At 64.5% G+C, this 56,077-nt stretch carries 55 protein-coding genes (1 of these 55 cut by a window edge); 42 read left to right on the plus strand and 13 right to left on the minus strand.

Going from position 1 to position 56,077, the window contains the following annotated elements:
• The 3 genes from ACPEH8_RS00065 to cyoD all read left to right on the plus strand — a co-directional run.
• On the plus strand, positions 1-766 hold a 766-nt coding region (locus tag ACPEH8_RS00065; RefSeq protein ID WP_423665683.1), incomplete at its 5' end, for a cbb3-type cytochrome c oxidase subunit I.
• Positions 763-1,404: a cytochrome o ubiquinol oxidase subunit III gene (gene cyoC / locus ACPEH8_RS00070; protein WP_037590942.1), complete on the plus strand. Its 642-nt coding sequence runs from the start codon at positions 763-765 to the stop codon at positions 1,402-1,404. The genes ACPEH8_RS00065 and cyoC, both read left to right, overlap by 4 nt.
• Positions 1,404-1,754, plus strand: coding sequence for a cytochrome o ubiquinol oxidase subunit IV (gene cyoD / locus ACPEH8_RS00075; protein ID WP_017355328.1), 351 nt, complete (start codon positions 1,404-1,406; stop codon positions 1,752-1,754). The genes cyoC and cyoD overlap by 1 nt, the downstream gene beginning before the upstream one ends.
• A 185-nt stretch (positions 1,755-1,939) precedes the next feature.
• Here the strand turns inward: cyoD and ACPEH8_RS00080 are convergent, their stop codons facing one another.
• Positions 1,940-4,003 (minus strand): putative bifunctional diguanylate cyclase/phosphodiesterase, encoded by a 2,064-nt coding sequence (locus tag ACPEH8_RS00080; protein WP_017355329.1) that lies wholly within the window; start codon positions 4,001-4,003, stop codon positions 1,940-1,942.
• Positions 4,004-4,152: 149 nt separating this feature from the next.
• On the opposite strand from ACPEH8_RS00080, the gene radA reads away from it, so the two are divergent.
• The 4 genes from radA (at position 4,153) to ACPEH8_RS00100 (ending at position 10,398) form a co-directional block, all read left to right on the plus strand.
• Positions 4,153-5,529 carry a DNA repair protein RadA gene (gene radA, locus ACPEH8_RS00085; protein WP_423665685.1) on the plus strand — a complete coding sequence of 459 codons (1,377 nt, stop codon included), beginning with the start codon at positions 4,153-4,155 and terminating at the stop codon, positions 5,527-5,529.
• Positions 5,530-5,656: 127 nt separating this feature from the next.
• A complete protein-coding gene (locus ACPEH8_RS00090) occupies positions 5,657-7,513 on the plus strand; it encodes an ATP-binding protein (protein WP_017355331.1) in 1,857 nt (618 codons plus the stop codon).
• 45 nt (positions 7,514-7,558) lie between these two features.
• Positions 7,559-9,865 carry a hypothetical protein gene (locus ACPEH8_RS00095; protein WP_423665687.1) on the plus strand — a complete coding sequence of 769 codons (2,307 nt, stop codon included), beginning with the start codon at positions 7,559-7,561 and terminating at the stop codon, positions 9,863-9,865.
• Positions 9,866-9,924: 59 nt separating this feature from the next.
• Positions 9,925-10,398 carry a hypothetical protein gene (locus tag ACPEH8_RS00100; protein ID WP_229296449.1) on the plus strand — a complete coding sequence of 158 codons (474 nt, stop codon included), beginning with the start codon at positions 9,925-9,927 and terminating at the stop codon, positions 10,396-10,398.
• Positions 10,399-10,402: 4 nt separating this feature from the next.
• Here ACPEH8_RS00100 and ACPEH8_RS00105 read toward each other — a convergent pair whose 3' ends face one another.
• Positions 10,403-11,197: a cytochrome C assembly family protein gene (locus tag ACPEH8_RS00105; RefSeq protein WP_017355334.1), complete on the minus strand. Its 795-nt coding sequence runs from the start codon at positions 11,195-11,197 to the stop codon at positions 10,403-10,405.
• Positions 11,198-11,328: 131 nt separating this feature from the next.
• Here ACPEH8_RS00105 and ffh point away from each other — a divergent pair, with 131 nt between their 5' ends.
• The 8 genes from ffh to rplS all read left to right on the plus strand — a co-directional run bounded on the left by ffh (position 11,329) and on the right by rplS (position 17,499).
• Positions 11,329-12,708 carry a signal recognition particle protein gene (ffh, locus tag ACPEH8_RS00110; protein ID WP_017355335.1) on the plus strand — a complete coding sequence of 460 codons (1,380 nt, stop codon included), beginning with the start codon at positions 11,329-11,331 and terminating at the stop codon, positions 12,706-12,708.
• Between the two features lie 151 nt (positions 12,709-12,859).
• A complete protein-coding gene (locus tag ACPEH8_RS00115) occupies positions 12,860-13,294 on the plus strand; it encodes a hypothetical protein (protein WP_423665689.1) in 435 nt (144 codons plus the stop codon).
• 75 nt (positions 13,295-13,369) lie between these two features.
• The gene (locus tag ACPEH8_RS00120) at positions 13,370-14,446 is read left to right on the plus strand and encodes an NAD(P)H-dependent flavin oxidoreductase (RefSeq protein ID WP_166472756.1); all 1,077 of its coding nucleotides are present in this window, start codon (positions 13,370-13,372) and stop codon (positions 14,444-14,446) included.
• Positions 14,443-15,231, plus strand: a complete 789-nt coding sequence (locus tag ACPEH8_RS00125; protein ID WP_017356069.1) for an aminotransferase class IV family protein — start codon at positions 14,443-14,445, stop codon at positions 15,229-15,231. Before ACPEH8_RS00120 ends, ACPEH8_RS00125 begins: the two co-directional genes overlap by 4 nt.
• A 124-nt stretch (positions 15,232-15,355) precedes the next feature.
• The gene (gene rpsP, locus ACPEH8_RS00130; protein WP_017356068.1) at positions 15,356-15,616 is read left to right on the plus strand and encodes a 30S ribosomal protein S16; all 261 of its coding nucleotides are present in this window, start codon (positions 15,356-15,358) and stop codon (positions 15,614-15,616) included.
• Between the two features lie 42 nt (positions 15,617-15,658).
• A complete protein-coding gene (gene rimM, locus ACPEH8_RS00135; RefSeq protein ID WP_017356067.1) occupies positions 15,659-16,171 on the plus strand; it encodes a ribosome maturation factor RimM in 513 nt (170 codons plus the stop codon).
• 5 nt (positions 16,172-16,176) lie between these two features.
• A complete protein-coding gene (trmD, locus tag ACPEH8_RS00140) occupies positions 16,177-16,935 on the plus strand; it encodes a tRNA (guanosine(37)-N1)-methyltransferase TrmD (RefSeq protein WP_017356066.1) in 759 nt (252 codons plus the stop codon).
• A gap of 156 nt (positions 16,936-17,091) precedes the next feature.
• Positions 17,092-17,499, plus strand: coding sequence for a 50S ribosomal protein L19 (gene rplS, locus ACPEH8_RS00145; RefSeq protein ID WP_017356065.1), 408 nt, complete (start codon positions 17,092-17,094; stop codon positions 17,497-17,499).
• Positions 17,500-17,584: 85 nt separating this feature from the next.
• On the opposite strand, the gene ACPEH8_RS00150 is transcribed toward rplS, so the two are convergent.
• Positions 17,585-19,045, minus strand: coding sequence for an MATE family efflux transporter (locus ACPEH8_RS00150; RefSeq protein ID WP_262071871.1), 1,461 nt, complete (start codon positions 19,043-19,045; stop codon positions 17,585-17,587).
• A gap of 139 nt (positions 19,046-19,184) precedes the next feature.
• Between ACPEH8_RS00150 and ACPEH8_RS00155 the strand changes: the two genes are divergently transcribed.
• Both ACPEH8_RS00155 and ACPEH8_RS00160 read left to right on the plus strand, forming a co-directional pair.
• Positions 19,185-19,412 (plus strand): hypothetical protein, encoded by a 228-nt coding sequence (locus tag ACPEH8_RS00155; protein ID WP_229296448.1) that lies wholly within the window; start codon positions 19,185-19,187, stop codon positions 19,410-19,412.
• Positions 19,405-19,809 (plus strand): RNA-binding S4 domain-containing protein, encoded by a 405-nt coding sequence (locus ACPEH8_RS00160; protein WP_262071872.1) that lies wholly within the window; start codon positions 19,405-19,407, stop codon positions 19,807-19,809. Before ACPEH8_RS00155 ends, ACPEH8_RS00160 begins: the two co-directional genes overlap by 8 nt.
• A 34-nt stretch (positions 19,810-19,843) precedes the next feature.
• Here the strand turns inward: ACPEH8_RS00160 and katG are convergent, their stop codons facing one another.
• The 3 genes from katG to mutS form a co-directional block, all read right to left on the minus strand.
• Entirely contained in the window at positions 19,844-22,072 is a 2,229-nt protein-coding gene (gene katG, locus ACPEH8_RS00165; protein ID WP_017356061.1) for a catalase/peroxidase HPI, read from the minus strand.
• 221 nt (positions 22,073-22,293) lie between these two features.
• The gene (locus ACPEH8_RS00170) at positions 22,294-22,902 is read right to left on the minus strand and encodes a DUF937 domain-containing protein (protein ID WP_017356060.1); all 609 of its coding nucleotides are present in this window, start codon (positions 22,900-22,902) and stop codon (positions 22,294-22,296) included.
• 138 nt (positions 22,903-23,040) lie between these two features.
• Positions 23,041-25,662 carry a DNA mismatch repair protein MutS gene (mutS, locus tag ACPEH8_RS00175; RefSeq protein WP_423665691.1) on the minus strand — a complete coding sequence of 874 codons (2,622 nt, stop codon included), beginning with the start codon at positions 25,660-25,662 and terminating at the stop codon, positions 23,041-23,043.
• A 92-nt stretch (positions 25,663-25,754) separates the two neighbouring features.
• Between mutS and ACPEH8_RS00180 the strand changes: the two genes are divergently transcribed.
• The 16 genes from ACPEH8_RS00180 to ACPEH8_RS00255 all read left to right on the plus strand — a co-directional run bounded on the left by ACPEH8_RS00180 (position 25,755) and on the right by ACPEH8_RS00255 (position 40,263).
• On the plus strand, positions 25,755-27,743 hold the full coding sequence (locus tag ACPEH8_RS00180) for an integrase (protein ID WP_423665693.1): 1,989 nt from the start codon (positions 25,755-25,757) through the stop codon (positions 27,741-27,743).
• Positions 27,730-28,500 (plus strand): nucleotide-binding protein, encoded by a 771-nt coding sequence (locus ACPEH8_RS00185; RefSeq protein WP_099470384.1) that lies wholly within the window; start codon positions 27,730-27,732, stop codon positions 28,498-28,500. The genes ACPEH8_RS00180 and ACPEH8_RS00185 overlap by 14 nt, the downstream gene beginning before the upstream one ends.
• 111 nt (positions 28,501-28,611) lie before the next feature.
• Positions 28,612-29,214 (plus strand): hypothetical protein, encoded by a 603-nt coding sequence (locus ACPEH8_RS00190; protein ID WP_143565995.1) that lies wholly within the window; start codon positions 28,612-28,614, stop codon positions 29,212-29,214.
• A 413-nt stretch (positions 29,215-29,627) separates the two neighbouring features.
• Positions 29,628-30,236, plus strand: a complete 609-nt coding sequence (locus tag ACPEH8_RS00195) for a hypothetical protein (protein WP_423665695.1) — start codon at positions 29,628-29,630, stop codon at positions 30,234-30,236.
• Positions 30,237-30,283: 47 nt separating this feature from the next.
• Entirely contained in the window at positions 30,284-30,973 is a 690-nt protein-coding gene (locus tag ACPEH8_RS00200) for a DNA N-6-adenine-methyltransferase (RefSeq protein ID WP_423665697.1), read from the plus strand.
• Positions 30,966-31,691 carry an N-6 DNA methylase gene (locus ACPEH8_RS00205; protein WP_114618569.1) on the plus strand — a complete coding sequence of 242 codons (726 nt, stop codon included), beginning with the start codon at positions 30,966-30,968 and terminating at the stop codon, positions 31,689-31,691. The genes ACPEH8_RS00200 and ACPEH8_RS00205 overlap by 8 nt, the downstream gene beginning before the upstream one ends.
• A gap of 610 nt (positions 31,692-32,301) precedes the next feature.
• Positions 32,302-32,463: a DUF3450 domain-containing protein gene (locus ACPEH8_RS00210; RefSeq protein ID WP_136191690.1), complete on the plus strand. Its 162-nt coding sequence runs from the start codon at positions 32,302-32,304 to the stop codon at positions 32,461-32,463.
• A 56-nt stretch (positions 32,464-32,519) separates the two neighbouring features.
• On the plus strand, positions 32,520-34,394 hold the full coding sequence (locus tag ACPEH8_RS00215) for a DNA primase family protein (protein WP_423665699.1): 1,875 nt from the start codon (positions 32,520-32,522) through the stop codon (positions 34,392-34,394).
• Between the two features lie 91 nt (positions 34,395-34,485).
• The gene (locus ACPEH8_RS00220; RefSeq protein WP_100442697.1) at positions 34,486-34,731 is read left to right on the plus strand and encodes a hypothetical protein; all 246 of its coding nucleotides are present in this window, start codon (positions 34,486-34,488) and stop codon (positions 34,729-34,731) included.
• 66 nt (positions 34,732-34,797) lie between these two features.
• On the plus strand, positions 34,798-35,811 hold the full coding sequence (locus ACPEH8_RS00225; protein WP_423665701.1) for an ArdC family protein: 1,014 nt from the start codon (positions 34,798-34,800) through the stop codon (positions 35,809-35,811).
• A gap of 360 nt (positions 35,812-36,171) precedes the next feature.
• A complete protein-coding gene (locus ACPEH8_RS00230) occupies positions 36,172-37,932 on the plus strand; it encodes an ankyrin repeat domain-containing protein (RefSeq protein WP_423665703.1) in 1,761 nt (586 codons plus the stop codon).
• A 107-nt stretch (positions 37,933-38,039) separates the two neighbouring features.
• Positions 38,040-38,456, plus strand: a complete 417-nt coding sequence (locus ACPEH8_RS00235; RefSeq protein WP_423665705.1) for a hypothetical protein — start codon at positions 38,040-38,042, stop codon at positions 38,454-38,456.
• A gap of 101 nt (positions 38,457-38,557) precedes the next feature.
• Entirely contained in the window at positions 38,558-39,031 is a 474-nt protein-coding gene (locus ACPEH8_RS00240) for a hypothetical protein (RefSeq protein WP_423665707.1), read from the plus strand.
• 220 nt (positions 39,032-39,251) lie between these two features.
• Positions 39,252-39,572 (plus strand): hypothetical protein, encoded by a 321-nt coding sequence (locus ACPEH8_RS00245; protein WP_423665709.1) that lies wholly within the window; start codon positions 39,252-39,254, stop codon positions 39,570-39,572.
• Positions 39,569-39,883 (plus strand): hypothetical protein, encoded by a 315-nt coding sequence (locus ACPEH8_RS00250; RefSeq protein WP_423665711.1) that lies wholly within the window; start codon positions 39,569-39,571, stop codon positions 39,881-39,883. Before ACPEH8_RS00245 ends, ACPEH8_RS00250 begins: the two co-directional genes overlap by 4 nt.
• Positions 39,880-40,263 (plus strand): hypothetical protein, encoded by a 384-nt coding sequence (locus ACPEH8_RS00255; RefSeq protein ID WP_049433826.1) that lies wholly within the window; start codon positions 39,880-39,882, stop codon positions 40,261-40,263. The genes ACPEH8_RS00250 and ACPEH8_RS00255 overlap by 4 nt, the downstream gene beginning before the upstream one ends.
• Here ACPEH8_RS00255 and ACPEH8_RS00260 read toward each other — a convergent pair.
• Complete coding sequence (locus ACPEH8_RS00260; RefSeq protein ID WP_423665713.1) at positions 40,233-40,490, minus strand: hypothetical protein; 258 nt, start codon at positions 40,488-40,490, stop codon at positions 40,233-40,235. The genes ACPEH8_RS00255 and ACPEH8_RS00260 overlap by 31 nt on opposite strands.
• Before the next feature lie 427 nt (positions 40,491-40,917).
• Here ACPEH8_RS00260 and ACPEH8_RS00265 point away from each other — a divergent pair, with 427 nt between their 5' ends.
• From ACPEH8_RS00265 to ACPEH8_RS00275, 3 genes are read left to right on the plus strand one after another with little or no spacing between them, the layout of a single operon-like run.
• Positions 40,918-42,435 carry a site-specific DNA-methyltransferase gene (locus ACPEH8_RS00265; protein WP_164089602.1) on the plus strand — a complete coding sequence of 506 codons (1,518 nt, stop codon included), beginning with the start codon at positions 40,918-40,920 and terminating at the stop codon, positions 42,433-42,435.
• A gap of 2 nt (positions 42,436-42,437) precedes the next feature.
• Positions 42,438-45,083 carry a DEAD/DEAH box helicase gene (locus ACPEH8_RS00270; protein WP_423665715.1) on the plus strand — a complete coding sequence of 882 codons (2,646 nt, stop codon included), beginning with the start codon at positions 42,438-42,440 and terminating at the stop codon, positions 45,081-45,083.
• 11 nt (positions 45,084-45,094) lie between these two features.
• Positions 45,095-46,159 carry a Shedu anti-phage system protein SduA domain-containing protein gene (locus ACPEH8_RS00275; RefSeq protein WP_423665717.1) on the plus strand — a complete coding sequence of 355 codons (1,065 nt, stop codon included), beginning with the start codon at positions 45,095-45,097 and terminating at the stop codon, positions 46,157-46,159.
• 3 nt (positions 46,160-46,162) lie between these two features.
• Here ACPEH8_RS00275 and ACPEH8_RS00280 read toward each other — a convergent pair whose 3' ends face one another.
• The 3 genes from ACPEH8_RS00280 to ACPEH8_RS00290 form a co-directional block, all read right to left on the minus strand.
• Positions 46,163-46,360 carry a DUF4113 domain-containing protein gene (locus ACPEH8_RS00280; RefSeq protein WP_423665719.1) on the minus strand — a complete coding sequence of 66 codons (198 nt, stop codon included), beginning with the start codon at positions 46,358-46,360 and terminating at the stop codon, positions 46,163-46,165.
• A gap of 80 nt (positions 46,361-46,440) precedes the next feature.
• The gene (locus tag ACPEH8_RS00285; RefSeq protein WP_423665721.1) at positions 46,441-47,169 is read right to left on the minus strand and encodes a hypothetical protein; all 729 of its coding nucleotides are present in this window, start codon (positions 47,167-47,169) and stop codon (positions 46,441-46,443) included.
• Positions 47,170-47,369: 200 nt separating this feature from the next.
• On the minus strand, positions 47,370-48,098 hold the full coding sequence (locus ACPEH8_RS00290) for a VRR-NUC domain-containing protein (RefSeq protein ID WP_024957526.1): 729 nt from the start codon (positions 48,096-48,098) through the stop codon (positions 47,370-47,372).
• A gap of 510 nt (positions 48,099-48,608) precedes the next feature.
• Between ACPEH8_RS00290 and ACPEH8_RS00295 the strand changes: the two genes are divergently transcribed.
• Positions 48,609-49,112: an H-NS family nucleoid-associated regulatory protein gene (locus tag ACPEH8_RS00295; RefSeq protein ID WP_024957527.1), complete on the plus strand. Its 504-nt coding sequence runs from the start codon at positions 48,609-48,611 to the stop codon at positions 49,110-49,112.
• 381 nt (positions 49,113-49,493) lie between these two features.
• On the opposite strand, the gene ACPEH8_RS00300 is transcribed toward ACPEH8_RS00295, so the two are convergent.
• A complete protein-coding gene (locus tag ACPEH8_RS00300; RefSeq protein ID WP_076738368.1) occupies positions 49,494-49,847 on the minus strand; it encodes an HNH endonuclease in 354 nt (117 codons plus the stop codon).
• A 269-nt stretch (positions 49,848-50,116) separates the two neighbouring features.
• Between ACPEH8_RS00300 and ACPEH8_RS00305 the strand changes: the two genes are divergently transcribed.
• The 4 genes from ACPEH8_RS00305 to ACPEH8_RS00320 all read left to right on the plus strand — a co-directional run bounded on the left by ACPEH8_RS00305 (position 50,117) and on the right by ACPEH8_RS00320 (position 54,216).
• The gene (locus tag ACPEH8_RS00305) at positions 50,117-50,614 is read left to right on the plus strand and encodes a Csu type fimbrial protein (RefSeq protein WP_077684466.1); all 498 of its coding nucleotides are present in this window, start codon (positions 50,117-50,119) and stop codon (positions 50,612-50,614) included.
• A 116-nt stretch (positions 50,615-50,730) separates the two neighbouring features.
• Complete coding sequence (locus tag ACPEH8_RS00310; protein ID WP_423665723.1) at positions 50,731-51,387, plus strand: fimbrial biogenesis chaperone; 657 nt, start codon at positions 50,731-50,733, stop codon at positions 51,385-51,387.
• Between the two features lie 9 nt (positions 51,388-51,396).
• Positions 51,397-53,598: a fimbria/pilus outer membrane usher protein gene (locus ACPEH8_RS00315; protein ID WP_423665725.1), complete on the plus strand. Its 2,202-nt coding sequence runs from the start codon at positions 51,397-51,399 to the stop codon at positions 53,596-53,598.
• 165 nt (positions 53,599-53,763) lie between these two features.
• The gene (locus ACPEH8_RS00320; RefSeq protein WP_100437276.1) at positions 53,764-54,216 is read left to right on the plus strand and encodes a BLUF domain-containing protein; all 453 of its coding nucleotides are present in this window, start codon (positions 53,764-53,766) and stop codon (positions 54,214-54,216) included.
• Between the two features lie 39 nt (positions 54,217-54,255).
• Here the strand turns inward: ACPEH8_RS00320 and ACPEH8_RS00325 are convergent, their stop codons facing one another.
• The gene (locus ACPEH8_RS00325; protein WP_049433813.1) at positions 54,256-54,618 is read right to left on the minus strand and encodes a response regulator; all 363 of its coding nucleotides are present in this window, start codon (positions 54,616-54,618) and stop codon (positions 54,256-54,258) included.
• Between the two features lies 1 nt (position 54,619).
• Positions 54,620-55,762, minus strand: a complete 1,143-nt coding sequence (locus tag ACPEH8_RS00330) for a two-component system sensor histidine kinase NtrB (protein ID WP_423665727.1) — start codon at positions 55,760-55,762, stop codon at positions 54,620-54,622.
• A 161-nt stretch (positions 55,763-55,923) separates the two neighbouring features.
• Here ACPEH8_RS00330 and ACPEH8_RS00335 point away from each other — a divergent pair, with 161 nt between their 5' ends.
• Positions 55,924-56,077: the 5' end (the start) of a response regulator gene (locus tag ACPEH8_RS00335; RefSeq protein WP_064968318.1), read on the plus strand. Its footprint extends 224 nt past the window's final position; the window shows 154 of its 378 coding nt (coding positions 1-154); its start codon is at positions 55,924-55,926; its stop codon lies off the right edge, out of view.

Consider the following 56,077-nt stretch of genomic DNA (forward strand, 5'->3'; position numbering starts at 1 on the left):
CAGCCTGTTCCTGATCGCCCACTTCCACAACGTCATCATCGGCGGCGTGGTGTTCGGCATGTTCGCTGGCATCACCTACTGGTGGCCGAAGATGTTCGGCTTCCGTCTCAATGAAACCTGGGGCAAGCGCGCGTTCTGGTGCTGGTTCATCGGCTTCTATGTGGCGTTCATGCCGCTGTACATCCTGGGCTTCATGGGCATGACCCGCCGCATGCAGAGCTACCCGAACATGGAGTACCAGCCGCTGCTGATCATCGCCATGTTTGGTGCCTTCATCATCGGTGCCGGCATCCTGTGCCAGGTCATCCAGATCGCCGTGTCGATCCGCGACCGCAAGAAGACCGCCGACCTGACCGGCGACCCGTGGGATGCCCGTACGCTGGAGTGGGAAACCTCTTCGCCGCCGTCGTTCTACAACTTCGGCTCGCTGCCGCGCGTCAACGAATTGGACGAGTTCTGGGAGCGCAAGCAGCGTGGTGAGGCGTGGGAACGCCCGGCCAAGTACACCGACATCCACATGCCGCGCAACACCGGCACCGGTGTGGTGATCGGCGCCTTCAGCCTGGTGTTCGGCTTTGCGATGATCTGGCACATCTGGTGGCTGGCCATCGTGGGCATGATCGGCATGATCGGCACCTTCATCTGGCGCACCTTCGACAAGGACGTGGATTACTACGTGCCGGCCGCCGAAGTGGAGCGGATCGAGAATGAGCACCGTCGCCACCTGGTGGCGCAGGGCCTGGTGAAATCGGAGCTGAAGGCATGAGCAGCACTATCCCCAACACCATGAACCACGGGCACGCCGCGCATGCGGCGGCCCACGGCCATGATGACCACGAGCACCACGACACCGGCGGCAATACCGTCTTCGGTTTCTGGGTGTACCTGATGAGCGACTGCCTCATCTTCGCCACGCTGTTTGCCACCTACATCGTGCTGTCCGGCGGTACCAACGGCGGCCCGGGTCCGAAGGACCTGTTCGAACTGTCGTTCGTGGCGTGGGAAACCACGCTGCTGCTGGTGTCCTCGCTGACGTTCGGTCTGGGCATGATTGCCATGCACAAGCACAAGGTCGGCCAGATGTACCTGTGGCTGGCCATCACCTGGCTGCTGGGCTTCGGCTTCATGGTCATGGAAGTGTGGGAGTTCAACCACCTGATCCATCAGGGCTACGGTCCGGACCACAGTGCGTTCCTGTCGGCGTTCTTCGCGCTGGTCGGTACCCACGGTCTGCACGTGAGCGCGGGCCTGCTGTGGCTGCTGATCATGTTCATCCAGATCAAGCAGAACGGCCTGACCCCGACCAACAAGACCCGCATGGCGTGCCTGAGCCTGTTCTGGCACTTCCTGGATCTGATCTGGATCGGCGTGTTCTCCGTCGTCTATCTGAATGGAGCGCTGTAATGTCCGCACATGACAATCACGCACACGACCACGGCCACAGCGCCGGCGGTGAGAGCCACGGCAGCGTCAAGTCGTACCTGATCGGTTTCCTGCTGGCTGCAGTGCTGACCATCATCCCGTTCTGGGCCGTCATGCACGGCGACCTGCCGCGTCTGACCACCGGCATCATCATCGTGATCACCGCGGTGCTGCAGATTCTGGTGCACCTGGTGTTCTTCCTGCACCTGGACCGCTCCTCCGAACAGCGCTGGAACGTCAGCGCGGCGGCCTTCACCGTCGTGGTGATCGGCATCATCGTCGCCGGTTCGCTGTGGGTCATGCACAACATGAACGTGCATATGATGCATTGAGGTCTTCGGACCCCGGCATGCAGAAAGGCCGCCTCCGGGCGGCCTTTCTGTTTGTTGGGTGAGGGGGCGGTGCCGGTGCCGGAGCGAAGGGCAGCCGACCAACGGTCGGCTCTACCCCGGGTGTCGCATACGCCGAGGGAGGCCGGTGGCGGCTGTAGGTGCCGACCGCCGGTCGCCACAGCCCCTCACGCGGCGCGCGCCAACCGCAGGAACTCCTCGGCACCCACGGGTTTGCCGAGGTGGTAGCCCTGCAGCAGATCGCAGCCGAGATCGCTCAGGTACTGGCGCTGGCCGTCGGTTTCCACGCCTTCGGCGACGATCCGCAGCTGCAGCGAGCGGCCGAGGGCGATGATCGAGGAGACGATCGCCGCGTCTTCGGCGTTTTCTTCCAGGTCATGCACGAACGCCCGGTCGATCTTCAGCTCGGTGGCTGGCATGCGCTTGAGGTACAGCAGGCTGGAATAGCCGGTGCCGAAGTCGTCGATGGAAATGTTCACGCCCATTGCGGTCAGCCCGTGGAGGATCTGCAGGCTGGCCTCGACGTCCTTCATCGCTGTGGTTTCGGTCACTTCCAGGGTCAGCCAGCGCGGCGCCAGCGCATGGCGCTCCAGCGTGCCGCGCACGGTCTCGAGCAGGGTGCTGGAGCCAAACTGCAGGGGCGAGAGATTGACCGCCATCGACCAGTCCGCGTGGCCCGCGTCGTGCCATTGGCGCAGCTGCGCGCAGGCGCGGTCCAGCACCCAGTCGCCGATCTGCAGGATCAGCCCGCTGCGCTCGGCCAACGGAATGAAGGCATCCGGTGACAGCAGCCCCAGCTCCGGATGCTGCCAGCGCACCAGTGCCTCCGCACCGGTCAGGGCCTGGCCGTTGGCCGGGAACTTGGGCTGGTAGTGCAGCACCAGTTCGTTGCGGATCACGGCCTTGCGCAGCTCCTGCAGCAGCTTGAGCTGGCGGTTGGCGCTGACGTTGAGCGACTGCGTAAAGAACGTATAGCCGTTACGGCCGGATTCCTTGGTGTGGTACATGGCGGCATCGGCATGCGCCATCAGGTCGCGTTCGCTGGTGGCATCGGCCGGGTACAGCGCGATGCCCAGGCTGGCGCTGACCTGCAGCTCCAGCGCGTCGATCACGAAGGGTTCGGCGATGGTGGCGATGATGCGCTCGGCCACCACGGCGGCATCTTCCGGCGCGTCGACCTGGAACACGATGACAAACTCGTCGCCGCCCAGACGCGCGAAGGTGTCCTGGGCGCGCAGCAGCGCGGCCACGCGCTGGCTCATCTGGATCAGCAGCTTGTCGCCGAGTTGGTGGCCGTAGGCGTCATTGATGGTCTTGAAACCGTCCAGATCGCAGAACATCACCGCGAAGGTGAACTGGCGCCGACGCGCCTTCTCGATCGCCTGCTCGATACGGTCCTGCAGCAGCATCCGGTTCGGCAACTGGGTCAGCGGGTCATGCAGGGCAGCCTGGATCAGCTTTTCGTTGGCCTGCGCCAGCGAGTCCGCGAGCAGGCCGGTGCGGGTGCGCATCTGGCGATCAAACACGGACGCGATCAGGGCAATACCCAGTGTGGCCAGTGTGGTGACGATCACCAGCACCGCCAGCCATTTGCTGTCGATGCCCTCGCCATAGGCCGCGCCGCAGATGCTGCCGGGCGGGAAGCTGGCGGCCGCCATGCCGGTGTAGTGCATGCCCACGATCGCCAGGCCCATCACCAGCGAGGCGGCGCCGCGCAGCAGGAACGGGCGGCGCTGTTCGCCGCGCAGGCGGAAGGCGATCCACAATGCCGCGCCGGAGGCCGCGATGGCGATCACGATGGAGGCGGTGAACCAGAGGGGATCGTAGGTGATGCCTGGCTGCATCTGCAGTGCCGCCATGCCCAGGTAGTGCATCGCCGCGATGCCCAGGCCCATCAGAACCGCGCCGGCGCCCAGGCGCGCCCAGGGCAGGTGCGGGCGGGAGACCAGCCACAGCGCATAGGCCGAGGCGCCGACCGAGACGGCCAGCGAGTACAGGGTGATCGCCAGGTCGTAGCCGACCGGAATCGGCAGGTCGAAGGCGAGCATGCCGATGAAGTGCATCGACCAGATGCCCAGGCCCATCGCGACGGCGCCGCCGGCCAGCCACCAGCGTGCCACGCGCCCCTGCGTGCTGGCCAGACGGCCGGCCATGTCCAGCGCCGTGTAGGAGGCGAGGATGGCGACCAGCAGCGAGAACACGACAAGACTCTGGCTGTAGGTGCCGGACATGAAAGAAAACCTGGGGAGCGGAGGGGGTGCAGGAGTGCGCCGGGGTATCGGCACCGGCGCCGGATTCTTTAGGTCCGTGCGCGCCGCGTCTCGGATGCTGCGACGCGGCTCGGCTATCCTGACCGCCTGACGATGAAGTGGAAGTGGACATGGCCAAGAGGCTCACCGCCTACGTCTGCAGCGAATGCGGCGCGGAATACAGCAAGTGGCAGGGCCAGTGCACCGAATGCGGGGTCTGGAACGTGCTTGGCGAGGTGGTGCTGGAAAGCGCCGCCGCCGCCAAGTCGCCGGCGGCGCGACGCTCGGGCTGGGCCGGCAAGGTCGATGCCCCGCAGATCATGGCGCTCAAGGATGTGCAGCAGACCGAACACCTGCGGGTGAGCACCGGTATCGGCGAGTTCGACCGCGTGCTCGGCGGTGGTCTGGTGGAGGGCGCGGTGGTACTGGTCGGCGGCGATCCGGGCATCGGCAAATCCACCCTGCTGCTGCAGGCCGTGGCGAAGATGGCCGCGTCCTTGCCGGTGCTGTACATCACCGGTGAGGAGTCGCTGTCGCAGGTAGCCGGACGGGCGGTGCGTCTGGATCTGCCGCTGGACGGGGTCAATGCGCTGGCCGAGACCGGGATCGAGGCGATCCTCAGACATGCCAGCGTAGCCAAGCCGAAGCTGATGGTTGCCGACTCGGTGCAGACGCTGTGGACCGAATCGCTGACCGCCGCACCTGGCTCGGTCAGCCAGGTGCGCGAAAGCGCGGCCCGGCTGGTCAGATTTGCCAAGGAAACCGGCACCGCGGTGTTCCTGGTCGGGCACGTGACCAAGGAGGGCGGCATTGCCGGCCCGCGCGTGCTCGAGCACATGGTCGATGCGGTGCTGTATTTCGAAGGCGAGAGCGGCAGCCGCTTCCGCCTGCTGCGCGCGTTCAAGAACCGCTTTGGTGCGGTCAACGAACTGGGCGTGTTCGCGATGGGCGAGAAAGGGCTGAAGGAAGTCTCCAATCCCTCGGCGATCTTCCTGTCCGGTGGCAGTACGCGCCAGCCCGGCAGCTGCGTCATGGTCACCCGCGAGGGCACCCGGCCGTTGCTGGTGGAAGTGCAGGCGCTGGTCGACGCCTCGCCACTGTCCAACCCGCGCCGGGTGGCGGTGGGCCTGGAGCAGAACCGGCTGGCCATGTTGCTGGCCGTGCTGCACCGTCACGGCGGCGTCCTGGTCGGCGAACAGGACGTGTTCGTCAATGTGGTCGGCGGCATCCGCGTACAGGAGACCGCGGTCGACCTGCCGGTGCTGCTGGCGGTGTTGTCCTCGCTGCAGGACCGCCCGCTGGCCGAAAAGACCATCGCGTTCGGCGAGGTGGGTCTGTCCGGCGAGATCCGCCCGGTGCCCAATGGCGAAGACCGGCTGCGCGAGGCCGCCACGCATGGCTTCAAGCGCGCCATCGTGCCCAAAGCCAATGCGCCCAAGGCCGGAAGCGTGAAGGGCATGGAGGTGATCGCGGTGGAGCGGCTGTCCGAGGCCATCGACGCGATCTGAACGGGCTGTTTCCGACGCCCGCGCCGCGCAGGCAATGCGTGGCCGGGCTGTGCTAGGTTTCCTTTCCCGAAATCCTCGTTCCAGCGCGCATCCCGGCCGGGGTGCGCCCGCCAGAGAAAACGATTACATGCAAGAGACTCCCCTGGATGTACAGGGCGCCAGCGAGATCCGTCGCGCCGGTGTCGACCTCAACGGATTGATGACTGTCCTTGGCAAGCATCTGTATTCCACCCCGGTGGTGGCACTGCGCGAACTGGTGCAGAACGCGCACGATTCACTGGTGCGGCGGCGCCTGGAGCAGGCCGACTGGCAGGACCCGGGCCGGATTGAAGTGCATGGCGATGCCGTCAACGGCATCGTGCGCATCATCGATACCGGTGCCGGCCTGACCCAGCAGGAAATCCACGATTACCTGGCCACGGTCGGCGTGGGCTACACCCGTGGCCTGCGCCAGGCGGGTGAAGACGACGAGGGGCTGATCGGCATGTTCGGGCTGGGCTTCCTGTCCGCGTTCGTGCTGGCACGCCGGGTCACTGTGCGCACCACCTCCTACCAGCAGCCGACGCTGGGCCACTGCTACGTGTCCAGCAATGCCGAGCAGTACACGGTGTCACCGATGCCGGCCCGTGCGGTGGGGACCGAGGTGATCCTCGAGCTGCACAGCAGCTACGTGCATCTGGCGCAGGAGCAGAACCTGCGCGACATCCTCGGCCGGTACTGCGCGTTGCTGGGGGAGCCGATCCACATTGGCCAGGATGCGCGCGCGATCAATCCCGAGCCGCCGCCGTGGCGACCACAGGCCGGTGTGGTCATGCACCCGCTGCAGGCGCAGCGCCGTGGCCTGGAGTTTGCCGCGCACTTCGAACGCAGCTTCGAGCCGATCGCCTGCATGCCGTTGCGCGCCGATGGCGGCAGCGATGCGGTGGGCCTGCTCTGGGTACAGGACGGTGCCACTTACGGCACCAGTGACAACCGCAATCTCTCGGTGTTCGTGCGCGGCATGCTGCTCGACGACGACGCACGCGATCTGCTGCCACCGTGGGCCGGTTTCATCGGCGGGGTGATCGAATCGAGCCGGTTGACGCCCACCGCCAGCCGCGAAGATCTGCAGCGCGATGAAACCTACAGCGCCGTGCAGCATGCGCTGGGAGAGGCCCTGATCGATGGGCTGGTGGAGATCGCACGCCAGCAGCCCGAAGCATGGCGACGCATTCTGGTGCGGCACAACGAAGCGCTGCTCGGGGCGTCGCTTTGCGACGACCGCCTGTTCCAGCTGCTGCTCGAACACGTGCGCGTGCCCAGTTCGCAGGGCGACATCAAGGCCAGCGAACTGCCGTCGCGCGGTGCGGTCCACGTGATCCTGGACAGCGGCGGCGGGTTCGAGGAAATGCTGTTCCGTGCGATGGGCGTGCCGGTGGCGCATGGCAACCGTTACGCGGTGGTGCCGTTCCTTCGCCGCTGGACCCAGGCCAAGGGCATGCGCCTGGTGGAGCTGGGCACCGAGCAGGGCAACCGCGCGCTGTTCCGCACCGATACGCTGCCCGATGCCGAAATGGACTGGCTGCAGACCCATCTGGGTGACGGCGAGCAGTTGCTGCCGGCGCATTTCAGCCCGTCTGAACTGCCGGTGGTGGTGGTGCCCGATCGCGAGGCCGAGCTGAAACGCCGTCTGGAGGACGACGAGAACGACAAGCGCGTGTCGATGGCCGCGCTGCGGCTGGCGCGACAGTTCACTGCCCGGATCGTGGCGCGCGCCCCGTCGCGCCTGTACCTCAACCTGGACAACCCCGCTGTGCAGGCGCTGCTGGCGGCGATGCGCGCCGGCAACCCGCAGGCCGCGTCCGCTGCACGCCTGCTGCGCTCGCTGAAGGTGATCGTCAGCGCGCAGGGCCGCGCACAGGACGGCGGCGCGGCCAGCACCGATCTCAACCGCGCGTTCGGCGACATCGCCGATGCCCTGCAGCAGATGCTGCAGGCGCGCTGACCCTCCCTTTCTTCAACGTTACGCACCACAGGACGGCACGACCGCATGGATATCTGGAATTGGGTTGAAAAACTGCAGGACGATCTCGGCGAAGCCGGGCAGGCGCAGAGCGCGCAGCTGCTGACGCGCTTGACCGATGAGGTCTGCGAACTGCGCATGGACCGCGTGGATGCCCTGCTGCCCGAAGCGCGTGCGCTGGGCAAAACGCTGGGCAATCCGTGGCTGGAGGTGTTTGTCGGCCACTGGGACATGCGCAACCGTGTCGGCAACCGACTGGAAGGCGAGTCGGCGCTGGGCGACGCCGTGGCGCTGTTCGAACGCGCCCACCGTGCCGATACGGTGGAGTGCCCGCAGTCGATCTGCGTGACCCAGGACCTGGCGGCCTGTTACGGCAACATCGATGGCCCCGGCTGGGTGCCCGAGCGCATCGAGGTCTGCGAGGAAACGCTGGCGCGGATCAATCCGAGCTGGGCGTGCTTCCAGTGCCTGAGCTGCGAGAAGGCCGATGCACTGCTCGATGACGGCAACAGCCAGGGCGCGCTGGATTATCTGGATGTGCAGGCCGGTACCGTGCTGGCGCACGGCGGCAAGGTATACGACAGCTTTCCGGAGATGCGCATCAAGATCCTGCTCGCCAGCGGCCGCGCGGCCGAGGCGCTGGCGTTGATCGATGTGCGACAGGCCGAAGTGGACGCCGAAGGTGACTACGAGCCTGCCAACTGCACTGTTCCGCGCAAGCTGTCGCGCGCGTGGGCACTGGCGCAGCTGGGCCGCGACGAGGAGGCGCTGGCATCGCTGGTACCGTTCAACCAGCTGTCGCCCAATTACCGTCGCATGTGGGCGCACACCGTGGCGCTGCTGGTGCGCAATGCGCCCGAGCGCAACAGTTGGGATCTGGGGCGCCGCCTCAACGCGACCCTGGCGCATTACGCCGAGGTCGGTGCACATCGCTTCGTGATCGAAATCGCCGGGCTGTGCGTGGACATGGCGCTGCAGCGCGGTGCGGTGTGGACCGCGCGCCGTCACCTGGCACTGGCCCGCCAGCACGTGGGCCAACTGCGCCAGAACCGCGGCGCCAGCGATGCGATCGCCGCGATGGCCGCACGGATCGATGCCGCTCCCAGCACCGCCGCGTTGCCTGTTCCTGCCGAAGGCCTGCTTGACTGGCTGGTTGAACAGGGCGAGCAGGGCGATGGGCGTGATCCGGAGCGCGAGGCGCAATGGCTGCTGCAGGGCGTGGAGCAGCGTCCCGACGACGCAGCCATGCTGGATGTCGCCGCCTCGGCGCTGAACGCCTGTGGTGCGGAGGAAGAGGCCATCGCGTTGCTGTGGGCGTTTGTCGAGCGCCACCCGCATGAGGATGCCGCCCCGGCGTACTCGCTCCTGCGCCTGCTGGTGCAGCGTGGCGACCAGGCCGGGCTGGACCGCCTGATGCAGCATTACCAGGCGCAGGTGCCGGTGTTCGCACTGTGGTGCCAGGCGCAGATGGCACACAAGCTGTCCGACTGGGCCACGCTGGAGCAGGCGTGCAGCGCGCTGCTGGCGCTGTCGCCGCAGTCGCATGGTGCGCGCAACCTGCTGGGCGTGGCCTTGATGGCGATGCAGCGCTTCCAGGATGCCGCCGTGCAGTACCGCCACCTCACCGAGGTGCTGGAGGAACCGCGCAGCGCGCATTGGGATCACATGACCGCCGCCAGTGCCGCCCGCGATTGGGCGGCCGTGCGTGGCTCGGCAGCGGCCATCGGCATGGAGCTGGACAGCACCGACGGCCCGGTCGAGGAATCCTTCGGCTGGGTGATCATCCGCTGCACCGACGGTGGCGAGCCGATCGAATACTATGCGCGCCGCACCGGCCCGGTCACCGCGCGGATTGTCGAGAACGCGCCGGCCAACCGCCGCCAGCGCGTGGACGACTGGGTGGTGTTCGACGCCGAGCTGGTGCATCCGGCGCCGGAGGACGAGCAGGAGCGCGAGCGCTTCATGCCCACCTATGCCGAGGTCCATCTGCTTGAAAGTGGTGGCTATGCGGGCAGCTGGCTGGTGGATGGCGTGCATCCGGGCGAAGACGCGTGGAGTGCCTTCGCCGAGGCGGTCGAGGCCCGTGGCTGGAAGCTGTGGACGCACAGTCCGGACGACTACCAGCTCACCGATGCCGAAGGCGACGATGTGCCACTGCCGGGCGTGCTGTTCACCGTCGCGCAGCCGCAGGAACAGCCGCCGCTGGACCTGCACCGGTTCCTGCTCGACGCGACCGCGCAGTGGCCGCACCAGCTGTGCTGGCTGCGCCTGGCCGAAGCCTGCGACCAGGACGCGCAGCGCCACCTGGACGTGATCGAGCGTTACGGTCTGTGATGGCCGGGCCGGGCGCGCCAACGGGGCGCCCGGCCCATCGACAGGGAAGGAGACGAGGTATGCGGATGCCACAGTGGACGCGGGTGTGTGGTGGCCTGGCAGTGGCGCTGCTCTGCGCGCCGACAGCGCAGGCCGGGCAGGCGTGCGACGACCCGGTGGTGGTGGCGCGCCGATTCCAGCAGGCCAGCATGGACGGCCTGCTGGCGACGCCGGCGGAGGTGCTGACGCCCGCGCTGGGCAGGTTGTTCGCCGAGGAGCGCGACTGCCAGGAGCGCGAGCAGGGCATCTGCCATCTGGACAGCGATCCGTGGCTGGACGGCCAGGATGGCGAGATCGACGCGCCGTTCGCGTTCGCGCGCGTGGCGGGCAGCGCCGCCGACGTCGCCACGGTGGAGGTGCGTTATGCGGTATGGGGTGAGCCGTACCGCGTCCTGCTGTCGCTACGCCAGCGCGGCGATGGGTGCTGGGGCGTGGACGACATGACCACCCAGCGCGGCAGCCGCCTGCGCGATCAACTGACCGAACCGCTGTAGGCGACTAGCGCGCGTGGCCGAACACCAGTTCGATCACGAACTGGCTGCCGAAGAACGCCAGCAGCAGCAGGCCCATCGCGGTCAGGGTCCAGTGCACAGCCTTGGCGCCGCGCCAGCCATAGCGGCGGCGGCCGATCAGCAGCGTGCCGAACACGATCCACGACAGGATGCTGAGCACGGTCTTGTGCACCAGCTTCTGCGCCAGCAGATCGTCGACGAACAGCACGCCGGTGACCAGGGTCAGGGTGAGCAGGGCGAATCCGACGGTGATCACCCGGAACAGCAGCGCTTCCAGGTCGGCCAGCGGCGGCAGCGCACGCAGCCAGGGCCGGAAGTCGCGCCGGCGCAGGGCGCGTTCCTGCAGCCACAGCATGATCGCCAGCAGCGCGGCCACGCTCAGCGTGGCGTAGGCCAGCAGCGCCATCCAGGCATGGGTGGCGAGCTGCCAGCCCAGCGGGCGGCTCGGCTCATGGCCGTAGCCGTGGTAGATGCACAGCACCGCCGCGGCCATCGGGAACACCAGCACGCCCAGTGCGGCCATCCGGCCCCGGGCGGCCACCAGCGAGGTCAGCCAGGCCATGCCCAGCCCGACCAGCGACAGCGCCGCGAAGAAGTGCATGTCCGGTCCGCCGCTGGTGCGCATGGCCACCAGAACGTGGTAACTGCCATGCAGCAGCATCGCCGGCAGGGCCGGCCACAACCAGGCCGGCGAGCGCGGGCCGTCATCGCGGCTCACCGCGCGCACCAGCAGGCCGGTCGCGGTCAGGTAGAGCAGGGTGGCGATGAGAACGATTGTCATCGTGTCAGTTTCGCATACCCCCTGGATGCTGGCGATGCCTGCGGCGACAGGCCGCAGCGGCGATCCGGCGGCCGCAGCGGACCCGCTATACTGTCGGTCTCTTTGTCTTTCGTTCTGAACAGGTTGCCTCCATGTTCGAGTCCCTGACCCAGCGCCTCTCCGGCACCATCGAGCGGCTGCGCGGCCGCGGTCGCCTCACCGAGGAAAACATCCGCGAGGCCACCCGCGAAGTCCGCATCGCCCTGCTCGAGGCCGACGTCGCGCTGCCGGTCGTACAGGCCCTGATCGAGCGCATCAAGGTGCGCGCGGTCGGCCAGGAAGTGCTCAAGTCGCTGACCCCGGGCCAGGCCCTGATCAAGGTGGTGCGCGACGAGCTCACCACGGTGATGGGTTCGGCCGCCTCCGACCTCAACCTCAACGTGCCGGCCCCGGCGATCATCCTGATGGCCGGCCTGCAGGGCGCGGGCAAGACCACCACGGTGGGCAAGCTTGCCAAGCACCTGAAGGAAAAGCGCAAGAAGAAGGTGATGGTGGTGTCGGCCGACGTCTACCGTCCGGCCGCGATCGAGCAGCTCAAGACCCTGGCCGACCAGGTCGGCGTGCTGTTCTTCCCGTCCACCGCCGACCAGAAGCCGGAGGCCATCGTCCGTGCCGCCATCGACGATGCGCGCAAGTCCTTCGTGGACGTGCTGCTGGTCGATACCGCCGGTCGCCTGGCCATCGACGACGCGATGATGGCCGAGATCAAGGCCCTGCACGCAGCGGTCAACCCGGCTGAAACGCTGTTCGTGGTCGATGCCATGACCGGCCAGGACGCGGCCAACACCGCCAAGGCCTTCGGCGAAGCGCTGCCGCTGACCGGCGTGGTGCTGACCAAAACCGATGGCGATGCCCGCGGCGGTGCCGCGCTGAGCGTGCGCTACATCACCGGCAAGCCGATCAAGTTCGTCGGCGTCAGCGAAAAGCCCGACGGCCTGGACGTGTTCCACCCCGATCGTCTGGCCAGCCGCATCCTGGACATGGGCGATGTGCTGTCGCTGGTGGAACAGGTCGAGCAGCAGGTCGACAAGGACAAGGCGGCCAAGCTGGCCGAGAAGGTCGCCAAGGGCAAGAAGTTCGACCTCAACGACATGCGCGACCAGCTCGAGCAGATGCAGAACATGGGCGGCATCGGCGGGCTGATGGACAAGCTGCCGGGCCTGGGCCAGATCCCCGAGCACCTCAAGCAGCAGGTCAGCCAGGGCAAGGAAGTGCCGCGCATGATCGCCATCATCAACTCGATGACCAAGAAGGAACGGCGCAATCCGGGCCTGCTCAACGGCTCGCGCCGCGCCCGCATCGCCCGCGGTTCCGGCCTGACCCCGGCCGACGTCAACAAGCTCATGAAGCAGTTCCAGCAGATGGAAAAGATGATGAGCAAGATGGCCGGCGGCGGCATGAAGGGCATGATGCGCAGCATGAAGGGGATGATGGGCGCGATGGGCGGCCGCGGCGGCCTGCCGTTCCGCTGAGTGCCCTGTGCGCGGCCGGCCTTCGGGCCCCGCGCCGCCTCTGCTTCTACGAAATGGCCGCACGCGTCACCCGCGTGCGCTTTTGCCTCTTGCCAGCGTCTGGGCCGGGGTGCTTGACTAGCCCGCTGTTGGATCACTCAAAGGAATGCCCGTGAACAAGTCGATCGTGGTGGTGGCGCTGGTCCTGGCGCTGACCGCCTGCAAGGACGACACGTCGATGTCGCAGAAGGCAGGCAGTGCGATCAGCGGCACCGCCGCCGATTTCGTCGCCGGCCTGGGTGAGGGCGTGGACAAGCGCATGAGCGTGACGCTGCAGACCGACCCGGGTCTGGCCACACGCGGCCTGACCGTGACCCAGGGCAAGAGCCGTGGCATGGGCTCCAAGGACGCAGCGGTGTACGTGGTGGCCGACAAGCCGTTCAAGGGCAGGCTGGTGGCGCGCGCGCTGGATGCCGATGGCACCGAGATCGGCCGGGCCGTGGTCGACGAAGAATTCGCCGCCGACGACGCGCGCTATGTGACCTTCACGTTCAACGAAGAAATGGACAGTCAGCTGGTCCGCACCTACGCGGTGTCGGCGCGCTGACTCCTGCCGGCGTGCATGCCGGGCAGGGCGGTGCGGCGTATGCTGGCCGGGTCTGACCCTACAGGTGCGCCGCGCGTGAGTCTTTCGCCGATCCTCGAACGCGCCGACAGTTTCTGTCGGCGTTTTGCCTTGCAGGCGCCGATCCTGCTCGCCCCGATGGCCGGCGCCTGCCCGGTGCCGTTGTCGGCGGCGCTGGCCACGGCCGGCAGCATGGGCGCGATGGGCGCGGTGCTGTCCCAGCCGCAGGACATCGTGGCGTGGATGGACGACTTCCGCGCTCGGTCCAGCGGGCCTGCGCAGGTCAACGTCTGGATTCCCGATCCGCTGCCGGCGCGCGATGCGGACGGCGAGGCGGCGACCCGGGCGTTTCTGTCGCAATGGGGCCCGGAGGTGCCGGCCAGTGCCGGTGACGCCAGCCCGGCCGATATCGATGCCCAGTTCGACGCGCTGATCCAGGCGCGGCCGGCGGTTGCCTCCACCATCATGGGGGTGTTCTCCGCCGCCCAGGTGCAGCGGCTGAAGGACGTGGGCATTGCCTGGTTCGCCTGTGCGACGACGCTGGCCGAGGCGCTGGCGGCGCAGGCCGCCGGTGCCGATGCGGTGGTCGCGCAGGGATGTGAAGCCGGTGGCCATCGCGGTGCGTTCGATCCCGCTGCGGCCGAACGCCAGCAGGTGGGACTGTTCGCGCTGCTGCCGCGGCTGGTTGACCACCTGCAGGTGCCGGTGATCGCGGCCGGCGGCATCGCCGATGGCCGGGGCGTTGCCGCCGCGCTGATGCTGGGCGCCAGCGCGGTCCAGGTAGGCACCGCCTTCCTGCGCACGCCCGAATGCGCGCTCGATCCGGCCTGGTCGCAGGCGCTGGCCGCCGCCGAACCGGAAGACACCTGGCCGACGCGCGCCTTCAGCGGCCGCCTCGGCCGGGGTCTGGCCACTGCCTATGTTCGCGCGGCGGCGGCCCCCGGCGCGCCCCCGCCGCGGCCATATCCGGTGCAGCGCGGCCTCACCGCGCCGATGCGCGCGCAGGCCAGCCGGGAGCACCGCCTCGACGCGATGCAGGCCTGGGCCGGGCAGTCGGCGTGGATGGCGCCGGCCCGCCCCGCAGCCGAGGTGCTCACGCAGATGTGGGCGCAGGCCCGGGCGCTGCTGGCATGAAGCTGTACTGCAACGGCCTGTCTGCCAGTGCCGACGACCTGGCCGGCGCACTGACCAATTACGGCCATTTCACCTCGCTGCAGGTACGCGACGGGGCCGTACAGGGGCTGGACCTGCACCTGCAGCGGCTGCAGCAGGGGACGCAGGAACTGTTCGCCAGCACGCTCGATACCGCCCAGGTCCAGGCCTGGATGTGGCACGCGCTGCACGCTGCGGGCGTGCGCGATGCATCGCTGCGGGTGACGGTGTATTCGCACTGCTTCGATTTCCGTCAGCCGCTGCAGGCGGTACCGGTGGACGTGCTGATCGCGGTTGCCGCGCCGGTGACGCTGCCGGCGGCCTCGCGCTGTCTGCGCACGGTGCGCTACCAGCGCGACCTGCCGCACCTCAAGCACGTGGGCACGTTTCCACTGTTCGAGCATCGCCGTGCGGCCCTGCAGGCCGGAGCCGACGATGCACTGTTCGTCGGCGACGGGGGTGTCATCAGCGAGGGCACCACCTGGAACATCGGCCTGTCCGCCGGCGACACCCTGGTGTGGCCGCAGGCGCCGGCGTTGCGCGGCACCCATGAGCGCCTGCTGCAGGCGGGATGGAACGGGGACCAGCAGCGCCGGCCGGTCGAGCTGGCGGCGCTGCCCGGGTTCAGCGGCGCGTTCGCCTGCAACTCGGTCGGGGTCTGGCCGATTTCACGGATCGATGGGCGGGTGCTGCCGGACTCCGAGGCGCTGTGCGCGCGGGCGCGGGCCGTCCTGGCGGCGGTGCCGTGGCAGCCGTTGGGCGGGTAACCGCCGGGTAAAGGGGCTGTTCAGCTTTTCCGGCCGGGGCAGGCTTGGAATGGCCCGGGTGCGCCGCTATAATCGCCGGCTTACCGCGCCATCCTGGCGACTGGGCAATTGAGGAAGCAACATCATGGTCAAGATTCGACTGACCCGCGGCGGCGCCAAGAAGCGTCCGTTCTACCACATCATCGTGACCGACTCGCGCAGCGCCCGTGACGGCCGCAACATCGAGCGCGTCGGCTACTACAACCCGGTGGCCCAGGGTGCGGAATCCCGCATCGTGCTGGACCTGCCGCTGGTCGACAAGTGGGTCGCCAACGGCGCCCAGATGACCGACAAGGTCCGCAACCTGTACAAGGAAGCGACCAAGGCCCAGGCCTCCGCGGCCTGATCCTGAAGGGCCGCGCCTGCCGCGGCCCATCGGTCTATTCAGATGAAAGATACCGAGCGCCGCATCCTGCTGGGCAGGATTGTCGGCGCTTTTGGTGTGCGAGGCGAGATCAAGCTCGAGTCCTGGACCGAGCCGCGTACCGCCATCTTCAACTATCAACCCTGGATCCTGCGGTCGCCCGCCGGCCAGGAACGCACCCTGACCGGGGCGCGCGGACGTCAGTCCGGCAAGCATCTGGTCGCGGTGTTCCCCGATGTCACCGATCGCGATGTGGTCGAGTCGATGTACGGGACCGAAGTCTATGTGCCGCGCAGCGCGCTGCCGCCCCCGAAGGCCGACGAGTATTACTGGGTCGATCTGGAAGGGCTGCAGGTGCGCACCGTCGAGGGCGTCGAGCTGGGCCGGGTCTCGCACCTGTTCTCGACCGGCTCCAACGATGTGGTGGTGGTGCAGGGCGACCGTGAGCGGATGATTCCGTTCGTGCAGCCGGACTTCGTGGTGTCGGTGGATTTCGAGGCCAATCTGGTCATCGTCGACTGGGATCCGGAGTTCTGACGCCGGTGCGTATCGACGTCATCACGTTGTTCCCCGAGTTCATGGCGCAGTCGGCCGCGCTGGGCGTGGTCGGCCGTGCCGCCGAACGCGGCCTGCTCGACCTGCATGGCTGGAATCCGCGCGATTACGCCGAGGGCAACTACCGCCGGGTGGACGACCGTCCGTTCGGCGGCGGCCCCGGCATGGTCATGCTGATCGAGCCGCTGCGCGCCTGCCTGGCGGCCGCCAAGGCGGCCGACCCGGCGCCGGCGCCGGTGATCTATCTGAGCCCGCAGGGCCAGCCGCTGACCCAGGCCAAGGTGCGGGAACTGGCGGCACTGCCGCGCATGATCCTGCTGTGCGGGCGCTATGAAGGCGTGGACGAGCGTTTCCTGGCGGCCGAGGTCACCGAGGAAATCTCGATCGGCGACTACGTGCTGTCCGGCGGCGAGCTGGGCGCGGCGGTGATCGTCGATGCCGTCACCCGGTTGCAGGAGGGTGCCCTCGGCGATGCCGAATCGGCGGCCCAGGACAGTTTCGAAGGCCCGCAGGGGCTGCTGGACTGCCCGCACTACAGTCATCCGGCACAGCATGAATGGGGCACGGTCCCCGATGTGCTGCGCTCGGGCAACCATGCCGCCATCGCCCGCTGGCGCCGCCAGCAGTCGCTGCTGCGGACCTGGTTGCGTCGCCCGGACCTGCTGGACGAAAGCCGGTTGTCCAAGGCCGACCGGCTCCTGCTCGAGCAGGCCCGGCAGGCCCACAGCGGAGATGCCGCCCCCTAGCGTGGCGGCGTTTCCTGGATTAGAATGCGGGATTGCCATCGCCCCTATTGGGGGCTGGTTGGCGGAATCCCTACAAAAAACGTGCAGCACAGTCCGGTGACTGCATGAGCCCACGTTGTCGAACGACACGACCACCCGAACACTATCGGTGCACCCATGAGCAAGCTGAACAAGACCATTCTTTCGGATTTCGAATCCGCCCAGATTACCCGTGAACTGCCGAAGTTCAGCCAGGGTGACACCGTCGTCGTCAACGTGAAGGTGAAGGAAGGCAACCGTGAGCGCGTGCAGGCTTACGAAGGCGTCGTGATCGGCACCAAGAACGCCGGCCTGAACTCGGCCTTCACCGTCCGCAAGATCTCGCACGGCTACGGCGTCGAGCGCGTCTTCCAGACCCACAGCGCCATCATCGACTCGGTCGAAGTGAAGCGTCGCGGCAAGGTCCGCGCCGGCAAGCTGTACTACCTGCGTGGCCTGGAAGGCAAGGCTGCCCGCATCAAGGAAGATCTGGCTGCCGCTGCGCAGGCCAAGGCTGCCCGCCTGGCTGCGAAGGCCGCCCAGTAATTCCGGCGTGGTGTACCGGCCTCCAGGTCGGTACCTGCCCAACAGACGGCCACCTTCGGGTGGCCGTCTGCGTTTCGCGATCCAGTTACGGGCGGGTGGGGGCGGCCGGGTCCGGATCGGCCACCGGCGACGGCGGCATCGAGGGGACTTCCGACGGGGCGGCCAGCTCCCCGCGATGGGCGGGCAGCATGCGCGCCTTGCGCCAGCCGCCCCAGCGGTAGTAGGCCAGCGACAGCAGCATCGCGAAGAACGAACTGACCGGGAAGCTCCACCACACCGCGTCAGCGCCCAGGTACGGCTGCATGCCCTCGGCGAACGGCACGCGGATGCCCCACAGCGACACCGCCAGGATCAGCAGCGGCGGAATCACCGCACCGGTGGAGCGCACCACGCCGGAGATCACGAAGTTCACGCCGAAGAACAGGAACGACCACACCGCGATGTGGTTGAGGTGGCGGGCCACGTCGAGCGCTTCGCTGCCGCTGGGCAGGAACAGCGCCAGGGTGTAGCGGTCGAGCAGGATCAGCGGCAGGATCAGCGCGCCGGTCAGCAGGAAGTTGTAGAGCACGCCGCTGCGCGCGGTGCCGCGCACGCGGCTCCAGTTGCCGGCGCCCACGTTCTGCGCGGCCATCGACGAACAGGCCGCGCCGATCGCCATTGCCGGCATCTGCACGTACGTCCACAACTGCAGCGACGCGCCGTAGGCAGCGGCGGTATCGGTGCCGTAGCCGTTGACGATGCTCACGGTGACGATCATCGACAGGGAGATGAGCACCATCTGCAGGCCCATCGGGATGCCCTTGACCACCAGTGCGCGCAGGATCTCCGGGTCGATCCTGAACAGCGCCATGTCCTTGCGGCCCAACCACAGCACGTGGCGCTTGTTGCGCATGTACAGCAACAGGCCAAGCAGCGACACGGTCTGGGCGATCAGCGTGGCCCACGCGGCACCGGCGATGCCCAGTGCCGGGAATGGGCCGATGCCGAAGATCAGCAGCGGGTTGAAGCCGATGTCCAGCACCACCGACAGCAGCAGGAAACGGAAGGGCGTGCGCGAGTCGCCGACGCCGCGCAGCGCCGAGCTGAGGAAAGCGAACGCGTACAGCGTGGGCATGGCCAGGAAAATGATGCGCAGATAGGCCTCGGCCAGCGGCAGCGACGTGGCGGGCGTGCCCATCGCGGCCAGCAGGGGGTGCGACAGCCACCAGCCGGCGATGGCGATGACCACCGAGAGCCCGATGAAGAACGTGGCACTGGTGCCCATCACCCGGCGCGCCTGCGGCAGGTCGCGCGCGCCCATCGCCTGGCCGATCAGGATGGTGGCGGCCATGCCGATGCCGAACACCGAGCCGATCAGGAAGAACATGATGCTGTTGGCGTTCGCGGTGGCGGTCAGCGCCGCCTCGCCAAGGAAGCGCCCGACCCAGATCGCGTTCACCGAGCCGTTCAGCGACTGGGCGATGTTGCCGGCCAGGATCGGCAGGGCGAACAGGAACAGGTTGCGCCCGATCGGGCCGGTGGTCAGGTCAAGCGGCGCTTTGGCCATGTGCTCTGGAGATCAGGCTCTGGGAGCGGCACACTAGCACCACGCCCGTCAGCGGGATATCGCCATGCCAGACCCGTTTCATCCGCGCCTTCGGACCCTTCCCACCGTGCCTGTATGGGCGCGCTCCTGCACTGCGCTCTTGATTGCCGGTGCACTGGCCGCATGTTCGAGTACGGACCGCCTGGGGGATGCCCAGGTACGGCCGATGGACCGACCCGAGTGCCAGGTTGGCAGCCAGCGCCGCGATCTGGACGCCGGGGTACCGGTACTGATCGGTGGCACCGGTTGCCGTGGCAATCCGGACGCACCGCAACCGCTGAATCGACGACCGGCCAACGCCGTGGAGCTGGGCAAGCAGAATGACTGACGCAACACCCGTGGCCGCCGTGCGGCTGGATGTCTGGTTGTGGGCCGCGCGCTTCTACAGGACCCGCAGCCTGGCCAAGCAGGCGGTGGAGACCGGCAAGGTCGACGTCGCCGGACAACGCCCCAAGTCCTCGCGCGCGGTGCGCGTGGGCGAGCAGCTGCAGATCAGCCGAGGCGATGAAACCTATGAGGTGCAGGTCCGCGGCCTGAGCGACCTGCGTGGGCCGGCGCCGGTGGCGCAGCAGCTGTACGAAGAAAGCGAGGCCTCGCGCGCGCGTCGGGCGGAACTGCGTGCGCAGCGTGCCGCCGCAAAGAATGGCTACCAGCCGCCGGAGCACAAGCCGGACAAGCGTGCGCGCCGGTTGATCCGGGCGTTGGGGGATATTGACGCGATCTGAGTGCCGACCCACGGTCGGCACCCAGCGCGTCGCATCAGCTGTGCAGGTCGTAGCGGTCCAGTTCCATCACCCTCACCCAGGCGGCGACGAAGTCCTGCACGAACTTTTTCTCGCCATCGGCGCTGGCATAGACCTCGGCGAGGGCTCGCAGGACCGAGTTGGACCCGAACACCAGATCGGCGCGACTGCCGGTCCAGCGCGCGGCACCGCTGCTTTCGTAGCCGTTGCCGTTGGCCTTCCACTGCGTGCGCATGTCCAGCAGGTTGACGAAGAAGTCGTTGCTCAACGTGCCGGGGCGGTCGGTCAGCACGCCCTGCGTATTGCCGTCCGTGTTGGCGCCCAGCACGCGCAGGCCGCCGACCAGCACGGTCAACTCCGGAGCCGTCAGGGTGAGCAGCTGCGCCTTGTCGATCAGCAGTACCTCGGCCGGCACGCTGTAGCGGCCCTTGAGGTAATTGCGGAAGCCGTCGGCGTACGGCTCGAGCACCGCGAACGATTCAACGTCGGTCTGTTCCTGGCTGGCATCGGTGCGGCCGGGGGTGAAGGGCACCTGGATGTCATGGCCGCCGGCCTTGGCCGCCTGTTCGATGCCCACACCGCCGGCCAGCACGATCAGGTCGGCCAGCGATACCTGCCTGCCGCCGCCGTTGCCATTGAAGCCGGTCTGGATCTTCTCCAGCGCGGCCAGCACCTTGGCCAGCTGCTGCGGCTGGTTGACCGCCCAGTCCTTCTGCGGCGCCAGGCGGATGCGCGCACCGTTGGCACCGCCGCGCTTGTCCGAGCCGCGGAAGGTGGAGGCCGACGCCCACGCGGTGGCGACCAGCTCGGACACGCTCAAGCCGCTGGCGGCAATCTGCTGCTTCAGCGTGGCGATGTCGGCCGCGTCGATGCCCGGCTGCGTCGCTGCCGGCACCGGGTCCTGCCAGAGGAATTCCTCGGCCGGCACTTCCGGGCCCAGATAGCGCGAGCGGGGGCCCATGTCGCGATGGGTGAGCTTGAACCACGCACGCGCGAAGGCATCGGCGAAGGCCTGCGGGTCGGCCAGGAAGCGGCGCGAGATCTTTTCGTAGGCCGGATCGACGCGCAGCGACAGGTCGGTGGTGAGCATGCTCGGGCGATGCTTCTTTGACGGATCGTGCGCGTCGGGAATGACCGCCTCGCTGTCCTTGGCCACCCATTGGTGCGCGCCGGCCGGGCTCTTGGTCAGCTCCCACTCGTGCTTGAAGAGCAGCTCGAAGAAGTCGTGGCTCCACTGCGCCGGGGTACGCGTCCAGGTCACTTCCAGCCCGCTGGTGATGGTGTCGCCGCCCTTGCCGCTGCGGAACCTGTTCGCCCAGCCCAGGCCCTGGTGTTCCAGGCCGGCGGCTTCCGGTTCCACGTCCACGTTGTCGGCCGGGCCGGCGCCGTGGGTCTTGCCGAAGCTGTGGCCACCGGCGATCAGCGCCACGGTCTCCTCATCGTTCATCGCCATGCGGCCGAAGGTGTCGCGGATGTCGTAGGCGGCCTTGAGCGGGTCGGGGTTGCCATCCGGGCCCTCCGGATTGACGTAGATCAGGCCCATCTGCACCGCGGCCAGCGGGTTCTCCAGCGTGCGCGAGTGGATGTCGCCATCGGCGTCGTCATCGGACACCAGCACGCCGTGGTCTTCCACCACGCCTTCGGACCCGTGCGCATAGCGGACGTCACCGCCGAGCCAGGTGGTCTCGCGACCCCAGTACACATCCTGGTCCGGTTCCCAGGTATCCGGGCGCCCGCCGGCGAAGCCCAGCGTCTTGAAGCCCATCGATTCCAGCGCGACGTTGCCGGTGAGGATCAGCAGGTCGGCCCAGGAGATCGCCTGGCCGTACTTCTGCTTGATTGGCCACAGCAGGCGCCGCGCCTTGTCCAGGCTGACGTTGTCCGGCCAGCTGTTGAGCGGGGCGAACCGCTGCTGCCCGCGGCCGCCGCCACCGCGCCCGTCGCCGATGCGGTACGTGCCGGCGCTGTGCCAGGCCATGCGGACGAACAGGCCGCCGTAGTGGCCGAAGTCGGCCGGCCACCAGTCCTGCGAATCGGTCATCAGCGCGGCAAGGTCGGCCTTGAGCGCCGCGTAGTCGAGCTGCGCGAACGCCTTGGCGTACTCGAAGCCCTCATCCAGCGGATGGGAGCGGTTGGAATGCTGGTTGAGCAGGTCCACGCGCAGCTGCTTGGGCCACCAGTCGCGGTTGGTGGTGGCGTCGCCGACGAGGGCGTGGTTGAAGGGGCACTTTGCTTCGCTTTTCATGGGCATCTACCTGTGTACCAGCGAATGGGACGCCTCCGCGCCGGAGCGTGGAGGGCGATGTCGGTGGGCGCGCGTTCCCGCAGGAGCCGCGTCGCCGCCAGGCCCTGGCGGCTGCCGGGGCGTGCCGTGACGGCATGCAGACACGGTAAGCACGCCCGTTCATTCGGTAAATTCGAATGAATCAACCAAAGCGATAGCTACAGCCTATTTCTATCCCGCACTCAGCGTTTGCCCCCCAGCAGGCCGCCACCCAGCTTGAGCAGGTCGCCGATGCCCAGCTGCCCGTCGCCGTCCTGGTCCAGCACCGAGGTCAGCAGCCCGCCGCTGCTGGCGGCCTGCGCTTCCTGCCCGAGCGCCTGGCCGAGCTGGGCCGGGTTGCCGCCGTTGGCGAAGCGCTGGGCCAGGTAGGCCATCACGATCGGCGCGAGGATGGCCAGCAGCTGGCTGGTCTTGCTGCTGTCCAGGCCGGTAGCCTGGCTCAGGCCCTGGGCGGCCCGGTCGCTGTTGCCGCCGAACACGTGGCCGAGGATGCCTGCGCCATCGGTGGCGCTGCCGCCGCCACCGCCGAGCACGTTGCCGAGCAGACCACCCAGATCGAAACCACCGCTCCCGCCGCCGGCGTGGTCGCGCTGCAGCGCCCCCAGCAGGGCTTCGGCACCCTGCGGTTGCTGGGCATTGCGGCCCATTGCGCCCATCAGCAGCGGCAGTGCCGCACCGATGGCGCTACTGGCCTGGTCGGAGTCGATGCCCAGTTGCCGGGAGACCTGCTGCAGGCCTTGGCCCTGCTGCAGTTGCTGGAAGAGGGAAGCGGCGAGCGATGCGTTGTTCACGGCGGACTCCGGAGCAGGGATGGGAACCGGCCGAGCATAACGCCGCCTCCACGACGGGAATGCGAAGGCGTCACGCCGAGTGCGCCGGGTGTGGGGGGCGGACAGCGCCGGCTCCCCGGCCGGCACTGCGGGATGGCCTCAGATCAACGTCTTCAGGCGGTACAGCGCTTCCAGTGCCTGTCTGGGGGTCAGCTCGTCCGGGTCGATGGCCGCCAGCGCATCCTGTGCGGCGGTGTTGGGCGCGTTGAACAGCCCGAACTGCTGCGGTGCATCCAGAGCCTGGGGCGCCACCGTGGCGGCCTGGCTCTCGCCGCCGCGCTGCTCCAGCTCGGCCAGTCGGCGCCGCGCCTGCGCGACGGTCGACTTCGGCAGGCCGGCCAGCGCGGCCACCTGCAGGCCGAAGCTGCGGTTGGCCGGGCCGTCCTTCACCGCGTGCATGAACACCAGTGCATCGCCGTGTTCGACCGCGTCCAGGTGCACGTTGGCGATGCCACTGGCACCACCTTCATGCTGCTCGTCGGCCAGCGCGGTCAGTTCGAAGTAGTGGGTGGCAAACAGTGTGTAACCGCGGTTCTGGTAGGCCAGGTGGCGCGCCACGGCATCGGCCAGCGCCAGGCCGTCGTAGGTCGAGGTGCCACGGCCGATCTCATCCATCAGGACCAGCGAGTGCGCGCTGGCGTGATGCAGGATGTAGCTGGTTTCGGCCATTTCGACCATGAAGGTCGACTGGCCGCGGGCGAGATCGTCGCCCGCGCCGATGCGGGTCAGGATGCGGTCGATCGGGCCGATCACGGCGCGGCTGGCCGGCACGAAGCTGCCGATGTGGGCCAGCAGCACGATCAGCGCGTTCTGGCGCATATAGGTGGATTTACCGCCCATGTTGGGGCCGGTGATCACCAGCATGCGGCGGTCCGGGTGCAGGTCCAGGTCGTTGGGTTCGAAGGGCTGCTCGCGCACCGCCTCGACCACCGGGTGGCGGCCGCGCTCGATGCGCAGGCACGGCGCGGTGTCCAGCTCGGGCCGCGACCAGTCCAGCGCCTGCGCGCGCTCGGCGAAGCCGGCCAGCACGTCCAGCTCGCTCAATGCGGCGGCACACTGCTTGAGCGGTTCCAGCTGGCCGCCCAGCGTATCGAGCAGCTGTTCGTACAGCAGCTTCTCGCGCGACAGCGACCGCTCGCGTGCGGACAGCACCTTGTCCTCGAAGGACTTCAGTTCTTCGGTGATGTAGCGCTCGGCATTGGTCAGGGTCTGGCGGCGGGTGTAGTGCACCGGCGCCTTGTCGCTCTGTCCCTTGCTGATTTCGATGTAGTAGCCATGCACGCGGTTGTAGCCGACCTTGAGCGTGGCGATGCCGCTGCTGGCGCGTTCGCGCTGTTCAAGGTCGATCAGGAACTGGTCGGCGTGGGTGGACAGGCGGCGCAGCTCGTCCAGCTCCGCATCGAACCCTTCGGCGATGACGCCGCCATCGCTGAGCTTGAGCGGCGGCGTCGGTGCGATCGCCGAGGCCAGCAGGTGCGCGCATTCGTCGTGCGAGCCCAGTGCGTCGCGCAGCGCGACCAGACGCGGCGAATCCAGCGGCGCCAGCACCGCGCGCACCTCGGGCAGCAGGCCCAGGCCATCACGCAGGGTGGAGAAGTCGCGCGGACGCGCCGAGCGCAGCGCCACGCGCGTGAGGATGCGTTCGAGATCGCCCAGCGCCCGGAACGCGTCGCGGACATCGCCGTCGGCACCACGATCGATCAGGGTGGCCACCGCATCGTGGCGCTGTACCAGCACCTCGCGCAGTCGCAGCGGGCGGTGCAGCCAGCGCCGCAGCAAGCGCCCGCCCATCGGCGTGACCGTGGTGTCGAGCACGCCCAGCAGCGTATGGCGGGTGTCGCCATCGACGCGCGTGTCCAGTTCCAGGTGGCGGCGCGTGGCCGCGTTCATCGCGATGGCCTCGCTCGCCGTTTCGGTGGCGATCGCGGTCAGGTGCGGCAGGCGCTGCTTCTGGGTTTCTTCGACATAGCCCAGCAGTGCGCCGGCTGCGGCGGTGGCGCGCGGCTTGTCGTCGATGCCGAAGCCGCTCAGATCATGCAGCTTGAAGAAGGCCAGCAGCTGGCGGCGGCCGCTGTCGGCATCGAACAGCCACGGCGCGCGGCGGCGGATGCCGGTACGGTGGCGCAGGAAGTCGGGCCAGTTTTCTTCGTCGGGCACCAGCAGCTCGGCCGGTTCCAGCCGGGCCAGCTCGGCTTCCAGGGCGTCGTCGGAATCGACCTCGTTGACCAGGAAGCGGCCGCCGGCCAGGTCGGCCCAGGCCAGACCGTAGCCCTGCTTGCCGCGCGACAGCGCCATCAGCAGGGTGTCGCGGCGCTCGTCCAGCAGCGCCTCGTCGGTGACGGTGCCGGGAGTGACGATGCGCACCACCTTGCGCTCGACCAGGCCTTTGGCCAACGCCGGATCGCCGATCTGCTCGCAGATCGCCACCGATTCGCCCAGCGCCACCAGACGCGCCAGATACCCCTCGTACGCGTGCACCGGCACGCCCGCCATCGGGATCGGCGCGCCGCCTGAGCTGCCGCGCTGGGTCAGGGTGATGTCCAGCAGCCGCGCCGCTTTGCGCGCGTCGTCGTAGAACAGCTCGTAGAAGTCGCCCATGCGGAAGAACAGCAGCAGGTCCGGATAGTCGGACTTGGCGGCGAAGAACTGCTTCATAAGAGGGGTATGCTCTTGACCACCCTTGGATTCGCTGCGTTTTTCTTTTAAGTCAGTGGCTTGCAATGGAGTCCGTCTCGGTCAGTGAAGGCGGGTTGCCGTCCAAAACGGCAAGTAACGGGATTTTTTGTTGCGATGGTGTTGCGATGGTCGGTTGCTTGGGCAAAGATCGTGTTGCGACGCTAATCGGGACACGGACGATCATGCCAAAAAATGTTGCGACGGACCGCGCCACCCGGCGCCAGGTCACCAAGTTTAGTCTGACCCACCAACAGGTGATGGAGCTTTCGGTTCGGCGCATCCCTGCGTCCGGAGGCGTGGGCAAGCGCGCCAAGCTGGTGGAGCGGCCGCCGGAGCAGGGTGACAAGGCCTATCGCGTGCTGGATGGAAACCAAGGGGCACCGGTCGGCTTTGGCTTCTACGTGGGGAAGACCCGCACCACCTATGAAGTGGTTCGGCGCGGAGCACAGGGCGTTCGTCGCTTCGCGTTGGGAAATGTCACGGACATGGGGCTGGAAGAGGCCTACTCCGTGGCCCGGGAGCTTATTCAGGAGCTCAAGGCGTCAGGCGAGAACCCGAAGACTCGAGCAGCCCGGGCGAGCCAGCAGCAGCAAGAGGTCGGGCGATTGGCCCGGCTCACAGTGTCCGATTGTTTCGACGTCTATATTGCGGACATGAGGGACCGGGTGGCCAAGCGCCTGGTGAAGCAGTCCAGCCTGACGGCGCTGGAGGACAGCCTTGCTCGATTGTCCCGTCCGGAAGTGGGGTTCGCTCAGCGGGCCGTGGCCGATGTGACCGACGACGACGTGGAAGCCGCGTTCGAGGCGTTGCGCAAGAGCGCCATGGTCCGATCCAACCGCATTCCGACCCCGATGCGAGAAGCCTTGGCTGGCTACGACGACTGGGCGGAGCTGGATACGCGGACACTGGAGAGCCTGGGGATCACAGGAAAGTATGTCCAGCGGGTCCGGGCCAGTGGCCTGGCCGCCACCGAACACAGCTTCACGGATGCCCACCGCGCGGTGGCCATGGTGCTGAAGCGTGAGAGCGTTCTGGCGGGGCGGGAGGGGCGAGAGTCTAGGCTGAGGCACAACCCCCTGCAGGCCATCTTTGATAGGCACCTGCTGAGAGGCGCGCGGAACCTCCGCAAGCATTATGAGAAGGCGGCCGTCCGCAATCCGCTGACCGACAACACGCTCCCGAAGGTGTTGCAGTCGATTGTGGGGCGCCGGGACGAGCAGGGTGGCCACAACGCCGGCGCGTCCGATTACCTGCTGCTGACCTTGCTTTGGGGCACGCGTCGAAGCGAGGCCGCGCAACTGCGCTGGATGGATCGCTGTTCCCACAGCGAGTTGATCCAAGAAGAAGTGTCATGGGTCTGGCTGGGCCAGCCCGGGGAGATCAACCGCTACACGAAGCGGGAGGGGCCGCAGGTCTTCATGTTTGACACCAAATCCGGGGAGGAGCGTTTTCTGCCGATCAGCTACTTCGCGGAGAGGGTGCTGCGACTGCGCTTTGAAACCCGGCTGGACGACGAAGACGCCCGGCGCGAGCTGGCTGCAGCAGAGTCGTTGCTGAAGTCAGCAAAGGCCAAGGGAGCGGCACGAACGGTCCTTGCTGCACTGGAGGCAGGGGTCCAGGACGCGTTGCGCAAGGTGGACCGGACACGCTTCGTGTTCCCCGCCCGCTCTAGCCGCAGCAAGTCGGGCCATTACCTCGATAGCAAATCGATCCTCGCCAATGTGCGTCGCGACGCGGGCTTGGTTGGGCAGCAGGGAGATACGGGGGACATTCGGGATGACGTCGACCAGGGCCTGACCACGCACGATTTGCGGCGGACCCTTGGGCGCTACGCGGCCCTGAAGTTTGGCGAGAGCCGCATCGTCTCGCAGATGCTCCATCACCACGTCCGCACGGCCGGCGGCGATGGCATGTCCCCGGTCTCCGAACGCTACACGCAGCAGGAGTGGGCACGCCTTCGCGATGCCTTTGGCGAGGTTGAGGAGATGATGGTGGCCCGCAGTCCCCGGGTCTGGAACCGGCTCAAGGGGCTGGACAAGCCCCGCCTCGACGAGGCCGGCGAGGAGCCGGTTAAACTGTTCGCTCCAAGGAATCGGAAAGTGGCGTTGGCCAATGCAGACGATTGAGACGGTTCGCAGCGAAGAGGACTTCCGGGCCAAGTTACAACGCGCGCTGGACCAAGAACTGTCGCGAGCGGCGGCCGGTCTGACGCCCACCGTTTCCACCAAAGCCGCAGCCCAGTATCTGGGCGTGCACTTCGATACGCTGGGCGAGTGGCGCCGCCGGTCGCCCCCGCTGGGGCCGCCCTTTCAAAAAGGCGCGGGCAGCCTCCACGGCGGGGCCAATCAGCACGTCCGCTACTTGTACGAGGATCTCGTCGAGTGGCAGCGCGCTCGATTGGGTCGCTCAGCCAAGGAGCGCCGGCTGGTGGCAGAGGAAGACGCACTGCGCCAGCAGATCCGCGAGCTCGAGCGGGAGCTCGCGGTAAAGACGGGCCGGGCGGAGTTGGAGAAGCTCAAGAAGGCGGTCGGCAAGGGCGTGTCCTTCCTATCGTTGCGAGACTGCGTGTCGATCAGCCATGGCTGGGTCATGAGCGACGGCCGTATCGCCGGTCACGTTCTCTCGGTCTCGGAAGAGCTACTGGACCAGGCCCTGGACGAAGGAAACGTGTGGGATGCGTCGCTGTCCGAGGCGCTGCTGGAGGCTTGGATCAGCGTAAACGCAAGAGACCCCTACGACGCCGCCATGAGCGCTGCGTTGGACGAGGTGGAAAAGGTCTTGCGGGTGGCGCGTTCTTCTGCCCGCCAAGACGCATTGGACGAATCTCTGCCTGAGCCTGCCCGACCCGCAGAAGATGTGGGTGGCGGCCGATTCCGCTTCTGAGGCCGCGCAGTGAGAGAACGCCAGCCAGCAGCTAAAGGCCGAGACCCAGGGATTCTGGGAGGCAAGCGCCGTGGCCGGCCGCGAAAAGATCCGACGGCACCGCTCGTTACATTGAGCAAGCAACATCAGGACGAGCTGTCGCGAGCAAGAAGAGGCTTGGAGCCCAATGTAAGCGGTGCCGTCGCGGCTTACACGATGGGCATCAGCCTAGACTCGTTGAACAGCCGTCGCCGGGCGGGGAAGGGGCTCTTCCCTGATTTCACGAGGGCGAAGAGCAACAAAAGTGGCACCCGTTACAACTGGAGATCCGTCCTGGATTGCAGCGAGGCGGAGGTGAACGGGCGATGGATATCGGCTGGCCGCCAACGTATCGAAGAGGATGAGGCATGTGCGCTGTCGGCAGCATTGGCCGCCGCCAAGGTCAGGCGTGCTGAGGCCGATGCCGAGATTGAATCCCTTACAAGGGAGCTGAAGCGGCTTGGCATTAATGCGCTTGAACGCATGTTGCCTTGGGCCGTGGATGATCGAGGACGGGTGCTTGGGACTGCCGCGGCTTACCCGACCCGCTTTGCAAAGCCTCACACGACACTGGAGGCACTCCAGATGCCCTGGGTCGAGCGGCGTCTGCACGACGTGCTGATAGACGCTGTCGACTCGATCCTGAGCGATGCTCGCCAAGCGCTGAGCCGCCCGCGTGAGGCAAGCCTCGGCTAAGGCAAAAACTTATCGCGAAATGGGATGCCCGAATGCCGGGTCCTCCCGCACTTTGTCGTGAAAGTGATTGATTGCAAGTCATTGAAAAACGGTCACTTTCAGTGATTCTTTCTTTCATGCTGGGTGGCAATGTGCGTTGACATGATGGGCGCATCGGAAACGGAGACGCCCTTGAACACTTCACTCACCTCCCAAGTCCGCCGGGCTGCCATTGCCCTCAGCACGCACTCCGCGTGGGTGGAAACCTCAGCCCGCAACCTGGGCGCGACCGCTTCCGAGTAAGAGCGTCAGCCCACGCGCCGACCTACTTCGATCACTTCTACCACCCGAAAACCCAACCCCATGAAGCAACCGTTCAACGCGGCCAGATCGCCGTGCTGGCGAAGCTTTGCCAAAAGATCAAGGAATAGCCAATGAAACAGCGATACACCATCAGCGTTACCGGCCCGGTCTGGGTCGACTACAGCATCGCCACGGACGCCACGTGTGTGTCCGATGCGATCAACCATCTTGAGTCGCTCGATCCTGAGATCGCCGCACAGCGGCTGATTGAGTCTTCGGCCTACTCTCTGGAGAGAATCGAGCGGGAGGTATACGGAGGCGTGGGGAACGCGGTGTACGACGCGATCCCGAACTACGTGTTCAACCGAGCCGGTGAGATGAAGTTCGGATCGGAGGAGGAGGAGGGTCACGATGGTGTCGCCGGTCCTGCCGCACAGGTGTTGCCGCCGCAACGCGTTTTGCTGACAGGGACGGGGCTCGCCAGCCGCCGCTACACCTTCGAAGCCGAGTCTTGGGAAGACGCATTGAGCCAGTTTGACCGGCTCAGCACCGAAGAGCTCAATGCGCCGACGTGGAGCATCTGGGGAATCGATCTGGAGGCGAACGTCAGCCTTGTCGCGGCGGCCTCAGTCGAAGAGGGCGAAGCCGACGAAGACGCACTGGGGAACATTGCCATGCACCTGGACGTGCAGCTGCCGCAGATGCCCTCGCTGTACTTCGGACCGGCTACGCAGGTCTGAACCCCTCGAACTTACGACCACTCCCTATCAGCCATTAGGTGCACGCATTGAACATCCTCTCCGCTTCATCCGACCAGACCAACCTGTTCATGCCGAAGCAGCGCAAGAACACCTCGGCCCCTCGCGCCACCAAGCTCGCGTCCGCCATGGTCGGTTACGACCGCCTGCCCGCAGCACAAAGCACGGACACCTGGCTCACCCCGCCGGAGCTCATTTGGGGCAGCCCGAAGGAAGGCTACACGGGCCTGGGGCCCTTCGACCTGGATCCGGCAACGCCCGAGAACGGGATGCCGTGGCCCACCGCGGCTCGGATGCTCAAGCCCAGCGATGACGGCCTGGCGTCGGAATGGCCGGCGGATGCCTTCCTTTTCATGAACCCGCCGTTCGGCCGGGGGCAAGAGGCCTGGATGGAGAAGATGGCCAACCACCCGGGCGGTGGCATCGCCCTGGTGTTTGCGCGAACCGAGACCCGCTGGTTCCAACGTTTCGTGCTGAGCCACCCCAATGTCAGCGCGGTGGTCTTCCAGGAGGGCCGCTTGAAGTTCCACCGGGCCAACGGAGACGTAGGTGACGCGCCCCCTGCTGGCCCTGCGTGGATTGCCTACGGCGAGGAGGGCGCCCGTCGCTTGAAGCGGGCGGTCAGGGAGGGGCAGATCCGCGGGTGTTTCCTGGAGCTGGACTTTGCCCGGGTGAGTTTTGGGCTGGGCGAGGGCGTGGGGGCGGCCAACGATGAATGAGGTCGCCAACCTGGTGAAGGCCATCCGCGCCATTCCTTCCACCGATGGCAAGCCGTGGAATCCGCGGGTTGCAGTCGAAACGTTTGTTCAGCACGCGCTGATGTCACTCGGGATTTATCACGTGAAGCTGGTGGCTCACATCGACCCCAAAGTGCTTGCATTTACCCCCTTGCAGGAAAGAGCCGTCGCAGTGCCCGAGGTGGGGGCGGCCATCACCGCTTACTTCGACGCAGTCGCTGCAAGCAGGCCGTTTGAAGACATTCTTGGGCAGGTCCATGCCGAGCTGCTGGCCAGGAAGGGCGGGGAAGGGCTGGGGCAGTCTTTCACGCCAGGCGATCTTTTGGACCTGGTTCAAGCCCTTGCCACCAACCTCACCTGGCGGCACCCCAGTGCCAGCGTGAGTAACGTCTATGACTGTTGTTGTGGTGCCGGCTCACTGGCCCTGGCCGCGATCCGGAGTCGCCTCAACCTCATTTCAAGCAATGAAATCCGGGTTCGCGCGGGAGACATTGATCCCTTGTGCGCAGCGATGACAGCTTTGCAGATTCACATGAACCAGACCTTTCATTCCCTGCCGCTTAGGGAAGTCAAAGTGACGGTGGGAAACGAGCTGGTCCGAGGAAAAAAGCAGACGGAAGGAGAGGGGCAGGCAGAAGGGGACGAGTTGGCCGACCCTAGGCGATGCGGGTTCTGGTCCCACTCCTTCAACTACGAGTAGGCCGGAGGCCCGCCTTTCCCTTTCCCAGACTCGGCGGCGAGCAGCCGCCGGCTCTTGCTTCAAGCCGCTTTTGCTCTGGCTCTTCAACCCGCAGAAACCGGGTGGCAAGCACTTGTTACCCCGCTTTCCTGAAAGCCATTCCATACGAAAAATAATCCAGCCGTATCGGTTTGTTAGGAAAGACTGCTGGTTAACGCTCCTGCTGGTTAACGCCAAAACCGTTAACCAGCAGCCAAACCAGCAGCAAAACCCTTGCCACGTAAGGCTTTGAAGGCTCCTGCTGGTTTGCTGGTTAATTTTTTCACTTTTTCTCTGCAACTGTAAAATGTTAAGAATAAGTGAAAATCTCTCGACCAAATGAGACGTTGGCGCGTAGCGTAAACCTGTTTTTTTAACCAGCAAACCAGCAGTTAGCTTATTTTTTGAACAAAAACGAGATAAAACAATCGCCTGGAAGGTTTTTAGTTGCTGGTTTGGCTGCTGGTTTAAGAAAAAACAGACAACCAGCAGGAAGGTTAACCAGCAGCTAAAAATATTTCTGGGGAAGGGGCTTGACGGTTTCAAGAAACCTGCTTTCTTGAATGTATTACGGATGCAACACGGAGAACCCATGAGCACGCAGCAGAACCAAACCCCACGAAAAGACCCTTTCAATGCCCGCATGGAAAGGGCGTTGATTGAGCGGCTGAAAGCCGAAGCCAAGCGGTCGGGGATTTCTCCCAGCGAGAAGCTGCGCCGGATCCTCGACAACGCGTTGCCGCACGTCGCCTAACCCCACAAACGCGAAACCCCGCCTTGCCGGGCGGGGAGTCGTTGGAGCCAACTACAATGTCTACGAACAATCTCCCTCAAGATCCGTCGGTCGTCAACCCCCCTGAGATTGCTTTTCTCATCGAAAAGCACTGGGAGAAAAACCGGCGGGATTACGCCAGCAATCTCAAGGTCGAACAACGCGCCCTGGATCGCCACAAGCAAGCCAAGCTCAACAAAGGCGAACTGCGCCCGGAAAGCCTGGACTTCCTGTTCGCTCGCCACCTCCAGTTGGGGCTCGACGGCCACCTCTGGGCCAGCGTCCGCGACGAATCCGCGACGCAATCGACGCTGGTCTACCGTTGGAGTGCAAATCACTGGGCGCTGGTTCACCGCGGCCTCGGCGACGGCCTGGCGTCCGACTGGCTCGATGCCAACATCCCCGCAAAGGCCAGCGACAAGCTCGCTTCCAGTTGCTGGGCCTACGCCCGCACCCGCCTAGGCCAGCAAAGCGCGTTGCCGAAGTTGGAACCCAAGCGGGCGGTGGTCCCCTGCGCTGACGCTTACCTGGAAATCACCGCCGACAGCATCCAGGCGTTGGAACCCCAGCCGCGCTACGGCATGACCCACGCCCTGAACATCGCCACGGGCGCCACGCCCGGCCAGCGCTACATCCCCAGCTCCGTGCCGGCCGATAGCCTTCTGGGCAAGTTCCTGGCCCATGCGTTGCCGGACGAAGGCGTGCGCGCCTTGGTGCAGGAGCAATGCGGCATGACCTTGTTGCCCGGGTCTTATCAGATTGCGGCGTGGTGGCATGGCGCTGCCGGCAGCGGCAAGTCCACGCTCGCCGAATGCGTGGAAGGCGTCCACAACAAAGTGGCCCGCCTGGACCTGGGCACGTTGAGCGACACGTTCGCGCTGGAGGGAATCCTTGGAAGCCAGCTCATCTTGGTGGACGAGGTGGAGTGCGAAAAATGGAAGGAGGGCACGTTCAAGACCCTGGTCAGCGGCAATGGCATCGCGATCAATCGCAAGCACCTCTCGGTTCTGAACTACCAGTCCAAGGCCAAGTGGATCATCAGCTCCAACTCCGCGCCGTTCTTCCGCGACAAGTCCGGCGGCGTGGCCCGCCGCCTCTCTATCGTGGAGTGGGCGAACGTGATTCCGGAGAGTGACCGCATTCCTGACTTCAGCAAGAAGCTGCTTGCAGAAGAAGGCCAGTTGTTCCTCGACTGGATGCTGGAAGGCGCCCGCCGAGTCGTGGCCCGAGGCCGGTTCATGGCCGACCACGAACTCCCGGAAGCCGCGCAGGCCTACAAGCAGGCCGTCATCCACGGCGCTGATTCTATCGCCGCCTGGGCCCACGCCGACCGGGTGCTGTTCGGTGCCGCCGCTGGCAGTGAGCAATGGCAAAGCGTCAAGGCCATCCATGCCCGCTATGTGGCCTGGTGCGAGAAGAAGGGCTTTGAACCGGATGAAATCCTCTCGCAGCGCCAGTTCACCCGTGGTCTGAAGACCGCCGGGCACCTGCGTGGGCGGCCGTCGAATCGGCGCGTGGAGGGCGAGCAGTTGGACTGTTACCTCTGCAGCTGGAAGGGCGAGCAGACCGACGCCGAACGCGCACAAGAGCTGGAGCTCAAGCGGCTGGAGGCCCTGACCCCAGAAGCCCGTCAAGCCGAAACTGAGCAGGTCAAGGCCGCCAACGACGCCCAGAACGCAGCACTGGCCGCCGCCGCCGAACGGCAAGATGAGCAGGATTTTGCCGAGCTGCCCGAGGCGATCCAGCACCTGTTCGGCTTTGCCAACACGCCCTACGAGCAGGTCCAGGCCGAACGCCGCGCAGAGCGGGAGCGCCAAGCCAAGAGCGCCGCGGCATGGGAGAGGCAGGATCGCCGGGAGCGACAGGCGCGCGAGCAACGCAAGGCCGAGGCGGCAAAGAAGAAGGTGGGCTAACTCAGCAATGCCCGGCATTTCCGGGGCAGGCCTTTACATCCCCCGCAGTTGCGCTATTGCAAAGGGGTATCCAAACCAAAACGGAGCCCCCATGCCATCGCCCAACCATATCCCCGGCGACGCTTTTCCCGAAGAGGCCATCGGCCCGGCCGATCTGGAGAGCCCAGAGACGCCGGAAGCGGACCCGCAATACTTGCTCGTGCAGAGCGGGTTTGGTCTCCATGTCCGTCTTGGCAAAGACGGCGACCAGGGCCTGCGCAGCGAAGACGACATCGCCGAGCTACTGCGGCGAGCGTTGTATCACCGCAAAACTTTGACCCTTCATATCGAGTTCTGACCCCATCCACCCACAACCACCTGTTGAGAGGCGCAGGAGGCTGAAAAAGATTTGAGGCAACCACCCATGTCCAAGTATTCGGATCTCATCCAAACCACCGCCGAGCGAATGCTCCAACTCATGCAGCAAGGCACCGTCCCCTGGCGCCGGCCCTGGAACGACCCCGACGCCCCGCAGAACGGCTCGATCAACGGGCCGTGGAATCCAACCTCGGGCAAGTCCTATAGGGGCTCGAACACACTGATCCTTCTCGGGGCGCAGATGGCCCATGGCTACAACGACAATCGCTGGCTGACCTACCGGCAGGCAGAAAGCATTGGGGCCCAAGTCAGGCGCGGCGAGAAGGGCCAGCAGATCGCTTACTGGGATTTCAGCAAGACGGGCAAGGCCAAAGACGGGGCCGAGCCGTTGACCGAGGGCGAAGAGAAGAACGGATACCAAGGGCCATCGGTGTTCGTCGCCACGGTGTTCAATGCCAGCCAAATGGACGGCATGCCCGAGCCCCCGCCGCGCTTCGTCATGCCCGAGTCGATCCGCAACCTGCGTGTCCGGGAGTTGTTGGACAAACACCAACCAAAACTTCATCACGACGGTGGCAACCGAGCGTTCTACTCCATCGCCGCGGATTCGATTCACCTGCCGAAGCACCACACTTTCAGCGATGACGTGAGCTACCAGGCCACGCTGCTCCACGAACTGGCCCATTGGACCGGGGCCAAGCACCGGCTCGGCCGCGATCTAACCGGGCGATTCGGGACGGAGGGGTATGCCAAGGAAGAGCTTTGTGCAGAAATCTCAAGTTTGTTCATTTTAGAGCGCCTCGGGATCGGGCTGGGGAAAGAACACGAAAAACAGCACGCAGCATACTTGCAGAGTTGGATGAAGGCCCTCGCCGATGACCCCAGGACCCTGTTCCGTGCAGCCAGCCAAGCGGAGAAGGTCATGACCTTTTTGGACATCCCGGCGTTTGAACGCGAGCCGCTGCCCCAGGTCAAGAAGGAGCAGGGCATGGAGCAGGGGCGAAAGGCGGAAGCCGGCCGAAGGTCCCCATCGCGACGCAAGGAACGCCAGGTTGCTTGACGCAGGTGGGGGATTGACCTTTTGAGGTTTTGAGTTAGAAATAAATGTGTCGGGGGAAGTCCTGGCCGTGCTTCGATTCCTATCCTTCTAAGTGATAACTTTTGCAGGGTGAGCAGTTAGGAGGTGATTGGGTGGTTATCCTTGCTGTATTGGTGGTTTCCGGTGGTTGCTGTCGCCGGGGTGGAAAGAATGCTTAGTTAACCGACCTCAGAAATCACTAACTAGGCGCCATGTTTTTTCTTGAGCTTCTTACGCTGGGTTGAGAGGGGTGGCGAAAGCCACCCCTTTTCTCTTTGCGGCCCCTTGCGCATCCCCCTTTCTTTGTTAAGACATGAGTATCACTCACCAAGCGGAGGAACCATGGCTGGCAACGTCTTTTCAAATCTACTTCGACCCTTCATCCGTCAAAAGGACACGGAACTACCAGGCGTGGCTTCTTCTGAGCCGCCTGAACCCCCGGTCCGGGAGCGCTTGGATGATTCAAGCCAGCGGCCAGTGGCTTCAGCGGAGCCGGCAACCCTTTCGCCCGTTGAGGGCCCTCAAAGTGTGCCCCCATCGTTCAACGATGAGGCAACGGATCGGTTGGGGAACACTTTGGCCTTCGCTGGTCTGAAGACGAAGGGTCGCTTCGAGGACGAGGTAAGGCAGGCCATCGAAGACGGCGCCGATGTGAAAGGGTATCGCGACGCGCGCGGCGATTCCGCCTTGCATAAATGTCAGGAGCCGTGGCAGATGGAACTGCTTATCTCGGCTGGGGCGGATGTTCACGCGTTGGACAAACAAGGGCGTTCGCCTTTTGATCGCCTGTTGAGCACATACCAAAGGGAACCCGCTTGGTCCGAAAAACCTACTGCGGAAGGTTTGGCGCTGTTGGCGAAGGCCGGAGCGGATGTCAATGCCCTAAGCCAAGGGCAATCCGCTCTGCATGTTGCTGCGAAGCGAGGGCTTGAAGGCGATTGCCACATGCTTATCGATGCCGGCGCCGACGTGAATCTGCGGACGGACGGGGGAGACACCCCGCTCCACCTGGCCAGCGACCCAGGCGTTGTGCTGCGCTTGCTGGATGCCAAGGCCGATCCCTCCCTGCTGAACTCGAATGGCGAGCCAGCGCTAAAACATGATCCTGTGCTTTATCGAGAAAGTGTTCGGAACCACCGAGACGATTTTTCGCCGCGTGAGCGCGTCGATGCGGCGACCGACCCGATTTTCATGGCCGAGACGCCCAGCGAGCTTGTCGCTGCGTTGGGGCAGGGCGGTAGTGTGAGGGACACCGATGCGCTGGGCCGAACCGCGCTTCATTACGTCAAAACGGGGGAGATGGTGCAGGCGTTGGTGTTGGCCGGGGCCCAGGTTGACGCAAAAGACATGGAGGGAAACATTCCTGCCCATACCGCGGACGAGCGCGCGATGGAAGAGTTGGTCGATGGGGTGGGGCGAGGCGTTTCGCAACACCATGTGGAGAACGACAGGGGGGAAACCCCTTATGCGACCCGGGATTACTACCACGAGGCTCGGTATTGGGATGCCGAAGCGGAAGAGCAGGCCGCGGAAAAGGCAGAGCAGACGAAGGAGGAGCAAGACCGCGTGCTCAACATTGTGGCCCTCGTTGAGGCCGGCGACGCCAAACGTCTGCTGGAGCAGGTGGATCCCAACGAAGAACTGGTCAGTCGGAACCGAACGTTCAACATCGACGGAGACGAGGGCTGGGCCTACAACAACTATGCCGGCTACAGCGTCCTCCATGAAGCGGCGAAGCAGGGAAAGACGGAACTCTGCCGAGAACTGGTGTTCGCAGGGGCGGACTGGGACAAGGGGTGTAAGCTCGTCGGCGAGCAAGGCTTTGACAACCATGTCAACGGCTTTCGAAACGAGCCTGGCATGAAGCCCATCGATTTTGCGAGCAACCGAGAGACCAAGTCGTTCTTGAACAACGCTGAGAACGAGCTGCGAGCCCACAACCGATCCAAGCTCTTGGACGAGCTTCTTCCCGCTGCCAATGCTTGGAAGCCACCGGAAGGCGGGTTTGGGGCCGACGCCCAACGGCAGGTCGGTGCGGCCATGAAGGCCCACGGGCAGGACGGCCAAACCCAGGAGGCGCCTCGCTTACGAGCGCGCTTCTAAGGCCAAGGGAAAGGGCGGCGAAAGCCGCCCTTTTCTTTTCCAGATCCCCTTGCGCATCTCCTTTTCTTTGTTATGGGTTTTTCTACCTACACAAAAAAGGAGGATCTGTGCGCAATCTTTGTTTGTCGGCCATCGCCGGTGCGTTGCTGCTCGCTGCGGGGTGTTCCAGTCAACCCAGCGTCGCTGCACTTGAAAGAGAAGCTGCGCCCACTGCGGTGATTCTGTTGGGCGAGGTAGACCTGCCCAAGGACGCGACCCTGGATGATTTCCCCAGCCTTCTCAATGCCGGGGGCATCCCTTGGGAGAAGGTTCAAGAAAGAAAGGTTCAGCTCGAAGGCTCCGTCGACCGTCCTTGGAGCGACGGCCGTTCGTTGGCCGTGACCGCTGACGTTCTCGGCCGAACCACCCGGTTGATCGTGCGGGCTGGCGACCAGCCACGGCTTTCATCGCCGGCCATTTGTGTTCGCGGTGTTGGGTGGGATGCCGTCGCGTCGGATATTTCGGAAGCGCATCCCTGTAAGTAACGACAAAGGCGGCGAAAGCCGCCTTTTTCTTTTCCCGATCCCCTTGCGCAAACCAAACCTTTTGTTATGGGTAGTGCAACCCATTCGGAAAAGGAGGCCTCATGCGCGTTTTGGTTCTTTCTCTGGCCCTTGCCGGCCTGCTCCCCTTGACGGCCTCCGCTGCGGACAACAGTTCCGCCCGTCGTTACGGCACCAGTGAAACCTTGAGTGTTCAGAACGCCCGCCTGGGCGAGGTCCTCATGGTCCGCGAGGTCGTCCTCCAATCGGACAAGAAGGTCAACGCCGGCAGCGCCATCGGCGCGGCCGTGGGTTATGGGGCCGCTCGCGAGGTCAAAGGCGATTACCGCAGCGCCGCCAGGGTGGCGGGAGGGGTGATTGGGGGCGTCGCCGGCACGGCCATCCAAAACGGAGTCAGCAAGCGCAAGGGCGTGGAGGTGTATGTCCGCGATCTGGAGAGCGGAAAAGTCATTGCCATTGTTCAGGCTGATGACCTGCCGATCCGCGCCGGGGACAAGGTGTTCTTGACCGGGAAGGGCAGCAAGACCCGCGTCGTTCCGATTGAGGGCCAGCGCTGATGAAGTGGCACGCATTTTTTCGTAAGCGCTCCACTTCCTCTTTGACCTTCGAAGACTTCAAACAATGCGGGAATCTAGGCTTGGATGGCATGGACTGCTCGCCTGCGCAAACGCATGAGGTGCCTCACCTGTCAATGGCTTGGAATCTGAAGCCCAGCCAGCGGGGCCAACCTCTCACCTTCCAGGCGCGGCCAGTGAGGAGCCACGCGGGAGGCCGCCCATGGTGAGCGCGATCCTTCTGCTGACCCTGCTTGGCCTCATGGTCCTGGTCCCGCTCTGGACGTTCAAGCGCTTTGGCGACGCCAAGGCAGCTTGGCAACGGGTGAGGGGCGGTGAGCGAGGCGCTCGCACGCACGGCCGCTTCGTGATTCATGGCGGGCTGTTTGGAGTTGGGATGGTGGTCATCGCCGCATTCCTGGCCCAAGCCACCTTCAGCATCTGGCACCAGGTCGCCAACGTGGGAGGCCTTTTTGCACTCGGCACGGTCGCGGTGCTCTATCTGCTGGCCTTTTTCTGGGGCAAGGGGAGGTCGCGCGGATGAGTGCGTTGACGATGCTGGTCCTTTCCATGCTGGTCCTTGCTGTGTTTCTCTGCTCGGCGGCGTTTCTCTCTTTTATGATCGCGTTGACTTACCCGACCGTAAAGCAATCGCTGGCCCTATTCTGCGACGGGAAGCGCGACGCATCGCTCTACGTGGATTTCGCGATTTTTGGGGGGATCTTCGCGGGTTGCGTCCTCGCGCTCGCATTCGGGGCGGTGGTAATGGCCCTCAACGTTTCCAGCGCTGAGGACGCCGTTCTATACGCGGCCACCTTGACTAGCGCGGGACTGGGCTACTGGGTGGGCCGATGAACCGCGAGCCTTCCACCTTGTTTGCGCCAGGCGTTCTTCCCGGGCCTGACGGCATCGAGCTGCTCCCCATGCCTGCGGAGATCCAAGCCATCTACGACGCTGCCCAACGCAACACGCCTTTCAGCATGGACGTGGACGACGCCCTGGCCGCGCACCGCCAAACGTGTGGTGAGCGGGATCAAATCGAGCACGCCCGACGGGTAGACCCGTCCGATGCCATGCCCATCGAGCCGGAGGCGCGTCGCCAAGCCTATGCACGTCAGCGGCGGTATGCGATTCGCGCCGGAATGACCGCAGGCCTGACGCTTGGGGCCATCGCCCAGGCGCTTGGTGTGTCACCCTCCGAGATTCAGGGCGACTTGGCGGCGATGGATCGATGAGTCCACGCAAAGGCTTCCTCGGCGGCCGCTCCCCGACTGAAATCCAATCCTTGCTGGACGAAGGGGTGACCCAGCGCGCCTTGGCCCAACGCCTGGGCGTCACCCACCAAGCCGTGAACCGATTTGTCCGGCGGCACCGCCTGGCGGGTTCCGGACGGCAGGCCTTCCGGGACCGCCAAGCCCGCGAGCTCGCCGAGCGTCGTCAGCAGGTGCGACAACTGATCCAAGCCGGGCTCACATCGGCCGAGGTGGCCCAGCGCTTGGGCGTATCGCCGGCCACCATCGGCTTGGACCGCCGAGCCCTTCGCTTGGGGCGTGTCCTGAAAGGGCCGGAGCAGCGCAGCTTGCGGGGGCTGGGCCTGGACCAGGTTCGGACTCGGTTGAAGGTGGTCAGCCGGGCTCAGTTGGCGCGGGAGCTTGGGGTGAGCAGCTCGGCTGTCTATCGATACTGCAGGAAGGTGGGCCTCAGCCGTCCGTAGCCTAGTTGCCTCTTGGCCCGGCGGTCGTTAAGTGGCCCAGCATATAGTTCGCGATCAGGCTCCGATCACGGGAAGGTCATTTCGATCAAAGGCTTAGCCGCCGTTAGGCTCTGGAGCATTGGCCGAAATGCACCCTCTGAACGATACTTGGTGCCTGTTCGATGGGATGTATTCGATGCCGCTGCTCAACTGGTCTAACCGTGATGAAGACCTGACCCGTTCCGCCCTGACGCCCTACCGCCTTCTGGAGCCGGTCGCCAGCTTGTCCTATGGGGAGGTCGACTCTCCGAACATGCTGATCGAAGGCGACAACTTGGACGCTCTGAAGGCCCTGCTGCCTTACTACGCAGGGCAGGTGAAGTGCATCTTCATCGATCCGCCTTACAACACTCGCAGCGCCTTTGATCATTACGACGACAACCTTGAGCACGCCAAGTGGCTGTCGATGATGTATCCGCGCCTAGAGCTGTTGCGAGATCTGTTGGCTGAAGATGGATCGATTTGGATAACCCTGGATGACAATGAGGCCCATTACTTCAAAGTCATTGCTGATGAGGTGTTCGGCCGTAAGAACTTCATTGCAAACGCGATTTGGCAGAAGGTCTTCTCTCCGAAGAACAGTGCTCGACATCTTTCCGTCGACCATGATCATCTGTTTGTCTATGCAAAAGACGCAGATATTTGGCGTCCGAACGACATGCCTCGGTCTGAGAGGCAAACTGCCACATACAAGAACCCCGATGAAGATCCGCGTGGTCCGTGGACCTCAGGCGACCTTTCAGCGCGCAACTTCTATGGCGCTGGAACATATCCGATTACTTGCCCCAGTGGCAGGGTAATACCTGGCCCTCCAAACGGAATGTATTGGCGTGTGTCGAAGGAGAAGTTTCAGGAAATGGATTCCGATGGGCGGATCTGGTGGGGCGCTGCAGGGAACAACGCTCCTCGAATAAAAAGATTTCTTTCGGAAGTCAAGCAAGGTGTAGTTCCTCAGACGATCTGGATGAACTCAGATGTCGGAAATACGCAGGAAGCGAAAAAAGAGGTCGTCGCACTTTTTGGTAGTGAAAACTTCATGACGCCGAAGCCTGAACGTCTCCTTCAACGTGTCATTCACATAGCGTCTGAAGAGGGGGATCTTGTTTTGGATAGCTTCCTAGGCTCTGCGACTACTTCTGCGGTTGCTCACAAGATGCGCCGGAAATGGATTGGGATAGAAGTCGGTGAGCACGCTCGGTTGCTTGGTCAACCCAGGATGAAAAAGGTTGTTGATGGTGAGCAAGGAGGCATCTCAAAAAGTGCCGACTGGAGGGGCGGTGGCGGCTTCCGCTTCTACAAGCTCGGTGTGCCCGTGTTCGATGATGCGGGCCACATCCGCGAGGGCATCAAGTTCGAACACTTGGCCGCCCACGTCTGGTTTGCCGAAACAGGCACCGCACGCTCCACACGTGCCCCCAAGCAACCGTTTCTGGGTGAGCACCATGGGATCGGCTACTACCTGCTGTTCAACGGCATTCTCGGGGATGAAAGCAAGAGTGGCGGTAACGTGCTGACCAAGCGGATCTTGAAGGGCTTGCAGCCCTTTGAGGGGCCCAAGGTGATCTACGGGGAGTCCTGCGACTTGCCAAAGGAGCGTCTGGAAGAACTCCAGATCACCTTCAAACAGACCCCCTACGACATCAAGGCACGCTAAGCATGGCTCTTTCCCTCAAGGTGTATCAGCAACGGGCCTTGTCCAGCCTGGCCCAGTTCCTCGAAGACGCCCGGCTGACCGGCCCGGCATCCGCGTTTGAGAAGAACGCGGATGCCGGTCTGGTCACCCAATACAAACCCATGCCTCATCTCGAGGCCTCGCCCTACGTGTGCCTACGCATTCCGACGGGCGGCGGTAAAACGGTCATGGGCGCGCACATCATCCAGGCGGCGGGCGACGCCTACCTCGAGCGCGAGTTCCCGCTGGTCATGTGGATGGTCCCCACCACCCAGATCAAGACCCAGACGCTGGAAGCCTTCAAGAATCCCCGACACCCCTACCGCCAAGAACTGGACGAGGCGTTCGGGGGCAAGGTCGCTGTGTTCGATGTGGAGGACTTCACCCACATCCGCCCCGCTGACTTGGGCACCAAGGTGTGCGTGGTCATTTCGACCATGGCGGCCCTGCGCGTGGAGAACCAGGAAGGCCGCAAGGTTTACGAGCACCACGAAGATCTGGAGCCTCACTTCGCCGGCAGCGTGTCCGACTTGCCCTACTTGGAGCAGAACAAGGCGGGAAAGGCCATCGCGTCCTTCGCCAATCTGCTGAAACTTCACGGCCCGTTGGTCATCACCGACGAAGCCCACAATGCCAACACGCCCCTGTCCTATCAGGTCTACGAGCGGCTTGGTGCCAAGGTCGTGGTGGAGCTCACGGCCACGCCGGAAGCCAGCAAAAGCAATGTGCTGGTGAGCGTCAGCGCGTTTGAGCTCAAAGTTGCCAATATGATTAAGTTCCCAGTCGTGCTCAAGGAGCACGTCGGGCAATGGGAAGTCGCAGTGGGTAGCGCCGTGGCTCGCCGTAACGAGTTGGGCAAGACCGCGCTGGGCGAGCCGGACTATATCCGTCCCATCCTGCTGATTCAGGCTGAGAACGCCAAGGGCACTGCCACGGTCGAGGAGGTCAAGAAGCACCTCATCGACAACGAGAAGGTGCCCGAGAAGGCGATTGCCATCGCCACGGGCGATCAGCGCGAGATCGACGGGGTGGACCTGTTCGCCAAGGACTGCCCCATCGAGGTCATCATTACCAAGCAAGCGCTCAAGGAAGGGTGGGATTGCTCCTTTGCCTACGTCTTCTGCTCGGTGGCCCAGGTCAAGAGCGACAAGGACATCCAGCAGCTGCTGGGGCGCGTTCTGCGCATGCCGTATGCCACCCGCCGCAAGCAGGAGGCCATGAACAAGGCCTACGCGCACGTCACCACTGCGGCGTTCAATCTGGCTGCCGCAGAGCTCACCAAGTCGCTCATCGACATCGGGTTCAACCCTCTGGAGGCCGTGGGGGCGGTGCTGCCGGATCCCACACCTGGGCCCGGCTTGGACTTGCAAGGCGGCAAGGTCAATCCGGTGCCCGTGACGCCCAGGGCCACCATTGCTGTGAGCAAACAGCCTGATCTTACCGGCATCCCTGCTCGGGACCAGGCCAGCGTTGTATTCACTCCGAACGAAGAGGGTAAGGGGGGCTTGGTAGAGATCACGGGCGAGGTTGACGATTCCACGGTGGAAGCCATCACCAAGGTTGTGCCAACCAAGGAGCGCGAGGAGGCCACGGCTACGATCCGGCGGCACCAGATCGCCGCCAAGGCCGTCAAAGCACCCAGCCAGAATGGCTCGGTGTTCAGCGTGCCGCGGCTGGGGGTCATGGAGCAGGGCGAGCTGGAGTTCGTGGAGAGCGGCGCCACGCCGCCGGGCTTCACCTGGGACTTGCTGGCCTATCCCCCGGACCTGACCAGCCTCAAGTTCAACGCGGACAGCAAAACCTTTGAAGTCGATTTGGTGGACGAGAAGGTCAGCTACACGCCGATTGACGACGACGTAAATACCTACCTGCCTGGCTTCGCCAAGGACCGCACTCAAGCGGACTTGGTTGGCTGGCTGGACCAGAAGATCCGCGATCCGGCGGTCAAGCAGCCCGTGCTGCGGGAGTGGTTGCGCCGGTCCATCAGCGGGCTGTCCGAAGATCGGGGCTTCTCGCTATCGCAACTGCTTAATGGCCAGTTCGTGCTCCGACGGAAGCTCGGCGAACAGCTCCAGATCGCCAAGGCAGAAGCACTCAAGGATGGCTTCCAGCAGGCCCTGTTTGGTGCCGACGCAGAGATCGTGGTCAGCGACGAGCCCGATGCCATGTTCACCTATCCGGCGGACATGACCCAGTATCCAGCGCATTCTTACTACCAAGGCGGCACATATCGCTTCCGCAAGCACTACTACCCCTTCGTGGGCGATCTTCAATGGAAGACCGCCGGGGGCAAGGTGGGCGAGGAGTTCCTCTGCGCCCAGGCCATCGATCAGCTGGACGAGGTGCAGTTTTGGGTCCGCAACCTGGTGGACAAGAGCCAGTTCTGGATGCCGACGTCCAAGCAGCGGACCTACCCTGACTTTGTAGCAAAGCTCAAGGACGGTCGCCTGCTGGTCGTCGAATACAAGGGCGGCGACCGATACACGGCGGACTCCGAGAGGGAGAAGCGCATGATCGGTGAGCTTTGGGCCACCAAGAGCAAGGGCAGGGGGATTTACCTCATGGCCCAGCTGAGGGACGAGAAGGGCCACAGCGTGACCGAACAGCTCAGGGACGTAATCAACGGCTAAGGGGGCGAAGCATGCAAGACGCAAACAAGGTGCATAGGATTGTCAGGAAGGCAGCCAGCAGTGGGAAGCTGGACTATGCGCCTCCCGTCGTCTTGAACGAGACCACAAAGAGCAAGCTCCAGGCGCTTGCGTGGTTCATTCCGCATAGCGATCGCACCGAGTTCTCGCTCAAGCTTGAGGGCTTCGTTAAGTCGAAAAATCAGCCCTGGGTTGAGGACAAGGCGAAGACGCTCACATTGACGGAGGCGTCATCTCTGCAGCTTCTGAAATACCTTCAGACCCACCTGCCGGTTGCAGCACAATCAGGAACGGGTGAGTTCATTCTCATCAAGGTCTCCAACGGCGAAGCCAACCTTTCCGAACACGATCCGGAGGAGTTGGTGGGGGCGCTGACCAAGGTGCTTTCTCAACCAGAACTCGTTCAGCATCTATCGACCGCCGAGCTTACACACGAGTTGAGCGCCGCGCTTCGTGGTTCGATTCGCTTAAGTGAGATGCGTTCGGCTGTCGCAGAACTACGCTCAAACCTAGGGCGTGAAGTTGGCGAGCAGGTGTATCAGGCTTGGTGCGAAAAGCATTGCTGGGCGTTCGGGAATGCCTACGTCATGCGGGACGAGGTGCGAAACATTTCATCGGGCGACAGTCTTGACTTGCTGTTGCCAAACGTCATTGCTGGCTACAGAGACATCGTTGAACTGAAGCGGCCCGACAAAGACGTGCTTGTCTATGACTCGGCACATCGGAACTACTACTTCTCCGCTGATGTTTCTAAGGCCATTGGGCAGTGCCATCGATACCTGGACATCTTGCACGAACATGCGAAGCACGGCTTGCTGGACCACAAGGAGGTCGTCGCTTACCACCCGCGAGCAACCATCGTTATTGGGCGGTCGCACGATTGGAGCGACGTGCAGCAGCGTTCGCTGCATGGCTTGAATCGCCGCTTGCACGGAATATCGGTGATGACCTACGACCACCTACTGGCCCAGGGAGAGCGGCTGCTGGAGATGATGTCGCCATCAGTCCCATATCTGGTCAATCCGAGTAGCGATGAAGACGACGACATTCCTTGGTAGGACTTATCGAGACTTGAGGAGTTGATCCCATCGAGTCGTGTAAGCCGGTGACAAGGCCGCCTGGTTCATCGCCCAGACCTGGCGGCGCTGCGCTCCACTACGCACTAGCTCGGCCGACGAGGCGAACGCCATCGACCCGCGGCCAAACTTCGCGTAGGCCCGTTCCATCACTTCCATGAGGGCCTTCGAACGAGGTTGCATCGGCCTGGAGCGCGCGAGGATTTCCCCGCAGGCGCGCTGGGCGGCATGACCATCGTTAGTCTGGCAGAGCGAATGTGAGTTTAGCCCGCCCGTGCCGGCATGGCTTGGAGCGTGGCGTTCAGTTCGTTGCCGAACGCCACGATGAACTTGCTTTGACGGTTATGTTCTTTTCGCAGCGTCTCCAGCACCCAGCGGGCGGGATAGGATCTGTCTCTGAAGGTGAACTCGCCGAACTGCAAGCCATGTTCCTTTACCTGATCTATCTCAAACTTCGTTTGATAGGAAACTTTGATCAAGGATCGATGCTTGGAATGGTTGTTGAGGTCATCGATGTAGACGAAACTTTCGTCCGCAACGAGTTGGCTATAAACCTCTTTCAGTGGGTCAGGAAGGCGTTTGTTCACCTCCGTTCGGGTGATGTCTCGCAAGCGCTGGATACGAGTTTTTTCATCCAAGTCCATTCCTAATGCCCAGTAGGCGAAGTAGGCCAAGTGGTCGGGGAGAGAGTGAAGGTTCTGGACGCAAGCAAATGCATGGGCGTGGGAAAAGCGAAAGTGTTCCCAGGCCCCGGGCTCGTCGTCTTCGTCAAATACGCCCAAAAAAACCAACATGGCCTCATCGCTGGTTCGGCCTTCCATCGGCTTCTTGATGAAATAGTTGGCTTGCCTGTAGTGGTATTCGCTGAAGTAAATGCGCTCATTGAGTGCCTGTAGGCAAGAACGCACCTTCTCTAACTGATCGCGGCCAAAGATTCGTTCGACCTGTCCACGCGTTTCGTCGTTATTCCATCGCTTCCTAACCTGGTTCATCCATTCACCCTAACTAGCTGGTCACACCTCGTAGTTTATGCCGGACACAATGCATCCTGCTTGACCGACCAAGCCGGTTTCCGGATGGGCTTGCTTGCCCTTTGGCCGCCATGCCGCGCCCGCGAACTCTTCCTTGGCGAGCCAAAGTCGGCGGGAGAGTGCTGCGGCCTGGTTTCGCGCGCGAGCGTCAATGCTGTGGGCTAGGGCACCGCTGGTGGCACCACGACATCAAGGAGCGTGAAGTCCAGGCCCAATGGGACGGCGAAGGTTTGGGCAATGACTTTCTGACTCTTGCCCAGCGAGTCGCCAGGAGCTTTGACCTCCACGAAGCGGAGCTGCCGTTCCCTCCACATCGTGATGTCCGGCCAGCCGCGGCGGTATTCGTAGGGGTTAGAGGCGAAAATGGTGGCAATGCGGTGAAGCAAATCAGAGCCGGCAACTTCAAACAGTTCCAATAGCATCCAGCGCTCCAGGCCGGGAAACACATCGAGAACTGACGAGGTGTCGGACGAATGCCCCCACGCCGTTTGCTCTATGTGTGGACCCCGAGACGCCATTTGGTCAAAGTTAGCCGCCACTTGACCGGCGGTTGCGCGGGCCAGATTCGTGAGCAACTCGGCAACGGTGTAGGATCGTCCGTAGGATGGTTCTGCGGCCAGCGTATAGAGCGCCTCGACGTAGCGCGTGCGCTCGTCGTATCCAAGGTTCTGGAACGACATGGCTTTGATGAGGGTCAGCAAAAGGCCGCCTTCGCCGCTGAACCCTCGCCATCCTTGCTGGGCGAAGTGGGACAGGGCCGCCTTTTCGACCGAAAGCGGCTGGCTCATTTGTGGGCACATCCACTGTTTCGGGCCGGGGCCGCATTTCAGGCGGACCTTCTCGTATCCAAACCCCGCCTTTTCGGCATTTCGCTGTCGGACCGTGATCATGTCTCATCTTAGCTCAGGGGTGACGATTGGAAATGCCTATCCCGACCAGCGCTGAAGGTGTGAGCGCCGCCGGGCGACGGTTAGCAGGGGGATTGATCATGAGATTGAAAGAAGTTTTGGCTCGTCGCTGCACTATTCGCCGTATGCCCACCCGTTATCGCCAAATATGAGGAGGTGAATAAGGCATCCGTCCAAGTCGGCACCGCGACGCCGCGGGGCAACTCGACGAGTCTCGAATGCAAGGCAGGCAGCCTGGCGATCGCCCAGCGCTACGGGAGGGGCTCGATGGCCGTTTCGATGACCAGCTAACACGCCTGAATCCAGTCCACCCGACCGCTAGGGGTCTTCTTCTAAAGCTTTTTGACCAAGAGCGTCGAGGCCGGACGCACGCTGATCTGCCGCACGAGGCTGGTTTCGGTGGATGGAAGTTGGCCGAAGGGCGCGTCCTGCGTTGGCCCTGGCTCCGCCGATGGGCTATAACCCTTGCTTGCCCTCAACGGAGTATTTGCCTTGGCCTTGACCACTCTTCAGTCGATCAACGCAGAAATCAAGCACCTCGAAGCCCAAAAGCGGCTGGTTGAGAAGCGCGATGGTGAGGTGCCCAAGGCGATTGCGGTGCTTCAGAAGTATGCGAAGGTTCTCAGCCCCGCCCAGCGTCGCCAGGTTGCCAAGCTCATTGGCGAGGCCATTGACGTCAAGCCGGCGCGTTCCCCGAAACCTTCTGTGGGGCCGCTGAAGGGCCGAAAGCTCGGCAAAGTCGCCCCCAAGTATCGACTCCCGACGGGAGAGACCTGGGCAGGCCGAGGGCTGGCACCCAAGGCTTTCACGGCATGGGCCAAGTCGGCCGAAGGCAAGGCGTGGGCGCAGGCCAACCCTGGGGCCAAGTTCCCGCCCGCCGCTGGCAAGGTGAAGAAGGCCGCGGCTAAGGGAGCTGCGAAGGTGGGCAAGGTCGCCAAGAAGGCAAAGCCGATTCGGAAACCTGCCAAGAAGGCCAAGGCGAAGCCGGCAGCTTAATCCCTGCACAAAGACCCTGCGAATGCCCGTGCCAAGGCGTTGGCCGCTGCACACGTGTTGCTCGAAATGGCCGACGGGACGCTCTTGCAAGGGGAGGCTGGAACGCGACTGCGCACCGAGTTTGGGCTTCACTGGTCCGCCTTGACGTGCGTCCAATACTTGTCAGGGAAGGACGCGGTCGCTGCATTGACCGCCCTTCCGAGCGATGGGAGCGAGCAGGGGCGGACGAAATCGGATCTCCTCCAAGCCGTGGTCATGGCCCTGGCGGTTGTCCGCGAGGCGCGAGGGAGTGGTTGAGGGAAGGTGTCTGCCAGCAAGCTGTCCCTGCGCCTTCAAGAGGTGCGAGCCGGCTCAAACGAGGGTTCGTAGAGCTTGATGAGGTCATACAGGAGCATGCGCAATCCCAGGCGGCAGTCTGGACCACCATCTTCCCACTGCCAGCCGCTTCTGAACCAAGGCCCGGAACGCTTCAGGGGAGGGAGCTGGTCCCGTTCGCTTGTGCCTGCACTGGTTGCATCGGGCATGCGCGGCCACCACATTCCCGGATACGTCTCGGCCCCCATCCTGCTGGGCGACCAGGTGCTCCGCGGTGCATTGAAAGGCTCGAGCCTTGCTGGGCTTCAGCCCGAGCTCTGAAGGAGCTGCGAGCCACATCGGCAGGCCGCAGTAGTAGCAGCGGCCGAACTGGGCATGGAAGGCAGACGTGCGGAGGGATTTGCGGCGTTTGGTCGTCATGGATGGCTCCGGAATCGAAAAAAGATTCCCGCGCCCCCATTGGGTGGACCTCGGGCACCCGGAGCCTATTGGCTATGCGGGCACAACACCGACGCTTCTGCGACCGGCGATTGCTTTTTAGCTCACTCGTGCCCTCGGTGCAAGCGCTTGGGTTGGCCCCTGCAACTCTTGTTGCCCGATCCTCTTGCGGAAATAGATTTATCGAGTATTGGTGAAGCAAGCCCAATCCGGGCCACTTTCCCTTTCCCTAAATCCGAGGAGGATTTTTCATGCGCAAGACCCTTTCTTTTTCTCTGGCCTTGATGGCCGCGTTTTCTGCCGCTTCGGCCTCCGCCGCCGACGTCACCGAAGACTTGATGATTTCTGCGACCGTGAACAACGAGTGCAGCCTGCTCGTGACCCAGCTGGGCGGCGGTGAATACAACGGTTTGGCGTCCGGCACGCAGGGTTATTCCAACGGCGCGTTGCTGGTTCGCTGCAACCAAGGCACCGCCTTCAGCATCGTGCCCGGCGACGGGTTGAACTACGGCGCCGCGATTGCTCGTCCCAATCACCGCGCCGTGTCCGATGGGGCCGGAAACTTCGTCGCCTACGGCCTCTTCAAAGATCCCGGTGCCAGCCAAGTGTGGGGCAGTGGGGCCGATGCTTGGGAGGGCGTGGGAACCGGTGAGCAGCAGATGATCGGCATCGGTTATGCCTTCTACGATTTGAACAAGGTGCCCGGTGGAACCTTCTCCGACACCATCGCCGTAACCCTGACTTATTGATCCTCAACCGTTTCCCTTAAAGCCCCCGGAAATCCTCGGGGGTTTTCTTTTGGGGGTGGGTTGACAACTTTGAATGTTTTGGTTGGATCAAAGGAGGTGATCGGTTTGGAGGAGTGATGTTGAAGCGTTTGTTGGCCGTTTCGTTGTGCTCATTGTTCGCCGTGCCTGCGTGGGCGGGCAACGTGTCGCTATTTCCCACAAGCATCGTGGCCCCGGCTGGAGAAAAGGCAGGGGCGTTGACCTTGGAAAACCATGGGGAAACCCCCGAGCGCTTTCAGGTGACGGTGCTGGACTGGTTCCAAGATCCCAGCGGGCAGGACGTGACCGGCCCCGCCAAGGCGGTGATCGCGGCACCGTCCATTGTCGAAATCCCGCCTGGGTCCCGCCGGGCCGTGCGGTTGGTGCGCACCCAAGGCATCGGCACGCCGGGCTACTACCGCGTGCTGCTGCGCCAGTTGCCCCAGCCGTCCACGGCGGGCCAGGTGCAGTTGTTGATCCACCAGAACCTGCCGGTGGGGTTTGAAGACGCCAAGGCCGGTCCTCCGGTGCTCACGGCCCGCTTCACCGCCGACGGCCTTCTGCTGACCAACACCGGTTCGACCGCCGCGCGCCTGATCGCCGTCGGTCCTCAAGGCATGCCGGCATGGCGCGAAGGGGCGTTGGGATGGGTATTGCCGGGGCAGAGCAAGCACGTGGAGCTCAAGCCTGGTCTCAAGGCGTCCACGCTCTCAATCACGGTCAACGGGGCTCCCGTCGTCGTCCCCGTGAACTGAGGGCGACACGTGCGGCGGGGAAGCGTCCTGGGCCTCGCGCTGGCCCTGTCCATTGGCAGCGCGCACGCGGCCATCCCAGACGGGGTGGAGCCGGTGCTGGCCGCGCCGATCCAGGCCAACGGGCTGCCCGCGAAGGACCCCGTGTTGCTCTGGCAGCAAAGTGGGGCCTGGGTGGCCGAATCCACGACCTGGCAGCAGCTCGGCGTGACCCTTCGCCCGGGCGAGGAGGGCCAGGACCTGACCGACCAAGCCTTGGGCGTGACCGTGGCTTACACCCCCGAGAACGCCACCGTCCAGCTCACCATTCCGGCTGACCGCAAGCCGGCGCAGCAGCTCAGCCAGCACGGCACTCCGGTTTCTCAGGTGTCGCCCGCCATCGGGGGCGTCTTGGTCAACTACAACCTCGCCACCCAGATTGCAGGCGGCCAACAAGCCACGTCCTTGGCACTGGACGCGCGCACCGGAGGGCGTTGGGGCGCGGTCTCCACCACCGGGCAGCTCAACCAATCCCCCAACGGGTTTGGCATGCGCCGCGGCATGACCGCTTGGCAGAAAGACGACCTGCCGCGCCAACGGACTTGGCAAGCCGGCGATGTCTACGCCACGCCCCGCATCGGCCCCGTGGCGCTGGGCGGCATTCGACTCGCGAAGGACCCGGCAGCACTGGATCCGCTCACGCCGACGTGGCCCGTCCCGACCTTGGGGGGCATCGCGTTGGATCCGGGGCAGGTCAAGGTCCTGTCCAACCAGGCCGAAATCACACGCCAAGACGTCAAGGCCGGCCCCTTCACCGTGGACGGTCGAAACGTGGCCCTGGGGGCCAGCCAAACGGATGTAGTGGTGCGTGACGCCTACGGCCGGGAAACTGCCGTTTCCACTGCACGGCTCTACGTGGCCCCAACCCTGCTGCGTCCCGGGCTCTCCGCGTGGGAAATCGCGGCGGGACAAGTCCGCGAAGACGAAAACCGCTACGGCACGGCCGGCGTCAGCGCGTCGTGGGCCAAGGGCGTCAACGACCGCTGGACCATCCGAGCCGGTGGTCAGGTGGACGAGAACGGCAAGGGCAACGTCACCGTGGGTTCCACCTGGGCCCCGGGCACTTGGGGCGTTTTCGATGGCGAGGTGGGCCGCTCAAGCCAAGGTGGAACGCGCTGGGCGGCCAGCTACGACTACCGCGGCCCCAAGCTGGGCGTTCGATTGGAACACGAAGAGAACGAAGGCTTCTGGCGCCTGCAGAGCACCTACGCCACACCCATTGCCTCGCGCACCCAAGCCTCCGTGTTCTACCGCCCGGATCGCCGCTTCACTGTGCGTGGCATCTACAGTGCCATCGACACGGGGCGCTCCAGCCTGGCCTTCGCTTCCTTGGGCGTGAGCGCGAACCTGGGCACTGCAGGCCAGGTGTCCGCCAACGTGCTCCGAGACCTCCAAGGCGACGATCTTCAAGTGTCCGCCAGCTACACCTACCGCTTCGGCAGCAAGGCCAGCGTGGGCGTTCGGGCCCGCCAGGCCCCAGGCCAGGATGCCCTGACCACCCGAGCGACCTACCGCACCGAGGGCGGCCTTCGCTTGGCGGCAGAGCACACCGAGGGCGATCAGGGCAGCACCCGGGCCACGGCGGATGCCATGACGCGTTACGGCGACGCCCGGATCATGGTGGACCACTACGACGGGCAAACCCAGGTGGCGGCCAACTTCTCCGGCGCCGTGTTCCTGGACCACCGCGGCGTGGCCTTCGGGCGACCCGCCTACGCCAGCTTCGCCGTGGTGGATGTGCCGGGCCAGGCGGGCTTGCCGGTGCGGGTCAACGGAGCGCCGGTCGGCCAGACCAACAAGCAAGGCCGCGTGTTGGTGACCGACGTTCCCTCCCTGCTACCCACCACCGTCAGCCTCAAGGACAAGGAGCTGCCGGTGGGCGTGGAGATCGGGGAGACCGAAAAGCAATCCGTGGCGCCCCGCCAAGGCGGTGTGCGGGTGACCTTCCCCGTGCTGACGCAGAACGCCCGGGCCTTCACCCTGACAGGGGCCCGCATCGCGCCGGGCACCCTGGCATCTACGCTGAACGAACAAGCCATGGTGGGCTACGACGGAGCGCTCTACTTGGAGCACCCCGAGCCGGGGATGGCCGTCGAGGTGTCCGGCGTGTGCAAAGCCGTGTTGCCGTCGCCACTGCCGGGCATTGGGGTTGTGGCGGAGGTGAGGTGCGACTAAGCGTCCGGATCCCCTTCGCGGGTGGGCGGACCAGACGATCCCCGTCCTTACCAGCAATCACTTGGAAAACCTTCGACCTCTAGTCTGCGCCATTGCCTAAACGCCGAGGCACGACTACATTCCGTGGAAGGGGGGACGGCCAGACCAGTTGAGAAGGAGCGCCCAATGCCCATCAGGGCTGTGGTGTATGTCAGCGAGGCGTCCGACGCGTTGCGCGGCGATCTGCTTGGCCTCCGGAGCGGCAAGCTCCAGGAGCTGGTCGACGACGCAACTCGTTTTAACCGGGATGCCGGCGTGAGTGGGGTGCTCTTGTTCGACGGGACGCGCTTTCTCCAATACCTGGAAGGCCCCCCGGACGGGTTGGACGTGGCGTTCTCTAGGGTGCTCGGAGCCTCGAGCCATCACGATCTGATCGAGCTGCAAAGAGGGACGATCACGGATCGCCGCTTGCCTTACTGGCCCATGCGCTGGTTGCCAGTGGAAGTCAAGGAGCTGAGCGAGGTCGCGGTGGGCGATTGGGCCGGCTTCAAGGTGCGGGGCGACGGAGAAGCATTGAACGCAACCGCGATCGACCGTTTGATGTTTCTGGTGAGCAGGCGCGCACTGGTGGGGAAGTGAGTTGTTGGCGACCGCCAGGCCGCGCAAGGACTCCGACCTCTACGTGCAGCCCAAGTCTTCGTGGATCGCCGTAACAAGCTGTCGGAAGCGGTAAGGCTTCGGGAGAAATCGAACCTTCTCGGGCAGCGGGGGCAGCTGCGAGCGTTGAAGGCCAGACGCGAGCATGACGCGGGCCTGGGGTTGAGCAACCGCGGCTTCCGCCGCGACCTCCAGCCCGTCGGCGCTGTCCGGCATGTTGAAGTCGGTCACTACCACCGCGAACTTGGCGCTGCCGCGCAGGAGGACGAGGGCCTCGTCCCCGTTGCTGGCGGGAGTGACTTGGAAGCCCTGAGAGGTCAGGGCCTCGACGACGACGCTGCGGAGATCGTCTTCGTCTTCAACAAACAACACGTGGATCGGCATCTCAATGCTCTGGTGCGGGGAAGCAAAGGCTGACGCGGGTTCCCTTCCCAAGCTCGCTCTGGAGCTCGGTGAACCCGCCGGACTGGGCCGTGAAGCCAAACACTTGGCTCAAGCCCAGCCCGCTGCCCCTTCCAATGGGTTTGGTAGTGAAAAACGGTTCAAATACCCTGGCCTGCTGGTCCGCCTCAATCCCTGCACCGTCGTCTCGGACGCTCAAGCAGATGTAAGGGCTTTCACTGGCGTTGGGCAACGTAGGATCGCGGGTTTGCCGCGCAGAGGCCGTGATGAGGATCGTTCCGCCCTTCGGCATGGCATCGCGGCTGTTGCACACCAGGTTAAGGATTGCGGCCTCCAGCTGTGCTTTGTCCAGCGACAAGGTCGGAAGGCCTCGAGAAACCTCGACCGTCAATGCGATCGCGTCGCCGGCAGAGCGGCGCAGCAGCGCTTCGCATTCGGCCATCAAGGCGGCCAAATCGACGGCCTCTGGCACCAGGGTTTGGCCCTTGCCAAAGGTCAGCAACTGCCGAGTCAGAAGGGCCCCGCGCTCAGCGGCTCGCTGCGCCGTGTCAATGAGCTTGGCCACGCCCCCGTCTTTGACCCGCAGGCTGATGAGGTCCAGGCAGTTGGCCACGATCGTCAACAGGTTGTTGAAATCATGGGCCAAGCCCAGCGTGAACTTACCGATGGCCTCCATCTTCTGCGCCTGCAGGAGATCGCGCTGGGCTTGGAGCAGCTGCTCCTGCGCTTCGTGGCGCTCGGTGATGTCGCGGGTGATTTTGGCAAACCCCACCAGTTCCCCGTCTTCCCAGATGGGGTCTATCACCACACTGGCGCGAAAGCGCGTTCCGTCTTGGCGCAACCGCCAGCCTTCGGCGACATAGCGCCCCTCCAAGGCCGCGGTCCGCAGGTTTCGCTCTGGTAGGCCGGCTTGGGCCTCCTCGGGCAGGTAGAAGCGGGAAAAGTTGGTGCCGACCACGTCGGCAGCCTGGTAGCCCTTGATTCGTTGCCCACCCGGGTTCCAGGTCTGGATCACCCCGCTGGGGTCGAGCATGTATAGGGCGTAGTCGGTGACGGAGTTCACCAGCAGGGCAAACTGCCGGCTCTCGTCCCTCAAATCGGTTTTCGCTTTCGCTGGTTGGTTCATAGGTCATCCTCTCGGCAGGGCCACCGAAGGGCGACAGAGTGCGCAGTGTAGAAGAGCGACGGTCGTCATCCTTTTACATTTTCTTCACAAATCGGGCGAGCCCTCGGGCCACACTGTTCAATCGTGGCACAACCACGCAGAGCGCTGGTAGGGAGAAAGTCATGGGATTGGACGGCAAAGCAGTAAGGGTTCTTCTTGTAGAGGACGAACCCACCCTCATGATGGTCTTGGAGCAGGCCATTGCCCAAGTCGGCTACGACGTCTCCAAGACGGCGGAAGACTTGCCCACAGCCTTGGCATGCGCCGAGGAAGCCG

The sequence above is a fragment of the Stenotrophomonas sp. NPDC077461 genome (assembly GCF_049545475.1).
Classification (GTDB): domain Bacteria; phylum Pseudomonadota; class Gammaproteobacteria; order Xanthomonadales; family Xanthomonadaceae; genus Stenotrophomonas; species Stenotrophomonas nematodicola.

Coding starts and splice junctions, on each gene's coding strand:
- cyoC (WP_037590942.1), top strand. CDS start 763: ATGAGCAGCACTATCCCCAACACCATGAACCACGGGCACGCCGCGCAT.
- cyoD (WP_017355328.1), top strand. CDS start 1,404: ATGTCCGCACATGACAATCACGCACACGACCACGGCCACAGCGCCGGC.
- ACPEH8_RS00080 (WP_017355329.1), bottom strand. CDS start 4,003: ATGTCCGGCACCTACAGCCAGAGTCTTGTCGTGTTCTCGCTGCTGGTC.
- radA (WP_423665685.1), top strand. CDS start 4,153: ATGGCCAAGAGGCTCACCGCCTACGTCTGCAGCGAATGCGGCGCGGAA.
- ACPEH8_RS00090 (WP_017355331.1), top strand. CDS start 5,657: ATGCAAGAGACTCCCCTGGATGTACAGGGCGCCAGCGAGATCCGTCGC.
- ACPEH8_RS00095 (WP_423665687.1), top strand. CDS start 7,559: ATGGATATCTGGAATTGGGTTGAAAAACTGCAGGACGATCTCGGCGAA.
- ACPEH8_RS00100 (WP_229296449.1), top strand. CDS start 9,925: ATGCGGATGCCACAGTGGACGCGGGTGTGTGGTGGCCTGGCAGTGGCG.
- ACPEH8_RS00105 (WP_017355334.1), bottom strand. CDS start 11,197: ATGACAATCGTTCTCATCGCCACCCTGCTCTACCTGACCGCGACCGGC.
- ffh (WP_017355335.1), top strand. CDS start 11,329: ATGTTCGAGTCCCTGACCCAGCGCCTCTCCGGCACCATCGAGCGGCTG.
- ACPEH8_RS00125 (WP_017356069.1), top strand. CDS start 14,443: ATGAAGCTGTACTGCAACGGCCTGTCTGCCAGTGCCGACGACCTGGCC.
- rpsP (WP_017356068.1), top strand. CDS start 15,356: ATGGTCAAGATTCGACTGACCCGCGGCGGCGCCAAGAAGCGTCCGTTC.
- rimM (WP_017356067.1), top strand. CDS start 15,659: ATGAAAGATACCGAGCGCCGCATCCTGCTGGGCAGGATTGTCGGCGCT.
- rplS (WP_017356065.1), top strand. CDS start 17,092: ATGAGCAAGCTGAACAAGACCATTCTTTCGGATTTCGAATCCGCCCAG.
- ACPEH8_RS00150 (WP_262071871.1), bottom strand. CDS start 19,045: ATGGCCAAAGCGCCGCTTGACCTGACCACCGGCCCGATCGGGCGCAAC.
- ACPEH8_RS00160 (WP_262071872.1), top strand. CDS start 19,405: ATGACTGACGCAACACCCGTGGCCGCCGTGCGGCTGGATGTCTGGTTG.
- katG (WP_017356061.1), bottom strand. CDS start 22,072: ATGAAAAGCGAAGCAAAGTGCCCCTTCAACCACGCCCTCGTCGGCGAC.
- ACPEH8_RS00185 (WP_099470384.1), top strand. CDS start 27,730: ATGCAGACGATTGAGACGGTTCGCAGCGAAGAGGACTTCCGGGCCAAG.
- ACPEH8_RS00195 (WP_423665695.1), top strand. CDS start 29,628: ATGAAACAGCGATACACCATCAGCGTTACCGGCCCGGTCTGGGTCGAC.
- ACPEH8_RS00205 (WP_114618569.1), top strand. CDS start 30,966: ATGAATGAGGTCGCCAACCTGGTGAAGGCCATCCGCGCCATTCCTTCC.
- ACPEH8_RS00210 (WP_136191690.1), top strand. CDS start 32,302: ATGAGCACGCAGCAGAACCAAACCCCACGAAAAGACCCTTTCAATGCC.
- ACPEH8_RS00215 (WP_423665699.1), top strand. CDS start 32,520: ATGTCTACGAACAATCTCCCTCAAGATCCGTCGGTCGTCAACCCCCCT.
- ACPEH8_RS00220 (WP_100442697.1), top strand. CDS start 34,486: ATGCCATCGCCCAACCATATCCCCGGCGACGCTTTTCCCGAAGAGGCC.
- ACPEH8_RS00225 (WP_423665701.1), top strand. CDS start 34,798: ATGTCCAAGTATTCGGATCTCATCCAAACCACCGCCGAGCGAATGCTC.
- ACPEH8_RS00230 (WP_423665703.1), top strand. CDS start 36,172: ATGGCTGGCAACGTCTTTTCAAATCTACTTCGACCCTTCATCCGTCAA.
- ACPEH8_RS00240 (WP_423665707.1), top strand. CDS start 38,558: ATGCGCGTTTTGGTTCTTTCTCTGGCCCTTGCCGGCCTGCTCCCCTTG.
- ACPEH8_RS00245 (WP_423665709.1), top strand. CDS start 39,252: ATGGTGAGCGCGATCCTTCTGCTGACCCTGCTTGGCCTCATGGTCCTG.
- ACPEH8_RS00250 (WP_423665711.1), top strand. CDS start 39,569: ATGAGTGCGTTGACGATGCTGGTCCTTTCCATGCTGGTCCTTGCTGTG.
- ACPEH8_RS00255 (WP_049433826.1), top strand. CDS start 39,880: ATGAACCGCGAGCCTTCCACCTTGTTTGCGCCAGGCGTTCTTCCCGGG.
- ACPEH8_RS00265 (WP_164089602.1), top strand. CDS start 40,918: ATGCCGCTGCTCAACTGGTCTAACCGTGATGAAGACCTGACCCGTTCC.
- ACPEH8_RS00270 (WP_423665715.1), top strand. CDS start 42,438: ATGGCTCTTTCCCTCAAGGTGTATCAGCAACGGGCCTTGTCCAGCCTG.
- ACPEH8_RS00275 (WP_423665717.1), top strand. CDS start 45,095: ATGCAAGACGCAAACAAGGTGCATAGGATTGTCAGGAAGGCAGCCAGC.
- ACPEH8_RS00280 (WP_423665719.1), bottom strand. CDS start 46,360: ATGCAACCTCGTTCGAAGGCCCTCATGGAAGTGATGGAACGGGCCTAC.
- ACPEH8_RS00285 (WP_423665721.1), bottom strand. CDS start 47,169: ATGAACCAGGTTAGGAAGCGATGGAATAACGACGAAACGCGTGGACAG.
- ACPEH8_RS00290 (WP_024957526.1), bottom strand. CDS start 48,098: ATGATCACGGTCCGACAGCGAAATGCCGAAAAGGCGGGGTTTGGATAC.
- ACPEH8_RS00300 (WP_076738368.1), bottom strand. CDS start 49,847: ATGACGACCAAACGCCGCAAATCCCTCCGCACGTCTGCCTTCCATGCC.
- ACPEH8_RS00305 (WP_077684466.1), top strand. CDS start 50,117: ATGCGCAAGACCCTTTCTTTTTCTCTGGCCTTGATGGCCGCGTTTTCT.
- ACPEH8_RS00310 (WP_423665723.1), top strand. CDS start 50,731: ATGTTGAAGCGTTTGTTGGCCGTTTCGTTGTGCTCATTGTTCGCCGTG.
- ACPEH8_RS00320 (WP_100437276.1), top strand. CDS start 53,764: ATGCCCATCAGGGCTGTGGTGTATGTCAGCGAGGCGTCCGACGCGTTG.
- ACPEH8_RS00325 (WP_049433813.1), bottom strand. CDS start 54,618: ATGCCGATCCACGTGTTGTTTGTTGAAGACGAAGACGATCTCCGCAGC.
- ACPEH8_RS00330 (WP_423665727.1), bottom strand. CDS start 55,762: ATGAACCAACCAGCGAAAGCGAAAACCGATTTGAGGGACGAGAGCCGG.